The following is a 57,159-nucleotide window of genomic DNA, read 5'->3' as shown; positions in this document are numbered from 1 at the left end:
GCAAGGCGCTTTCGCCCTTCAGCGACTCTTCAGCAAGCGCCAGCTGGTGCGGGCGCGCCCGCCAGCCACGTGCCGTAAACCAGGCCTCGAACGGGTCCGGCAGGACAAAGGGGGAAAGCGCGCTGTCAGCCATGAGAGGAATTAAAGTATCGCAAGAGGGGGAGATTTCCTTTGTCTTTCACTATGCGTTCAGGTGAGCTGTGCCCAAACTTCTTTTTCAGACACTGCAACAGAGCCCCGTCATGATCCGTTCCCTTGCCAGCGCCGCCAGCCTGCTTGCCCTCGCCGCTCCGGCTTTTGCACAGACCCCTCTGGAACAGGCCCTTGCCGCCTCAGCCGATGGCCCGCTCTACAAATTTGATCTCGCGCTCTCCACCGGCGAGGTCGAGGCCCTGATGAAGGTCGACCCCAGCCTGCCCGAAGGCGAACGCCTTAGCGTCGTCTCCCCTGACCCGGATAGCTGGAGCGAGGATTTCGCCAAGCGCGTCAAAAACATGAAGGCCAATACGGATGGGGACATCTGGTGCCAGGAGTTTGCGGAAAACATTCCCGCCAATGCGGCCCTGGTCGGTGAGACCGACACAACCGCGACCTACACCTTCGAGCCTCAGCCCGGCGCCGAACCGGATGACATGGACAAGGTGTACAAGCACCTCACCGGGACAGTCATTGTGGACAAGCAGTCGCCCGCCATCCTGAATTACGAGCTGGTCGCGAAAAAAGCGTTCAAGCCGATGCCCGTGGCCAAGATCAAGCAATTCGAGATGAAGATCGCCTGCGACCGCGCGCCCGACGGCCGCACCCATGTCGCCAGCCTCGATCTCAATCTCAGTGGCTCGGCCATGATGCAGAGCTTCAGCCAGTCAGACCGTCAGCGGATCTCAAACCTTCAGGCCATTCCACAATCCGGCCCGGAATCCGGAACCGGCACCAAATAGGGCCTATTCCTCGCGGCCATACTTGGCGAGGATTTCCGCCCGGATCGCATCCTTGGCCCGGTCACTGCGCGCGCGGCGGGCCTCGATCGTCGCTTCAATCTCAGCCTCGATCTGCGCCCGCTCGGCCGCCTCTCCTGCGCGCACATCATCAGCCGCCTGCAGGGCCATCAAGGCGTCCCGCGTGAAGCTGGCAATGTCGAATCGCGCGCCGCCGATCACGTCAAAGCCGCGTCGCACAATGACCGCGTTCATGCTCGGCACGATCACGACATACTGGCCGCGATTGCCGGCCATGTAATAGGTGCCCGCCGGAATGCCCTCGGCATGGTTCATCAGCCAGAATTGCGCGCCATAGCCGGGACCGCTTGTCGGTTGCGCCGGGCCCGGCGTCGCCACGAACTGTGCCCAGCCTTCCGGCAGCAGCCGCTCATTGCCCCACACGCCGTCCTGCAGGTAGAGCTGGCCGACCCGCGCAAGGTCGCGCGCCGTAGACCAGACTTGGCTGGACGAGACGAAGTCACCATTCCAGTCCACTTCCAGTGTCGTGTGAACGGCGCCAATCTTGTGCAGCAGTTTTTCATACGGGAAGCGATGATAGGAATCATCCGCCCCCAGAGATTCCCGGAATGAGCGCATCGCGATCAGCGTGTCATTGTTGGAATATTTGAACCGTGTGCCCGGCTTGGCTTCCATCACCTTGGAGGCGGCCTGATCGACCACGCGTCCGCCGCCGAAATAGATCCGGTCCGTGCGCGAGCCCTCTTCGCCGCTGTCGAGGCCGCTCGCCATCTGCATCAGGTCGCGCAGTGTGATTTCGCGGCGCGGGTCGGCGCCATTGTTCCAGTCGGCGATCACGGCCGGGTAATCGAGATCGATATGCCCGTTCCGGCGCGCTGCGCCGAGGATCGTCGCAGAGATCGATTTCGCCACCGACCAGGTCCGCTGCGGCGTCTCGTGATTGATACCGCGGGCATAGCGCTCGGCCACGACCTGTCCGTCTTTCACCACGACCACCGCACTGGTGCGCGTGCCATTGCCATAGGTGCGCTCGTCAAACGCGAACGAAACCGGCGCTTCCAGACGTTCGGCTTCTTCGATGCGCAGCTGCACCTTCACATTCGAGCCGATGGCGCTGCCCCGGTCTTCGCCGGTGAAGTCCGGCCAGGCGGCAAAGCGCGGCAGGAAGTTCAGCGCGCCCTCTTCGGCGCCAATCGGCAGCTGCGTACAGCCAAAGCCGGGGCGCCAGACCGCCATGCGCGGCGGCATCGTATTGGAATAGGTCACCGAGACCAGCTTGCGCGCCGGGTCGATCATCGCATCGGGCAATTTGTCAAAGCTGCGCTGGTAATCCGGATAGATGCCGGACAGCTCGTTCTGGCGAATCTCTTCCAGCGTCTGTCCTGCATTGAAGGTCGAGGAGCAGATGAACGCGGCCTTGTAACCGGCCGCCAGCGCATCATCCAGTGCCCGTGTCGACCCGCCCTCTTCAGCCATCGCGGGCGCGGCGGCCAGCACGGCCAGCGCAGACAGGGATACAAGACATTTCCGGATTGCGCGCATGCGTGATTCTCCTCTGATCGGCCTGACTTTATGCACAGATGACCGTGTCGCAAGTGTGGCGGGGCAGCTTTCGACTCAGTTTGGATGCGTTTTTCGAAACTTCTTCCTTTAAGCGCAAGGAGCGCTATCATAGCGGGAAATCAAAATCGTCCGAAGGAGGAAACAGCATGAAGTTCCACGCTCCTGTGCTTGCCACCCTAACCGCTGCTGCCCTGGCACTTGGCGCATGCACCCAAATGCCTGCAACTGCTCCGTCCATCACTTCCTCCACGATCACCGCCGACAGGGCGCCTCTTCAGGATTTGCTGGATGCGGGGTTTGACCTCGAACAGGTTGATGGCGACTGGCTCTACCTGAAACAAGGGCCGACACTGTATCGGTGCCTTGTTTCATTCACGGATCGCGTCTTCTGCACGCGCCTGTCATAGATGGCTCATCCCGTGAACTGCAAGGCCCTTGGCGACGGCGCCGAAGCGGTCACTCTCGGAGAGTGCAGCATTGCCAAACCGCCCCGCCAACCGGGACTGCACGAGCGGAATAAAGGTCGACCCGCCCACCATGACAATATCGGTGACCTGGTCCGGCGACACGCCCGACTGGCCCAGGCAGTCCACTGCCACCGCGTCCATCTGTGATACCGCCTCGTCAATCAGGCCTTCGAACACCCGGCGCTCCACCACACGCTCCAGCCGCAAATCGGGGGTGTCATAGATAAAGGCCTGCTGGTCAGTGTCGCTCAACTCGATCTTGATCTGCTCGGTCCGCTTGGCATAGGCGTGGCCTTCATGGTGGCGTACCAGATGATCGAAGGCCCGGATTGCGCGACTGTTCGGGCTGTTCTGTACCATCCATCCGATCCGCTTCTGCACGTCCCGCGCATAGAGCTTGTTCAGGCTTTTCCAGTCAGACAGGATCGAATATGGCGCAGATGGCACCGGCAATCCGTTCAGCTCCAGCGTCTCGCCATGCCCGAGCAGCCGCGACAGTTCGAAAAAGCTCAGCTTCTGGTCAAAATCATTGCCGCCCACATAGAGGCCGGTGCTGCCCAGCACGTCGAACCCGGAATTGTCCGACGCGATGCGCACGACCGAGAAATCCGATGTGCCCCCGCCAATATCGACCACGAAGACCAGCTTCTCCCGGCCGCTCGGAAAGCTTACCGAACGCGCCGCCGCCACAGGCTCGTCGAGGAATTCCACATGCGCCACGCCCGCCTCGTGCAGGCAGGATTCCAGGATGGCCTGCGCGCGCCGGTCAAGATCGGCGTCCCGGTCATTGAACGAGACCGGCCGTCCCTGCACGACAGACTCAACCCGCTCGCCCATCTCGGCTTCCGCCCGGGCGATCACCCGGCGCAGGAAATGCGCAATCACGTCCCGGAACGGCAGGCGCCGACGGCCGACATCCGTCGTCTCGTCGATCAGCGACGAGCCCAGCACGGATTTGATCGACCGCATCAACCGGCCTTCCTCGCCCGTCTCATACGCCGCCACGGCCTCGGCCCCGATGGCATATTCTCCGGACGCCAAGCCATAGAACACCGCCGTCGGGATCGATGTGGCGTCCGGCTCCAGCTCGATCAGGCGCACGCCCTGCGGCCCGGCATATCCAATCGATGTGTTCGATGTTCCGAAATCGATGCCGATTTGCATGAGGAACCTCCGGAGACCTGAATCGCGACCCCGTCGCCTACCCCAGCTGTCAGCATTTCGAAAGATGCCGCGCCCAGCCCTGCCCCCCTCGGCTCCAGTGTGAAGTCATGGAACATGTACTCATCGAGGGAGTGACCGTATGGATCGAAAATCAATATTTCGGTCTTAGGAGAGCGGTTTCATTTAATTTAGGGGTTGCGAGCGGGAAAATGTTTGCGCTACCATTTCCTCAGAAGCTGCACCAAGCAGTCCAGCCCCCTGGAGGAAACCGATGAGATATCCCCGCCTGTCGCCCGTCGCGGCCTGCCTGTCCATGTTAGCGCTATCTTTGGCGCCTGCCACTGCGCAGGAAATTCGGGACGGGGAATATTTCCACCAGCCCGGCGCCGATGTGCTGGTTTTCTCCAATTGGTATGATGGCCTCTTCGCCGATGCCAAGATCTCCGGCGTCGAACTCATCCATCACGGCCTGCGCACCGTCACCAATGGCGATGTGCGCCTGGAAGCAACCCCCGGCCAGTGGGAGCCGATCGGCGCCTTCGTCACCCGCCGCGTCGACAGCGAAGCAGGCTTCATCGAGGCTGACCTCTCCTATCCGGACTATGACTATAATTACACGATCCGCGTTGAGCGCGATTCCGGTGGCTATGTGATCTCGGTCAACAGTGATCAGGCCCTCCCCGAGGGGCTGGCCGGCAAGGCCGGGTTCAATCTGGAATTCGTTCCGTCCGTCTATGGCGGCAAGGGCCTGCTGGTCGATGGCGACGCGCGCATCATCCCCCACTCCGCCGCCAGCGACATGACACCCCGTGAAGGCGGCCCGCGCCCGGACGGCGCCGCTGCCGACCCGGCCCCCATCGCGACCGGCACCACACTCGTCCTCGCGCCGGGAGATGCCGAACACCGCGTGTCCCTGTCCTCTTCGGGCGCCCCGATCTCGCTCTATGACGGGCGCAACCAAGCCAGCAATGGCTGGTATGTGGCCCGTACCGTTCTGCCCGCCGGCAAGACCGGCCGCCTGATGGAATGGCGCCTCGAAGCTGCCTCGCAGGACGGTTGGGTCAGCCCGCCTGTCATCTCCTACAACCAGCTGGGTTACACGCCCTCCCGCGAAAAGGCCGCCATCCTGCAGATGGACCGCGACGCCGGCGCGCCCGGCGAGATGCAGCTTGTCCGCCTGCTCCCAGATGGCAGCGAGGAAACTGTCCTCTCCGCAACGCCGGACTCCTGGGGCCGATACCTTCGCTACGCCTATGCGCGGTTCGACTTTTCTTCCGTGACAGAGCCGGGCCTCTACCAGCTCGTTCATGACGGCCAGCGCACAGCCGCCTTCCCCATCTCCGACACCGCCTATGACGAAGCCTGGCACGCCACGCTCGACGTCTTCATGCCGGTGCAGATGGACCATATGTTCGTCAACGAGGCCTATCGCGTCTGGCACGGCACCGCCCATATGGATGATGCCCTTCAGGCGCCGGTCAATCATGAGCATCACGATCTCTACGCCCAGGGGCCGACCACCGACACCGCTTTCGCGCCGCTGGAACACATTCCCGGCCTGAATGTCGGCGGCTGGTTCGATGCCGGCGATTTCGACATCCGCACCCAGAGCCAGTATGCGACGGTCCGCACGCTCGCCCATACATGGGAACGCTTCGGTCCGGACCGCGACGTCACCAAGGTGGACTGGCAGCGCCGCCGCGCCGACATCCATGTGCCGGATGGCGCGGCCGACCTGCAACAGCAGATCAAGCATGGCACGCTGCAATTGCTAGCCCAGTTCGATGCCGTCGGCTTTGCCATTCACGGCATCGTCGAGCCGGACCTTGATCAGTACACCCATCTCGGCGACGCCGTCACCAAGACCGACGGCCTCATATATGATGCCTCCCTCGGCGCGGACGAGGTGAAGGAGGGCCGCTCAGGCCGGCTGGATGATCGCTGGGCCTTCACCAGCCGCTCCAGCGCCCTGCAATACGGCTCGGCCGCCGCCCTCGCCGCCGCCTCAAGCGCCTTGCGCGGCTATGATGACGCCCTTGCCGACAAGGCACTGGCCCAGGCCGTCGCAACCTTTGCCGACGAAAACGGCCGCGAACCGGACACCTACCGGCATGGCAACACGACGGGCGGCCCCCTGCCGATGGAGCGCTTCCTCGCCGCCGCAGAACTCCTGCGCGCGACGGGCGACACCCAATACGCGATGGCCGTGGAACAGGCCTTCGACGAGGCAACGCCCTTCTTCGGCGCCATCGCCCCGTCCGCGATTGCCATCCGCCCCATGATGAACTCCGCCTATGACCAGCGCCTGCGCGCCGCCGCAGCCGCATGGACGCAGGACATGAAAGCCGCCCGCAAGGACAATCCCTTCGGCGTCGAGATCACACGGGGCGGCTGGGCCGGCTCCGGCTCGATCATCGGACAGGCCAACACGGCCGACGCCATTCACGGCGCCTGGCCGGATCTGGTCTCGAAACAGGAAGTTCTGGACGGGTTCGACTATGTGCTCGGCCGCCATCCGGGGCACAATCTCTCGCTCGTCTCCGGCGTCGGGGCCCAGTCCAAGCTTGTCGCCTATGGCAGCAATCGCGCGGACTTCTCCTTCATCGCGGGTGGCATCGTGCCCGGCGTGCTGATCCTGAAGCCGGACTTCCCGGAAAACCGTGAGGACTGGCCCTTCTTCTGGGGCCAGAACGAATATGTCATCCCGCTCGGTGCCAGCTATATCCAGCTCTCGCTGGCGGCCGCCGAACTGGCCCGGCAGGACTAGCCCCCTTCCCCGTCGGGGCGCGCACCCTACATTAGGCTCATGCTGCGCCCCGACCTCCTGCTCCACCCGACCCCAAAGGGCCTCTATTGCCCGCCGGGGGATTTCTACCTTGATCCCGTGCGCGGCGCGGTGGACCGGGCCGTCATCAGTCATGGCCATTCAGACCATGCGCGCGGCGGCCACGGCAAAGTGCTCGCTCATCCCCACACGCTCGCCATCATGGCCGCGCGCTATGGCGACAGCTTCGCCAGGCAGACGCAAGCGGTCGAATATGGCGAAGCCATCGAGATCAATGGCGTCACGGTCTGGCTCTCCCCGGCCGGTCACATCCTCGGATCGTCGCAGATTGTCGTCGAGCACAAGGGCCTGCGCATGGTCTTTACGGGCGATTACAAGCGCCGCTGGGACCCGACCTGTGCAACGTTCGAGCCGGTCGAGAACACGCATGTCTTTATCTCCGAGGCGACCTTCGGCCTGCCCGTCTTCCGCCATCCGCCCACGGAACACGAGATTGACCGCCTTATGCGCTCAGTGGCCGACAATCCGGACCGCACCCATTGCATCGGCGCCTACTCTCTGGGAAAGGCTCAGCGCGTCATCAAGCACCTCCGCATGGCGGGCCATGACCGGCCAATTTATATTCATGGCAGCCTGGAAAAGCTCTGCGAGGTCTATGAGGCGGCGGGAATCAGCCTCGGCGAACTGCGGCCGGCCACCCTGGAGGACATGTCAAAATCGGCGCGCGAAGTGTTCCGGGGCGAGATCGTCATCGCCCCGCCCGGCGCCTTTGAAGGCAAATGGGCCCAGCGCTTCCCCGATCCGGTGATCGGCTTTGCGTCCGGATGGATGAGCGTCAAACAGCGCGCCAAGCAGCGCGGCGTCGAGCTGCCGCTGGTCATCTCAGACCATGCCGACTGGGACGAGCTGACCGACACGGTCCGCGAAGTCGATCCGCAGGACCTCTGGATCACCTATGGCCGCGAAGACGCCCTCGTCCGCTGGGCCGAACTCGAAGGCCGCCGCGCCAAGCCGCTGCGGCTGGTCGGCTATGAGGAAGAGATGGGGTGAGGCATTGTCCTTAACACTCGATCACATATTCTACCTATAATTTAAAATTTCCCGAACTTACTCCACTTATTCTTGATGCAGAGCAGGAGGATAAAATGGAAAGCAGTAAACCCGGAAAAAGCGTCTACGCGCGGGCGGGCGTTTGGCTCGACGAAAACACAGGCGAAATTCATATCACTTTGCCTGAGTCTGGTTGGTTTCATACCACTGTTAATGCGAAGGACGGCAGCAAGCGCTGTCACAAGAATTTATACGCGAAACTCGGAAGACTGTTGAGAGAAAACGGCGCACCGGCGCCAGACCCGTCCCTGACCCCTGACTATCCGAAACACGACGCTTAACCCGCTGTTCCATCCAGTAACAAAGAGTTGCATCGACTCCTCCCCTCTCACGATTCTAGCCTGCTTGCGGTCTCGATAACCGGCAGTGAGAGGACATCATGCCAATCACCAAACTTATCAGCGCCGCCCTGGCCCTCAGCGCGCTCGGCGCCTGCGCCACCGCCTCCAGCGCGCAGGAACAACTTGAAACCGCCAATCTCGACAAGGCAATCTGGTGCATGAATGTCATCGAGGTCGAACTGGACCTCGATATCGCCGCACGCGAGTGCATCGCCGATGGCTATATCCAGCACTCGCAACATGTGCCCGACGGCAAGGATGGCTTCCTCACCTATTTTGCCGGGCGCATCGAACAATTCCCCCAGATGCATGCCGAGATCAAACGCGCCGGCGCCGATGGCGACCTCGTCTGGCTCCACACCCATTTCAAGGCTGAACCGGATGCGCGCGGCACCGCCGTCATCAACATCTTCCGCATGGAAGACGGCAAGCTTGCCGAACATTGGGGCGCGGGCCAGCCCGTCCCGGAAACCTCCGTACACGGGAACGACATGTTTTAGCCTGTCGATCTCTCGTAGGGCGGGTTAGCGCAGCGTAACCCGCCATCCGGTATCGCGGCATGGCGGGTCATGACCCGCCCTACGAGGGGATCGAATCCGTCTGATACCCCTCCGCGCCATACTATGCCCCTGCTCTCACAGGAGCCGGATCAGGTACCGTTCTGGTTGTGGGGGGCAGGGTCAGGAGGGTGCGGGTGGGAGAGACGGTCTCGCCGGTGCCTAGGCAGGTCAGGCCAGGGTGGGCTTGCGAAGGCAAGTTGGGAAACCGCCTCGTCCGGTCGCACGGGAATTGAACCTCCCCGGATGGGCCACACGTGTCAAAAGCACGGTGGATCCGTTCGCGCGGCGCCGGTAACGAAGACCCGGGACTATGGGCCCCCTTGAGGGTGTTCGCCGAAATTCCTGGCCGGCGCGGCGGGCGGTAACGCTCCATTCCGTAGCCCTTATTTATTTCAGGCGGAGCGCCACGGCGCCTGCCGCGCCTCGGCTTCGTTTTGCGAAGCTGGAATGATGGATACCCGGATGGTTTTGGCCAGTCCGGCTATTTGTGCAGGAGGAAGGAACCAAACTCCCAATTCTGTCATCCCGGAATTTGCGCCAGCAAATATCCGGGACCCAGCGCCGATAGCTTCATGCGTGCCAGTCATCCTTCGACTTCGCTCAGGATGAGCCGTGCTCTATGAGCGCTCATGCTGAGCGAAGTCGAAGCACGGGCGCGGGCTGTCATCCCGGATAAATCCTGTCGGATTTTCCGGGATGACAAATTCCCGCTCTGTCTCTCGGGCGCAGACCGGGGATACACACGCCCGCCTCCCCGCCCTATCTATGGCGGATGCAGGCCTTCGCAGAGCTTCTTGACCGTCTCGTCCTAACGCCTTCGCGCAATGGCAAGCTACGCCTGATGGTTTCCTATTTTCGCAGCGCGCCAGACCCCGACCGGGGCTATGCGCTCGGCGCGCTGACCGGCGACCTCGACCTGAAGAGCATCAAGCCCGCCGCGATCCGCGACCTGGTGACCGACCGGATGGATGCTGAACTGTTCCGCCTGTCCTATGACTATGTGGGCGACATGGCCGAAACCGTCAGCTTGGTCTGGCCGGGGGAGCGCCGCGCGAACCGCCCGCCGCCACTGGCCGAGATCGTCGAGGCGCTGGACGGCGCGACGCGGCCAGAGGCGCAGCGTCTGGTCGCCAACTGGCTCGACGGCCTCGACCCGACCGGCCGCTGGGCGCTGCTCAAGCTGATCACCGGCGGCATGCGGATCGGCGTTTCCGCGCGCCTCGCCAAGCTGGCGCTGGCCGATTTCGGCGGCGTGGACGTGACCGGGATCGAGGAGATCTGGCACGGCCTCGCCCCGCCCTATGAGAGCCTGTTTGCCTGGCTCGAAGGCAAGACCGGCCGCCCCGAGCCGGACATCAAGGCGCCCTTCCGGCCGGTCATGCTGGCCCACCCGCTGGTGCCGAAAGCGGGCCGCGACAATCCCGATGCGGTGGACCCGGCCCTGATCACGCCCGAGGCCTTTGCCGCCGAATGGAAATATGACGGCATCCGCGTACAGGCCAGCTCCGAAGGCGGCGTGCGACGCATCTATACGCGAACGGGGGACGACATTTCCCACACCTTCCCGGACGTGCTGGCCGCGATGAGTTTCGAGGGCACGCTGGATGGCGAACTGCTGGTGCGCGGAGAGGATGGCGAAAGCGTCGCGCCGTTCAATGCGCTGCAACAGCGCCTCAACCGCAAGACCGTTTCGAAGAAGCAGATGGACACGCATCCCGCTTTCATCCGCGCCTATGACCTGCTGCAGGCGGGCGAGGAGGATATCCGCCCCCTGAGCTTCCGCGAGCGCCGGGCGCGCCTGGAAGATTTCATCGCGGAAACAGCGAGCCCGCGCTTCGATCTCTCCCCGCTCGTTCCGGTCACCGATCTGGCGGCGCTGGACGCACACCGTATGGAGCCCCCTGCCCCGGAGATCGAAGGCCTGATGCTGAAACGCTGGGACAGCCCCTATGTGCCCGGCCGCGTCAAGGGCCATTGGTACAAATGGAAACGCGATCCCTGGCTGGTCGATGCGGTCTTGCTCTACGCCCAGCGCGGGCATGGCCGCCGCTCCAGCTTCTATTCCGATTTCACCTTCGCCGTCTGGCGCGATGAAGACGGCGAGGAAAGATTGACGCCCGTCGGGAAGGCCTATTTCGGCTTTACCGATGAGGAATTGAAACAGCTCGACAAATTCGTCCGTGACAACACGATCGAGCGGTTTGGGCCTGTGCGCTCGGTGACACCGTCCCTCGTTCTGGAAGTGGCGTTTGAGGGCCTGCAGCGGTCAGCCCGTCACAAATCCGGCATCGCCATGCGCTTTCCCCGCATCAACCGCATCCGCTGGGACAAGCCCGCCGAGGAGGCCGACCGACTGGAAACCCTGGAGGCCATGTTGCCGGAGTAAAGCGCTGCCACAAGCAAGGCGCAGGCGCAGAGGCCGCGGCGAAAGCCGCGAACAGCTTCGAGCAAATAAAAAAGGGCCGGGAAAATATCCCCGGCCCTTTCGAAACTGAATGGAATGCAAAGATCCTTAAACGGACTCTTTGAGTTCCTTGGCGACGCGGAAAGCAACTTTCTTCGACGCCTTGATCTTGATGGACTCGCCCGTTGCCGGGTTGCGGCCCATGCGTGCCGGGCGCTTGCGCACTTCCAGCGTGCCGAGGCCGTTGAGACGGAAACGTTCGCCTTTCTTGAGGCGCTTCGTGATCCGATCAGCCAGGTCGGAGAAGATTTCTTCCGACTGCTTCTTGGTCAGGCCGTGCGCCTCTGCCATTTCCGCCGACAGCTGACGCATCGTGACGGTGGTTGCTGGCTTCGGAGCCGGTTTTGCAGCCGTCGCCTTTGGTGCGGCTTTTGGCGCAGCTGCCTTGCGGGCAACTGGCTTCTTCGCAGCAGCGGTCTTGGCGGCAGGTTTAGCAGCCGTCTTGGCCGGTGTGGTCGCCTTCTTGGCGGCCGGTTTTGCAGTAGCCTTCTTGGCCACAGGTGTCTTTGCCATGAGCAAATTCCTCTTTTGAGTCTCCGCAGAGATCGCGGCGTATAACGTGAAAACGCCAACCTGCATCCCACTTTTTTCACACGCCGCGGATTTGCCCCATTTGAAATTCGGCTCATATGGACCTCATGAAAAAACACCTGCCCCTGATCGTCATTCTCCTTGGCCTGCTCCAGCCCATGTCTGGCGCGCTCGCACCTGCCCTCGGCATTGGCACGCCCATCGGAAATGCGACACGCGGCATGACCCTGCCGGAACAGCCCCTGCCAGCCTTCTTTTCGATCTGGAGCGTGATTTTTCTCGCCTATCTGTTCTTCGGCGTCGCCTATTGGCGCGACCGTGAACCCTGGATGGACCGCGTGGGCGTCCCCCTCGCATGGGCGGGTCTCTTCAACATCGTCTGGATGCTCTGTGCGCAGCTGATCGCATGGCAGCCCCTGGATTTCCTGCTGCTTTTCCCGATCGCCATCACCGCATGGATCGCAGCGTTTCGCATGGACCGCCTGCGCGAAACCGGCTGGAGCCCCAAGAAAGCGCTCGCCGATTTTGTCGCCGCCATGCTGTCCGGCTGGATCAGCGTGGCCGTGGCCATCTCAATTCCGCTGACCCTGCGCAGCTTTTCCAGCCTCGGCGCAACCGATTATCCATGGCCCATGCTCTGGATCACCCTGCTCACTGCGGGCTTCGCAGCCTGGATGTTCGCGCGCTATGTCAGCCGCAGCTGGTGGTATTTCGCTGCGCTCGGCTGGGGCGTTATCGGCATCATCCTGAACAATTGGCATGTCACGGAAATGAACTGGCTGGCCATCGCCAGCACAGTGATTCTGGCCCTCATCATCTGCTTGCGCCTCTTTCGGGGTGCCGACGGATCAGTCATACCGGCCTGAGCAAACTGGACAAGCGGCACAAACTGACGCTTTTTTGCCCGTAGAAACAACGAGTCTGGCCGTCCCATGGATTTTGAATCACTCGCCCTGCCCAATGTCGACACGAGCAATTGGCCCGTCTGGTTGGCCAAGTCCTGGCCCTTCATCGAGAAATGGGGCCTGGTCCTTCTCGCCTGCCTCCTGATCTGGTTCCTGTCAGGCCTGGTGAAACGGATCGTTACGGCCTTCGGAAAGCGCGTATCCGCCAAGGACAAATCCTTCGAGGGCTCCAGCTGGGATATCGCCAGTTCTGTGGCGCGGGTGTTCGCGCTGATCTTCATGACGCCCCTTCCCCTTGGCCTGGCCGGCTACGACTGGGAGGCCATTATCGACCGGCGCGGGCCCGGCGCGTTTGCGGCCATTGCAATCCTTGTGATCGCGGTCCTGTTTGCCAATTGGGTCGCGCGCTCCATGCGGAAGATGGGGAACCAGGCCCATATGCGTCACGGCGCGGATGACACACTGTTTGCCTTCTCTGCCTCGCTCCTGAAGTATTTGATCTTTGCCATCGCCATCGTCCTGGCGCTGACCCAGCTCGGCTTCCCGACGGCCTCGCTTGCCGCCCTGCTCGGCGGCGCTGCCCTCGCCATCGGCCTTGCCTTGCAGGACACGCTGAAAGCGGTCGCAGCCGGTGTCATGCTGGCCATTTTCCGACCGTTCCGCATTGGCGACTTTGTGACCCTGGCCGGCATGGATGGCGAGATCACCGACATCACCCCCTTCCGCACCACGTTCAAGCAGATCGACAACAAGATCGTCTCGGTCACAAATGACAAGGTGTGGGGAGATCCACTGGTCAATCATACCCGGCAAACCCGCCGACGGTTCGATCTCTATTTCGACATTTCCTATGACGATAATATGGATCATGCCCTGAAAACGCTGCTGGACACGGCCAACGAGCATCCGCGCATCCTGGCCAAGGACGAAACCTGGGTGGGCGTCCACACGCTGGCCGACTGGAGTGTGCGCCTGCGTCTGAGGGCCTATGTGGCCACACCGGAATTCGTGCAGGTCCGTGCCGACCTTACCAAGGCGGTGAAAGAGGCCTTTGATCGTGAAGGCATCACCATCCCCTTCCCGCACCAAGTCAACATGGCCTACCGGCCGCATGCGCCAGCCGGATCGGAACAGGGTCCACTCACATCCATTACAGAAACCGACGACTAGCCTGCCCTGACCCCTATGAGGAGACCTCCATGCCCGAAGAGCTGACCCCAGCCGCCATCTGGAGCGAATATAGCCCCTTCATCGTCTCGTTCGGTGTGAAAGTGATCGGCGCCCTGCTTGTCCTGATCATCGGCTTGCGTATTGCCGGCTGGCTGGCCGGACTCGTCCAGCGTGAGGCCCTGAAGCGCGAAGGCATCGACAACACGCTCGGCAATTTCTTCGCATCGATCGTGCGGTGGGCGATTACCGCCGCTGTCCTGATCGCAGTGCTGCAGGTCTTCGGCGTGCAGGCGACCAGCTTCGTGGCCGTGCTCGGCGCCCTGACCCTGGCCATCGGCCTGTCCATGCAGGGTGCGCTCGGCAATATCGCCTCCGGCGTCATGATCATGCTGTTCCGCCCCTACAAGCTGGGCGACTATATCGAAGCCGCTGGTGTCGCAGGCACCGTAAAGGACATCAATCTGTTCCAGACCGTGCTGGCGACTGTCGACAATGTGAAAGTTCTCGTCCCGAACAGCCAGGCCATTGATGGTGTCATCGAGAACTATTCCGGATACGACACGCGCCGCGCCGACGTGACGTTCGGTATTGATTATGATGACGACATGGACAAGGCCATCGCGGTCATCCGGCAGGTCATCGACGCGGATCCCCGCATCTTCCGGGACCCTGAGCCTTTCGTGAAAGTGGTCAATCTCGGGGACAGCTCCGTGGACATCGCAACACGCAGCTGGGTCAAGGCTGAGGATGTCTGGGATGTCAAATTTCACCTTACGAAAGCGGTGAAGGAAGCCTTCGACCGCGAAGGCATCTCGATCCCCTATCCGCACCAGGTCGAAATCCAGAAACAGGCAGCCAACGACTAACAGGCCGTATCACACACCATGTCCCCAGATCCGAACCCAGAATTGCCGGAAGTGAAGGTCGAGCCGGTCCCAGAGCCCCTGCCGCCCCGGGCACCGGCCAGCCACCAGCCGCCACGATCCCTGCTCGCGCGGCTGTTCGGGATATCCATCTGGGGGTCGCTGAAACTGCTCGGCCTGTGCATTCTCGTCGGCTTTTTCGTGCTGGCCTCGCAGTTCAATCCGTCCAATCCGGACGTGAACATGGGCGCTGCGATTGCGAATGTGGCGAGCACGACGCTTGCCGCCCTTGGCTGGGGAGTCCGGAATTTCTGGAAACCCGCCCTCGCAGGTGCGGCCGTCGTGATCCCGGTCTGGGTCCTGTGGCGGCTCGTCAGTCTGCCATTCCGGAAGTAGACTCGACCGGCGCCCAATGCTGGGTCTGGCAGATCGGGCCGATGCAGCCCTTCACTTCCAGCACGCCATCCGCCAGCAGCTTGATCCGCGACCCATAGGTCTTGCCTTCCTTCGGATTGTAGATCGTACCGCCCGTCCAGCCATTCGCCTTGCGCCTGAACCCCTCCAGCATGGTCAGACCCAGGATCCTGGCGCCCTTCGCATCTGTTGCTGTCTCTGGCGTCTTGCCGTCTGACACGCTGGTCGGATCGATCCAGACGATCACGCCGCAGGGCGTGCCATCACCGCAATCGGAAATCCGGATGTGCGACCCTTCCTTTTGCGTCACGAACGTGCCGAAAACATCGAGCGGCCCAGCATGGGCGCTGCCCGTCGCAAATGCCGCGACGGCAATGCCAGCCAATACGCGATTCATGGGTGCCTCCTCGCTCAGACGACTTATACTTCTACCAGAAAAACAAGATGGGAGGAATTCAATGGACACGACAAAACTGATGTACCGGGACGGCCTGATGTCGGGCGAACGCATTCTGGTGACGGGCGGTGGCACGGGGCTCGGCAAGGAAATGGCAGAAGGCTTCCTGAAGCTCGGCGCCGAAGTGCATATCTGTGGCCGGCGCGGACAGGTCTGTGAAGATACAGCCGGCGAGCTGATGGAAAAGCATGGCGGCAAGGTCGTGCCGCATGCCTGCGACATCCGCGTGGCCGAAGCCATCACCGACATGAACGATCATATCTGGACCAAGTACGGACCCCTGACCGGTCTCATCAACAATGCGGCGGGAAATTTCATCAGCCGTACCGAAGACCTGTCCATCCGCGGCTTCGACGCGATCTCGAACATCGTCTTTCGCGGAACATTCTACATGACGCATGACATCGGCAAACGCTGGATCAAGGAAGGCCGCAAGGGAAGCGTCTGTTCGATCCTGACGACGTGGGTCTGGAATGGAGGCCCGTTCGTCGTGCCCTCGGCGATGTCCAAGGCGGCCGTGAACACAATGACGCAAAGCCTCGCCGTCGAATGGGGCCGCTATGGGCTGCGCTTCAACGCCATCGCTCCGGGCCCCTTCCCGACCGAAGGCATGTCCAAGCGGCTGGCTCCGGACGCCGAAGGTGCCAACCGCATGGATTCCGGCGCAGCCAACCCGATGGGCCGCGTCGGTGAAATGCACGAATTGGTGAACCTTGCTGTCTTCCTGATGGCGTCGGGTGCGGACTATGTGAACGGACAAACCATCGCCATCGACGGCGCGATGTACAATGCGTCGGGCGGGAACTTCTCCCAGCTGACCGCATGGGGCGATGCCGAATGGCAGGCCGCGCGCGATGCAATTGAGGCGACGAACGCGCAGGACAAGGCAAAGCGGACCGTCTGATAGGTTTGTGACTGGACAGGCGAGCCGGTCGGGCTAGGCTTCGGGCACAGATTTGTCGTCCGGAGCCTGCCCCATGACCGACTCCTCTTCCGAACATGCACCGGGCCTTTCCGCCCTGGGCGCCCGCCTGTCGGACATCAGTTCACGACATGAGGGCCTTGTGGTCGGCCTGACCGGGTCTGTCGCCTCTGGCAAGACCACACTTGCGAACAAAGTCGCCGCCATCCTGGCCGACGCCCACAAGGTGGAAACTGTGTCGACGGATGGGTTCCTCTTTCCCAACGAAATTCTGGAGGAACGGGGCCTGACACTCCGCAAGGGGTTTCCGGAAACGTACAATGTGGAGGCATTGGGCGATGCGATTGCCGCCCTCTCAAATGGTGCGGCAGACTTTCCGGGCTACAGCCATGTCACCTATGACATTGATCCGGACATGACCCGTTCCATCGCGCAACCCGATATCCTGATCCTTGAGGGGCTCGGCTTCCAGCCCTTGTCCCCGCCTCCGCGTCCTGCACGCGAGCCCGACTATCTTGTGTACCTCGATGCGACGGAAGACAACCTGCTCACCTGGTATACCGAGCGTTTCCACCGTCTCTGGCGCGCGGCAGAGGATGATCCGACCTCTTTCTATGCGAACTTCCTGCACATGTCAGAGCCGGAACTGCTCGACTTCGCAAAATCCGTCTGGGGCCGGATCAATCTGCCCAATTTGCGCGACCACATCGCGCCCCTGAAAGAAACCGCCGATATTGTCGTCCTGAAGGATGCCGATCATGCCATACGCATCACGCATGACAGGATCGGCTAAGCCTTCTAGGCGTTCGGCGTGATCAGGTACTTCTCGCCAGTCGCCTTGGCATCATAGGCTTTCAGCGTGTCGAGGTTAAGCGCCTCGGCCAGCGAGATACGCTTGGTGTAATGGCTGGCGAACGTGGTTGTCAGTTCGTCCATCACACGCTTGTACATGCGGGCGCGAACTTCCTTGCCGGCCTTCTGCAGGAATGGCGTCAGCAAATAGCCGCTGAGATTCCACGCAAAGCCGACACCGGCCGGAACCTGCGTCGTCGACATGTCGAGCCGGCCATAGATGAAGACCTGCGTCTGCTGGCCGGAGCCATAGCGCGAATATTCCTTCATCTTGCGGCTGGCGGCCGCTTCCATCGCGATCAGGAGCTGGCCTGCGAGCGGACCACCGCCGATGGCGTCAAAGCCGAGCGTCGCGCCGGTTTCCATTAGCGCAGCAATCAAATCCTCCATGAAGGTCGGCGAGGTGGAATTGACGATGTGTTTCGCGCCGATGCCGCGCAGGATTTCGGCCTGCTCTTCCTTGCGAACAATGTTCACCAGCGGCACGCCATCCTTGATGCAGATCTTGTTCAGCATCTGGCCAAGGTTTGAGGCGGCGGCTGTATGCACGAGGGATTCATGTCCCATTTCACGCATCGTTTCGACAAAGGACAGCGCCGTCAGCGGGTTCACATAGCAGGAGGCGCCCTGCTCTGCCGTAGCACCTTCCGGCAGCTCCATGACCTGGGCCACATTCAGCATACGGTATTCGGAGTAGAACTCCCCGCCAAGGCCCGTGACACGCTTGCCGAGCAGGGCCTGAGCCGCATCGGACTCCCCTGCGGCGACAACCGTGCCAGCGCCTTCATTGCCGACGCCCAGAGACTGACCGACACGGGCCTGCATGGCCCGCATGCCCGCCTCAGGCACCTTGGCGGTGATCACGGGCCGGTCTACCGTGCCACTCTGCACGGCGGTTCGGATATCCCCTGCACCGACCAGAAGGCCGAGGTCGGAGGGATTGATCGGGGTCGCTTCAACCTTGATGATTACATCGCCCGGGCCGGGCGTGGGCATATCCACCTCGACCAGGGACAGTTCCAGTTCGCCTTCCGGCTTAATCAGCGACCGCAATTGCAGGCTTTTCTCGGGGAGTGTCGACATCTCGTTGTTTCCTCTTCTGTTTTTCTATTGTTCTTCTCAGGGCCGGATGATCACCTTGCCCACCACTTCACGGTCGGTGAGCAGGCGATAGGCTTCCCGCCATTGGTCCAGGGGCAGTTCGGCATGGATGCGCGGCTGCGTCTTTCCCTCGGCTGCCCACTTCCAGATCTCCGCCATGTTCTCCCTGCCGCGCTCGGGAAAGCGGCGGCCATATTCCCCGGCCCGCACGCCGACCACGGAGAATCCCTTTATGAGGGGCATGTTGACCTTTACTTCAGGGATACGGCCAGACGTGAAACCCACGACAAGCAGGTGCCCGTCGAACGCGATACACCGCACGCTTTCATCAAACACGTCGCCGCCGACAGGATCAAAGATGACGTCAGCCCCGCGCCCGGCGGTCAGCGTCTTGACCTTGTCGCGAAAACCTTGCGTGACATTGATCGCATAGTCGGCGCCGTGTTCGATGACCTTGTCCAATTTGGCGTCCGATGCCGAGGTCGCAATCACGGTCGCGCCGAGCAGCTTTCCGACATCGACGGCCGCCATCCCCACGCCGCCACTTGCGCCGTGTACGAGTAATGTCTCACCGGGCTGCAAATTGGCCCGCCGCACAAGCGCGACATAGGCGGTCAGATAGGCTGCAGGATAGGCTGCCGCTTCCGCGAATTCCATATTCTCTGGCACGCGCGACAGGCTGGAGGCGGGCAGCAACGCAAATTCTGCGAAGGCTCCAGTCTTGTTGCCGCCGACCACCCGGTCGCCTGGTGAAAACTCGGAGACGCCTATGCCTACAGCCTCGACAATCCCGGCGCATTCCATGCCCTGGATGAAGGGCAGCTCCGGTTTCATCTGGTACTGTCCCTGGCTCATCAGCAGGTCAGGGAAGTTCACACTGGCCGCCTTGACGCGCACCAGCACCCCCCCTTCCCCGACCTCGGGCACTGGAACATCCTGAACCGACAGGCCGGAAAAATCGTCCGTCAGCGTATCACAGACGAGGGCTTTCATAGTTTTGAGACAAGGTCTTTCACCATGTTGGCGATTTCCAGACATGCCTTGCGAGAGCCCGGCGAGAAGCCGGTGAAGGCCGTGAAGGCATGGGGCAGCGTATCATAGCGCTTGTGAGTGACCTTCACGCCCGCACTCTTGAGACGCTTGGCATAATCATCGCCCTCATCGCACAACGGGTCATGTCCCGCCGTAATGATGATCGCCGGGGGCAGCCCTTCCAGCTCGGCGGTTTGGCCCGGCGACAGGAGCGGATCGGACATGTCGAAATCGTCCGGCAGGTATTGCTCCATGAACCAGTTCATCGTGTCTGTGCTGAGGGAGAAGGTTTCTCCGAACTCGGTGCGCGACGGGAATTCCTCGACCATGTCCACGGCCGGATAGATCAGCAATTGATAGACGGGCAGCGGCTTGTGTTCGCGCTGCATCTCCTGAGAGATGATGGCCGAGAAATTGCCGCCCATACTGTCGCCGCCCACGGCCGCCATGCCTTCCGGCGCACCATACTTGCCGGCATTGCGCACGCCCCATTCATAGGCGGCGATGCTGTCATCGATGCCCGCGGGGAATTTGTTCTGCGGAGCCAGCCGGTAGTCCACTGACAGGACCGGGCCCTTGGTGATGGAGGCGAGAATGGAGCACCATGCATTGCAGGTTTCAAGGTCACCGACCACGCCGCCGCCCATATGGTAATAGACCAGCAATGGCACGGAGGAATCCTGGCCGGATGGCTTGTAGAGACGCACCGGGATTTCGTTACGGTCGGGCCCGGGAATGGTGAAATTCTCCGTTGTCACGCCGGGCTCGATTGGCGCCGCCAACATGCCCAGCTGTTCCTTGACAGCGGCCTGAACGATTTCCGGCTCCAGCGACGACATGGGCGGCGCATTGCGGCCATTCCATGCAACCATTTGCAATTGCGGCTCGAGAACGCGGCCCCGCACCTCGACCGGCTTGCCCCCGGCCATGCGCACGAGCAAGCCATCCGGCAGTTTGAAGATGAATTTGGTGATTATCTGCTGCAGGCTCATGGTCGCCTCCCGTCCTGTCTTGTTGACAGAAAGCTTAGCCTTGCAAGCGCGTCCACGCCAAGAGGCGTTTCTCCTTACTTCGCGGCAATCTCCCGCACGCCCGCCAGCAGCAAGGCCGTCGCGAATTCCGTTGCGCCGTCAACATCTACCGGACGGCGCAGCAACATGTGTTCACCCATTTCACGGGCAATTCCGATGGCCGCAGCCGTCAGATAGGCGGTGTCGATCTTGGGGCCACCTTCGCCGGACAGGACATGTTCGAGATCGGCGCGGATTTCTTCTGCCACGGCCAGCATTTCGGGTGTATCGACCCGTACCCCGATCAGGGCCAGGTGCGGCGCACCATTGCGGATCGCTTCTTCGTTTTCGGTCGCAATAAAGCCGAAATAGGCCCGATAGGCATCATGGACATAGGTTTCAAAATCGGTGGCATATGCCCGGACGTCCTGAAGGCGCGACCGGAAACGATAGGTGGAGTCCTCGGCAATCGCCTCGAACACTTCTTCCTTGGACTTGAAGTAATTGTAGAAGGTGCCGGCGGCGAGCTCGGTTTCCCGGATGATGTCGCGTACCGTCGTGGCTTCGAAGCCGATCCGCGCAAACACGCGGCGCCCCGCCTGCAGGATGGCCCGTCGGTTGGCAGCCTTGGATCTGGCCCGTTTTCCGGTTGAACCGGCCAGTGTCTTTACGATGGAGCTCATACACGCCTTTCCTCGGGGAAGCCCCACATCATGACCAAGGCGTCATTACCCGTCAACTTTTTACGCTGCTGACGGGAATTCTTTCTCAGCGGTGTGGCTGACTCTGTCGAGCTTGCGCTGACGTATGGCCCACACGATGATCGCGTACGACCCGAAGGAAAATGAGGAAAACTACTCCCAGCCCCTAATAGGCCTGAGCATACTCATAGGGCGGAAATGAAAACGGGTCACGCGGCGCGAGGCCCTTGGAGCCGCGTGGATTGTTATAATTGCCGGTCAGTATCTCGAAATGGATGTGTATGGCGGTGGCATTCCCGCTGGAGCCCATGAAGCCGACCGGCTGGCCGAATCCAATCTTCGCGCCCTTGGTAACGCCCGGCTGGATGTAGGCGAGGTGGGCGTAGCGCGTGTAGACGCCCTTGCCATGATCAATCAGCACCATGTTGCCGTAACCCGTCGAGACACGCGCCTCGATGACCTTCCCCGGCGCGCTGGCATAGATCGTTCCGGCAGGCCGCGACTGTAGGTCGATACCGTCATGCCGCCGGCCAAAGCGCTGCCCAAAGCCGGAGGTCAGGCAAACATCATTCGCGGGTGCCGCCGCCAGAGGGATGCCGTTCACCACTACAATCGGCTTGTAGTGCAGCACCCAGCCATCCTCGTCGACAATCGGAGAATTCGATACGCGAATGCCATAGCAGGCCCGTAGATACGCGTTCGGCGCAAAGGGCCCCTGCTCCGTGGCAGCAGCTGCCGGCGGCGCGCCAGCCCCCGCGCTAGGCGCAGATTGGGGGGGATAATGAATCTTGACTGGCGCCGGCGAAGCGCAGGCAGCCAGCAGCAAGGCGGCGGAAAGCAAGAGCAAACGGGTCATGGGTCCTCTTTATGCCCCCTCACCGGTTAACATCAGGCAACAACGCGCGCGCGTTTGGCTCCCCGCTCAATCTCCTTTTTCAGATCCCGGCAATAGAGATTGAAATCCACCTGCATCCGGTGGCGCGGGCTGTCATAGAAATGGCCGAGATGCTCTTTCTCGTCCTCTTCGGTAATCCGCTCCATTTCATCCGCTGACGGGAACGCATAATCCCCGTTCACTGCGGCCGCGACGAGTTTCGACTGCTGCTCGGCAAAGTTCACCAGCGTGGGCAAGGGCTGGGCAAGCCCCAGGAAGAAGATCGTCTCCCGCCCCGGCTTCACCATGCGTTTGAACAGGGGGAAGACATTGTCTTTCGGCGTGAGGTCATCCTGCTTGAGGAAGGGGAAAGTCACATTGTAGCCCGTCGCCCAGACAATCGCATCGATCTTTTCGCGCGTGCCATCGGTGAAGACGACACCGTCGCCATCGAGGCGTTCAATGCCTGGCTTCGGGCAGATGTCGCCGCAGCCAACCCGCGTCAGGAATTCACCGGACACAGAGGGGTGACCGTCCAGAGGCTCATGGTCCGGCTTGGGCAGGCCATAATCCTCCATCATGCCGATCGTCTTCTTGATCTTCTTGCGCGCCAGCGCCCGTCCGACCTTTGACGGCAGCCAGGCCGGCAGCACCGCCTTGTCCGAGGGTTGGCCATCCATGTATTTCGGCATCACCCACACGCCCCGCCGCATGGAAATGAACAGGCGCTCTGTCAGCGGCCGCTGGGACAATTCCGAGGAGATGTCCATCGCGGAATTCCCGCCGCCAACGACCATCGCCCGCTTGCCCCGGAAATCGTACGGCTCGAACGGGTCGGTATAATTGTGCGAATGCACCTGATGGCCGTCGAATGAGCCCGGATATTTCGGCATGCGCGGGTCCCAGTGATGGCCATTGGCCACGATGACCACATCATATTCGCGGCTCTCACCAGTCGACAGCGTGACCTTCCAGCGCCCACCGGGCAAGTCCGCCACATCGGTCACCGCCGTGTTGAACGTGATTGTCTCGCGCAGACCAAAATGGTCGACATAGTCATGGAAATACTGGAGCAGCTGGGCATGGTGGGGAAAATCCGGCCAATCCTCCGGCACCGGATAGTCCTCAAAGGCGAGGCGCCATTTCGAGGTATCGATGTGCAGGGATTGGTAGCAGGACGAGGCCCCATTCGGGTTCTTGTAGTACCAATTGCCCCCGATATTGTCCGACATCTCGAAACAATCATACGGGATGCCGTAGTCCTTCAGGCGTTTGGCCATGGTGAAACCGGAACACCCTGCCCCGATGATGCAGGCCTTGGGCTTCGTCGCGCCATCGAATGCCATTTTGTCTTCCTCCACGTGAGCTCTTTGTTTTCGCTCTTTTCCCTATGATGTTATCCGGGCAGAACGACTCGTCAAACGAATGAGGACCAATATGAGCGATGACGCCACGTCATCTCCCGAACCCTGGGAGGTGATGAACGAAAACATTGAGATGATCAGCGGAGGAATTCCGTGGGGCCGTCGCATGGGCTTCCGGTTCACCCGTATCGAGAAAGCTCATGTCTGGGGTCTGCAGCCCTGGAAGGAGCGCCTTGTTGGCGATCCGGACACAGGCGTCATCCACGGCGGCGTTCTGACAGCCTTCCTCGACAATCTCTGTGGCACAGCCGCGAGTTCCGCCCTCCCCAAGCCCCGCTTCGTGGCAACGCTGGACCTGCGGCTCGATTACATGCGTCCGGCTGACAAGGGCCGCGACATTATTGGCGAGGCCGAGTGCTATCACGTCACGCGGAACATATGTTTCACGCGCGCCTGGGCCTATCATGACAGCCGCGACAAGATGATCGCGACCGCTGCTGGCGCCTTCGCCATCAACAAGCCCCGTTCAGTCGACAGCATGAGGACGATGTAATGGCAGACGATACTGAAATCGCCGGCCAGACCCGCGCCGACGAGGTCCGCGCCTTCATTGCCCGCACGCCGCTCGCCCAGGAGATGGGCCTCAAATGCGAAGTCATGGGCGACGAGATGACCATGATCATGCCCTATCAGGAAAAACTGATCGGCAATTTCATGATCAAGGCCATTCATGGCGGCGCAATCGGGGCCTTCCTTGAGCTGACCTCCCAGGCACAGGTGTTTCTCGTGACGGAGCATCTGCCCCGGCCGCCGCGCCCGATCAATCTGACGATCGACTATCTGCGCCAGGGCCATGCGAAGGATCTGTATGCCCGCGCCGAGATCACCAAGATGGGCCGCCGCATGTGTTCGGTCCGCGCCGAAGCGTGGCAGGATGAACGATCCAAACCTGTCACGACCCTGATGGCGCATTTCATGGTGTCAGGGGATTAGGACTTCACCCGGCTCGAGGACGGGAAAAGCGCTCGCAACCGCCTGATTCCAGCGGAAAAGACGCGGCCAGTTCTCCCCCTCATTGCTCATCAGGCCGAGCCGCACAATGACGAGATCGCGGCTCGGCACAATGAAGATCGTCTGGCCTTCATGACCCTCAGCCGCAAAACTGTCCCAGGGGGGCGCGTCGCGGCGCTGGTAATCCGGCACTGGCGCGGCGCCGTCCGTGGTGAGCCAGAAGCCTGCACCATAGACGTTTTCCTTTGGGGCTTCAGGATGGGAACGCGAGAAATCGACCCAGCCTTCCGGCAGCAAGCGCTCGCTCTCCCACATGCCATCGCGCAGGTAGAGATAGCCGAACTTCGCAAAATCCCGCGCTGAAGCCCAGACGAGGGACCCGCCAAGATACGTGCCGGCGGGGTCGAATTCGATGACGGCATTCATGCCGATCGGGTCGCTGAATTGCCGCCTGAACCAGTCGGAAAAGGCGGCGGACGAGGAATCGCTGGTCGCCACTCCCTGCAAGGCATTCCCAATCAGATGGAACGCCGCCGTCGAATAGTTCCATACCGCCCCCGGCTCATGCAGCGGCGGCAGTTCATCCTTGATATATTCCAGCACATCGAGCCGGCCCGGTCCGTACATCATCTGTATGACGTCATTCTCTGCCATGCTCGTGGCGCCGATCTCGGTATAGTCGAGCCCGTCCGTCATGGTCAGCCACTGGCGCCAGCTGATCTCCGCCCGCGGATCGCCTTCATCGAATGGTGTGGGCATCGGCGCGTCCAAATCCTCGATCAGCCCGAGTTCCACAGCCCGGCCCGCCAGGGCAGAGGTCACCGACTTCGCCATGCTCCACGAAACCTGCTTCATGTCCGGTCCGAAGCCATTGGCATAGGCTTCCGCCACGATTTTCCCATGATGCACGATAATGAGGGCGCGGGTCTCGCCCATCTCGTCTTCCAGCCTGCCGGCCATTGCCTGGTCGATGAGTGGCTGCACAAGGGCCGCGATCTCTTCCGGAATCTCGCCTGTCTCCCATCCCTGCGTGGGCCAGGCGAGACCCTCCGGCTGGGGCGGAAGGGGCACGAGAGCCTGCGCGGCAGCAACCCCCGCTGTCACAATTGCAGCCAGTCCCGAAACGAAAATCTTGCGCCACATGGCGTCTCTCCCCTACTCTTTCCGGGAAACTTAGGGGCAGTTCATGAAACTCGTCAAAGCACTTCTGGTCGTCATGGCTGTCACTGTCGTCCTTGGCGGGCTCGTCTGGCACTTCTGGCTGAAGGGACAGGTCGAATTCGCCGAAGTCTCGACAGCCTATGGCGCAAAGATGGTCTGCTCCTGTCTGCACGTTGCCGAGCGCGGGCTGGAGAGCTGCAAGACCGATTTCACATCCGATGTCAGCGCTGTGACCTTTACCGATGATGGCCAGGTCACCCGCGCCAGCGTGCTCGGCGGACTTGTGAAGTCAGAAGCGCGGTTTGATCCCGGCCTTGGCTGCACACTGGTGACCTCATGAGACGCGCCTTGCTTGGCCTCTTCGCTTTCGCCGGCTGCGCGTCGGCCCAGACGATTGAGCCGCCCCCACAGGGGCATCCGCTTGGCTGGCTGACAGGCTGCTGGGTCAGCGAAAACGGGAAGGCCAAGGAAGTCTGGTCAACGCCCGAAGCCGGCCATTTGTTCGGCTATGCGTTGACGCTGGATGAGGGCGGCGTCAGCTTCTTCGAGCAGATGCATGTCCAGCCCGGCCCACTTTACGTGCTCAACGTGTATCCGGCCGGTGTCGGCCCTTCGAAATTCGTCGAGAGCCTGCAGGACGACCAGTCCGTCACCTTCCTGAATGGCGCGCATGACTATCCGCAACTCATCCATTATGAGCGCGACAGCGACATGCTGCTCGCCCATATCGCCCTGGAAGACGGATCGAAGCGGCGCGATTTCGCCTATAATGCCTGTATGGATTAACCATTCTCTAGGTGGCCCGTTTGGGCTTTTCTTCATGTTTTCCGTCTAGTCTACTCCCCGGAGGCAATGGGGAGTTTCGAGGCTATGGGGCTGGATCATACGCGTAAGAACAAGAGGCTTGCATCCCTCTTGCCGATGGCTGTTTTCCTGACCACTGCGATTTGCCTGCTGGGATTCGACGCAATAAATGGCAGCGCAGTCCAGAGCGTGGACGATTTCGCCCGTCGGCTTCAGATAACAGACCTGCTCGCAGATGATGACTGGTACGATCTGACCTGGCCCTTCCTTGCCATGCCCGGTCCCTATGTCTCACCCTGGTCGCGTCTGGTTGATCTTCCTTATGTCCTTGTCACCTGGCTCTTCCAGCCTGCGCTGGGACAGGACACCGCCTTCGCGGTTGCACGCTTCATCGTGCCGCCGCTTTGGCTCGTTGCGTATGCATGGCTGGGAGTAAATCTGATCCGGGAAATCCGGGGGAAGACGCCGGGACTCCGGGTGCTCGCCATTTCGGTCGTGGCATCATATTTTGCCATTCTCGAATTCATGCCGAACCGAATTGACCATCACAATGTCCAGATGGTCTTGCTGTTCGCCTTTTGCCTGGGCATTATTTCGCCGCATCGCCATGCCGGAATCCTTATCGGAATCTCCAGTATCCTGTCGGTCGCAGTTGGGTTGGAGTGTGCGCCCTATATTGCGGTTGGGCTGGGCGGTCTCGCCATCCTCGGCGCCATGCAGCCGCAATCACACATGCCCCGGAAATTCGTCTGGACATGCATTACGCTTGTTGTGCTCACGCTTCCTGTGGGATTGCTGCTGAATGGCAATACCATTTTCCAAACCCATTGCGATGCGCTGTCCGCGCCATGGGTCAGCGCGCTAGCGGCAGGTGGGATTCTAGGCGCGGGCTCGGCACTCGTCTGGCGATGGGCAGGATGGGAATCTCCCTTGCCCCGCATGGCGATACTCATGGGCGGAGGCATCATTGTGCTGGCGGGATTATGGCTGGCTTTTCCGGAGTGCCATGCTGGCCCCTACCCCATGGTCAATGAGACAGCCCATACCTATTGGCTGGACCATGTGATGCAGGAGAAGGATCCGATCACGGCCTTCTCCTATGGCGAGCAAATGTTCACGCTCATTTTCCTGGCGCTCATCACGCTGGTAATTGTGGCTTGGCAGAGCGTGAAAGGTCAACGTCCTGAAGTCTTCCTGCTCCTGCTCATTGCGAGCCTGGGAGTCATTCTGACAGCGTGGCAGATGCGGAATTACAGGTTTCCTGCTGCCCTCCTCCCACTCTTTATCCCATTGGTCGTAGACAAATTACGTCAGTCTGAAACCCTCCGCCCACTCATGCTTGCCTTGGCAGCCCCCATCGCGCTGTTCCTGTCGTTCCAGATATTTGTGAAGCCGCAGGGCCGCTCGCTCTCCATGATTGACTATATGAGGGGGGATACCTGCCTGAGCGGAGATCTGTCCCTGGTGGACACACTGCCGCCTTCACGATTTGCAGCCCCGTTCGGCCTCTCGCTCACGCTGGCAGATCACATCCAGAGTTCCGGATCACCCCATAGGCTTGCAGCTCTTCAATTTCACCGCGCATCGCCGGGGATGGAACGCATTTTCCGGACATTTATTCTGACGGATACAGAGCTACGGCGCCAAGCTTTGGAACCCTATGACTATATTGCCGTGTGCGTTATCCCTGAAAATGATGCGGATCCGAAAATCGCGCCACTATACGCGCGTCTGAGTTCCGGCGGAGACTGGCCAGGCCTTGAAGATATTCAGAAAGAACGCACCTCGCGCCTGCGAATCCTGAAGATTGATCACGATACGGTCGAGTAGGTGCTGGCGGAGTCTTATTCACCGAGCCTTTCGACTGTCATCGGCTCCCCATCAAAAAGCGCCAGATATTGCTGTTTCATCGCATCCCGAAATTTCGATTGCGGAATCGTGACATGATACGCGCCTTCGGCGTAGGAGCCGATATCATAGGGCGCAAAATGAATGGTGTATCCGCCGAACCTGTTCGGTACGTCTGAGGGCACGAAATTCACTTCGCTCGCCAGCACCATGTCCGCACTGACCAGTTCCATCGCCTCGCTCCGGAAACGCTCGAGGTCTGATACGTTTCCACTCTTCTTCACTTTCTGCCGGGCAATTTCTCTCCAGACCGTGTCCATATGCCCCTGAATGGCGGCCTGTGGTTCGTGCAGGAACGCGCTGAGCCGCATCGGCTCGCCGGTCACTCCATTGTAGAGGCGCCCCGCGGTAAAATAGTTGCCATGCGCGCCGCCGGTGAAAGTGTAATGGAAGCCTTCCAAGCTCACGATATTGCCGGCCTCGGCGACAATCCCCCATTTGATCCGCAGGCCATAGGGACGAAAATAGCTCGGGTCCGCTTTCTGGTATTCCTGCGCATCCGCAGTCATCGCTTCGATACGGATTTGCGCATTCTCGACCAGATCCATGCCAAGGGCGGGCGCCTTGGAGAATACGGCCTCGTCGATTGTCACTTCGGCCTTGAGATAATCCTCATCGACAATGATCTCGCGCGGAAGGTCGTCCACCGACGCAATCGCCGCGACATCGACGGTCGTCTCTTCGCCGCCTGCGCTGTCCGCATCGCCCGACGTCTCACTCACATCGGAAAGGTCCCGCACCTTTTTCTGGCACCCGGCCGTCAGTACCAGCGCCCCTGTCAGCGCTGCCAGAACAAGTTTCTTCATGCGGACCTCCGTTACAGGCTGAGCAGTTCGGCGTCCCCGCCCTGCGCCGTGATGTTCACCGTCAGGGTGCGCTCAGTTGCAAAACGATGCAAGTAGTGGGGTCCACCGGCTTTCGGTCCGGTGCCGGAGAGCCCTTCCCCGCCAAAGGGCTGCACACCCACAACCGCGCCGGTCATTGAGCGATTCACGTATGTATTCCCCACCGGGCAAGCCTCGCGGACCTCGCGCTGGAAGCTTTCAAGCCGCGAATGCACGCCCAAGGTAAGCCCGTAGCCCTTGGCTTTAAGGGCTGAGCCAACCTCGGTAATATCGTCCGGATCGTACCGCAGAACATGCAGGATAGGGCCGAATTTCTCCTCGGAAATCTGGTCGATGGATTTCAGTTCCAGCAGCGCGGGTCCGAAACCATAGCCCGTCTCCCCGATCTGCCCGGCAGAAATCTGGTGCAACAGCTTGGCCTCATCCTTCATGGTCAGGACATAGGCTTGCAGGGAGGCGCGGGATTCCGCGTCGATGACCGGGCCAAGGTCAGTATAGGGCAGACCCGGGTCGCCAATGTTCAATTCATCCATTGCGCCGATCAGGCCCTCGATCAAGTGATCTGCCGTATCTTCAGGCAGGAACACAATCCGAAGCGCCGAGCAGCGCTGGCCCGCAGAGCCGAACGCCGACTGGATCACGTCATCAATCACCTGCTCACGCAGCGCCGTAGTGTCGACGAACATGCCGTTCAGGCCGCCCGTCTCTGCAATCAGCGGAATGATCGGGCCATCGCGGTCCGCCAGGGTCTTGTTGATGATGCGCGCCGTCACCGTGCCGCCGGTGAAACAAACCCCGGACACACGGAGATCTCTGATCAGCTTGGCGCCGACGGATTCACCCCCGCCCGGCAACAGATGCAGCGCATCAACCGGCAGGCCAGCCTTCTGGAACAGTTTGACCGCCTCGAAGGCAATCAGGGGCGTCTGCTCGGCAGGCTTGGCCACAACGGCATTCCCTGCCGCAAGCGCTGCCGCGATCTGGCCCGTAAAGATGGCCAGAGGGAAATTCCACGGGCTGATGCAGCAGAAGACGCCGCGCCCATGCAGGGACAGATGATTGGTTTCGCCGGTCGGCCCAGGCAGCTTCTGCGGCGTCGTGAAGTCCGTTTCAGCCTGCATGGCGTAGTAGCGACAGAAATCGACGGCCTCTCGTACTTCCGCGATCCCGTCAGGCAATGTTTTTCCTGCTTCGCGGGCCATCAGCGCAATCAGGCGCTCGGCGTTCTCTTCGAGCACATCAGCCATGGCGCGCAGATGCTTGGCGCGTTCCGCGCCGCCCAACTCATCCCAGCCAGGCTGGAATTTGGTGGCGGCGGTCAGGGCTTTGTCGATGTCACCCTCCTGCGCCTCCCGGCAACTGCCGAGAACGGTTTCTGTATCGAAGGGGACACGGACCATATCGCCGCCGCCGGAAACGGCCTTTCCTGAAACAATCGGCCCCGCCGCAATGGCCGGGCTATCGCGGAAGCTCCTGATCGCGGCGGCCATGTCCTCGCGCACGCTTCGTTGACTCAGGTCGAGCCCGGAGGAATTGCGACGTTCGGCGCCGTAAAGACGTGGGGGCGTCGGGATACGCGGATGGCGCCGGGGACCGACCTCTACCTTGACGATAGGATCGGCGACAACGTGTTCAGCCGGCACGTCCGGATCAAGGAAGGAGTGGACGAAACTCGTATTCGCCCCATTCTCCAGCAGGCGCCGGACGAGATAGGGCAGCAAATCCTTGTGCGCGCCGACCGGGGCATAGACCCGCACCCGGCGGCCAAGCCCGGCCGCGCCATAAAGGGCCTCCCCCATGCCGTGCAGACGCTGGAATTCGAATGCAGCGTTTCCGACTTCCTCCGCCAACAGCTCAATGGCTGCCACCGAATGCGCATTGTGCGTGGCAAACTGCGGATAGATGGCGTCCCTGGCTTCCAGCATTTGGCGTGCACACGCCAGATAATTGAAATCCGTCCCCGCCTTGGTCGTGAAGACCGGGAAATTGGGATAGCCCTCGATATGGGCGTGCTTGATCTCGCTGTCCCAATAGGCGCCCTTCACAAGCCGCACCATGAAGCGATGGCCGGTCTGTTCGGCGAGCTCTTTCAGCCGCTCGATCACTTCGCCTGCCCGCTTCTGATAGGCCTGTACGGCAAGACCCAGTCCATTCCATCCTTTCAGGGACGGCTCACGGGCCAATCGCTCAAGAATTTGCAGGCTCAGCACCAGCCGGTCAGCTTCCTCTGCATCGAGACAGAGATTGATGTTCGCCCTCGCCGCCCGCTCGCATAGGTCCAGTACGGACGGATACATCTCATCCATGATGCGCGCCCGGTTCACCGCCTCATAGCGGGGATGGAGCGCAGAGAGTTTGACGGACACGCCATTGCCCTGCTCCGGCGCGGTGGATTTGTCTTTCTCGGCTGCGACGCCATCAATGGCATTCTGGTAGGCTTTCAGATACCGCGCGGCGTCATCGGCCGTGCGGGCTCCTTCCCCCAGCATGTCGAAGCTGAAATGCGCCGCGTCGCCCGCCTTGACCATCCGGCGGCCCCGTTTCTGGGCGTCCTTCACGGTACGTCCAAGGACAAATTGCTCGCCCATGATCCGCATGGCCTGCATCATGGCGGCGCGGATCACCGGCTCGCCGCTCTCGCGGATCAGGCCCTGGATGAAACTGGCCGGCCCCTTCTTCAGGCTGGCCGGCACCCCGATCACCTGCCCGGTCAACATCAGCCCCCAGGTGGAGGCATTGACCAGCCAGGATTCCGACTGCCCCTGATGCGCGCTCCAGTCGCCGGAGCGGATTTTCTCGGCGATCAGCTCGTCCCGTGTCTCGGCATCGGGAACCCGCAGCAAAGCCTCGGCCAGGCACATCAGCGCGAGACCTTCGGCATTTGACAGGCCGAACTCCTCCAGGAAGCTCTCCATCATGCCCTTGTCACGCCCGCGTGCCCGGGCGGTCTCGACCAGTTCCAGCGCCCGCCGCATCGTGGCCTGCCTCAGATCGTCGGACAGAGGCACCTGCTTGAGCAAATCTTCCAGCAAGGCCTCCTCATCCGCAAACTTGATCCGGTCGAGCGAGTGCCAGTCAATTTTGTCGAGTGCGAGCGTGTCAGCCATAAAGGTATCGGTCCGATAAGTGTGAGCCAGAAGGCATGGGATCAATTGTCAGCCAGAATGGCGAAAACCGGGTAAGTCCTGCCCCGATCAGCACCTCTTCAGGATTATCTATATCTTTTCAAATGACCTGATGCGAGAGAAGTTCAACGCAGGCTGGCCTCTTTACGCAGTGGGCCAACACGGCCACATTGCGCCCGACTGCTGGGGCTGTTGAAGGAGCGCTCATGCGCATCATGCTCGTAACCGACGCCTGGGACCCTCAGGTCAATGGCGTCGTGCGCACTATGAAGCGCGTGATCGAAGAGACAGAGGCGATGGGCCATGTCTGGGAGATCGTCCATCCCGGCCAGGGATTCCGGACGATGCCCCTGCCGACCTATCCGGAAATCAAGCTGGCCCTGTTTGCCAGGCGCCGGATCGAAGACCGGTTTCACGAATTCGAGCCCGATGCGATCCATATCGCGACCGAAGGCACGCTCGGCATGGCGGGTCGCGCCATGTGCCTGACGGTGAAACACCCCTTCTCGACGGCCTATCACACCCGCTTCCCGGAATATGTTTCCGCACGCATGCCGATCCCCACCCGGGCCGGCTATTCCTTCGTGCGTTGGTTCCACAAATATTCCGGCAAGGTCATGGTGCCGACGCCCTCTATGGTGGAGGAACTGGAGGCCCAGCGCTTCATCAATCTCGTCGCCTGGAGCCGGGGCGTGGACACGGAGATGTTCAATCCCGACCGCCGGATCGAGGAAGGCCAGCCGGGCGACCCGTTCGAAGGCCTGCCCCGCCCGATCTTCCTGAATGTCGGCCGCGTCGCCGTGGAAAAGAACATCGAAGCCTTTGCCGAACTGGACCTGCCGGGCACGAAAGTCATCATCGGCGACGGCCCGCAGCGCGAAGAACTCCAGAAGCGTTACAAGGACGTCGTTTTCCTCGGCGCGAAGTTCAATGAAGAGCTGGCGGTCTGTTATGCCAGCGCGGATGTCTTCGTCTTCCCAAGTGTGACCGATACGTTTGGCCTTGTCGTGCTGGAAGCCATGGCCTCGGGCACACCCGTGGCCGCCTATGACGCCACCGGCCCGCGGGATGTGATCCCGGGATCGGATGCGGGCACGATCACCCCCATCGGCGGCAACCTTGCCGAAGGCGCGGTGGCCTGCCTCTCGCTCAGCCGCGAGATCTGCCGCGCATATGCCGAAACCTATAGCTGGCGGGCCTGCGCCGAAGCCTTCATCGAGAATTTGCAGCCCTTGCCGGCCCCGGCCCGCAAACGCTTCTGGCAGAAGATCCGGCTCCGTCGGCGAAAGAAGCCGACGCTTCCAACCCTGTAGCTATTTGCGCGCGCCCTTGGCTTGGAGGTGTTCGGCAATCTCCTGCTGGGCTTCGCGCAGATCGTCCGGCAGCGGGATCAGGCCTTTTTCAAGCAAATAGCCATCCGGTCCCATGGCCCGGTCAGACACGAACTCCTTCACGAATTCCGCCAGTCCGGGCACCAGTGGCAAATTCTGGTCCTTTACATAGATATACATGCTGCGCGACAGGCCATATTCGCCGGACGCGATGGCTTCAAACGTCACCGGCACACCGTCCAGATGCGCCGCCTTTACTCGGTCCCCATTCTGCTCAAGGAACGAATAACCGAGCACGCCCACGGCGGTCGGCGTCTTGATCAGGGACTGGATGATGGCCGTGTCATTCTCGCCAAGATCGATCCAGGCCCCGTCGGTGCGGATCGTGTGCGTGCGCAGCTTGAACGCGTCAGGGTCGGCCTGTTTCAGGGCGACCAGCTCCGGCAGGGCTAAAGCTCCTGGCTCCATACCGAGTTCGGTGAAGGCATCCCGCGTGCCGGAAGTCGGCGGCGGCCCGAGCACCATGATGGGCTCATCCGGCAGGGTTGGGCTGATCTCTGACCAGTTCTTGTAGGGATTGGGCTGAAAGCCGCCTTTTCCGTCTGGTACGTGCGCGGCAAGCGCCAGGAATACCTGCTCCTTGGTCAGGTCCAGCAGCGGCGCCTGGCGGGCATTGGCCAGCACGATGCCATCATACCCGACCGAGAGGGCGGTGATCTCGGTAATGCCATTGCCGGCGCACAGGGCCTGTTCGCTCTCGGTAATCATCCGGGAGGCATCCGAAATAGAGGGGCGGTCCGGCCCGATCTTCTGGCAGAAGGTCTTGAAGCCGCCGCCTGTGCCGGTCGTCTCGACAATCGGCGTCGGATAGCGCGTCGTCGCGCCAAACCGCTCTGCCACCGTCGTTGCAAAGGGCGCCACCGTGGACGAGCCGACAATGCGGATTTTCTGCGTCCCGTCCGCACTGACCGGCGGCGGCGGAATCACCTCGCCGGTTTCAAGCTCGGACAGGTCGGTGCGCCCGCAGGCGGCTGCGCAGACCAGCACGAAGGCCGCAAGGATACTGCCAAATCTGGCTGTCATACGTTCATGGCTCCGGCGGAAACATCTGTTGAGCGGGCGTCGGGCACCCGGCCCATTGCCCATAGAACATGGTCCCTATCCGTTCAATGTGATGTGTCGGTGACAAAAATCTCAGGCTGCCCGAAATTTTTGCTTGCATGCCTGAAAAGAGTCTCCTACATGCCCGTCTCGAAATCGATGTGGCGGACATCTGGGCCAACCCTTAAACTGGGGGCCCCCTGTACTAACGCCCAAAGCTGGTTAAAAGCCCTTTGGAGGTTAGGTGTCATGCACTCCTATGCTACTCCCTATAATATTGTTGCCGACGAGCAACCCGATCTGCCTGTGTGGTGCTTCCGTCCTGAGCGGGTCACTGCAGCGGCAAAATGGTTCCGGGATACTTTCCCGGCCGAGCCGTTCTATGCCGTGAAGGCGAACCCGGGCGAGCATGTGCTCGAAGCCCTGTGGGATGCTGGTGTGCGCAGCTTTGACACGGCCTCCCTGCCGGAGATCGAACTGATCCATCGCAAATTCCCAGGCGCCCGCATGGCGTTCCTGCACCCGGTGAAGAACCGCCGGGCGATCCAGCGCGCCTATCACGAATTCGGCGTGCGCATCTTCGTGACCGACACGATGCAGGAACTGCACAAGATCCTCGAGGAAACCGGCTACGCCAAGGACCTCACGATCATTGTGCGGATTGCCGTGTCCTGTGACGGGGCCGCCCTGCCCCTGGCTGGCAAGTTCGGCGCAAGCGCCGAAGACGCCACCGAAATCCTGCGTGAAGCGCGCCGCTATGCGGACGAACTCGGTGTATCCTTCCATGTCGGCAGCCAGGCCATGAAGCCGACCGCATGGTGGACGGCCATGGCAGACGTGTCACGCATCATCATCGCGGCCTCCGTCACGGTCGACATCGTGGATGTCGGCGGCGGCTTCCCGTCGATCTATGCGGACAATCCACCGCCCTCGCTGGAGGACTATGCCGCCATGGTCGAGCAGGCCTTCGAGAACATGTATGTTCTTGAAAACGCAGAGTTGTGGTGTGAGCCCGGTCGTGCGCTGGTTGCAGAATCCGAAAGCCTCCTTGCCCGGGTCGAACTGGTCAAGGACGACGCGATCTACATCAATGACGGCTCTTATGGCGCCCTCTATGATGCGGTTCACGAGCGCTGGTCGTTCCCGATGCGGGCCCTGCCAAGCGACGGACGCACGCTCGGACGCCTCGTCGAATACACCGTCTACGGCCCGACCTGCGATTCCACGGACAAGTTTCCGGCCAAGGTCTGGCTGCCGGCCGGCCTGTCGGAAGGCGACTATCTGGAGTTTGGAAATCTCGGCGCCTATGGCCGGGCCATGTCGAGCCGCTTCAACGGCTTTGGCGAAACCCTGGTGGCCCGCGTTCACGACGCCCCCTGGCCGAGCCTCTACAATGCGGTCGGCGCGGAAGTGATCTCGATTGGTGCCTCCGGTACCCGCTGAACATTTGGAAACCCGTAACGCCTGAGGACGAGCGCCAGATCCGGCACGTCTTCAGGCGAAGACGTCAGCCAGGCATGTCCGCCAATCCCGCGCGCCTCACTCTCGGGCGGCAAGACACGGATGGTCTGGCGCGCAATCGCCGCCCCTGAATCCACATAGCTGACAGGCCGTGGCGCACTGGCGACCAATTGTGCCCGCACCAGCGGAAAATGCGTGCAGGCCAGCACGACCGTATCGATCCGGTCACCCCCCGGCGCCTCGAACAAGGGGGCCTGCGCCGCCTCAAATGCCTTGATCGGAAGATCCTCGCCGCGCGCATGCGCTTCGGCCAGCTTCACCAGTTCGATGCTGCCATGCATCACGACCTCTATGTCGCGGGCGAAATTTGAAATGAGGTCTGCCGTATAGGCCCGCCGGACTGTGCCCGGCGTTGCCAGCAAGCCAACCGTTCCGGTCTGGGTCAGCTGGGCAGCCGGCTTGATCGCAGGCACCGTGCCGACGACGGGAATGTCCAGAACCGCGCGCACTTCCTGCAGGGCCAGCGTCGATGCCGTGTTGCAGGCGATCACGAAGACATCCGGCCTGACCCGGTCGCACAGCGCCTTGGCCACAGCGGGCAGCCGCGCCGTGAGGGCTTCATCGGACTTGTCGCCATAGGGAAAAAAGGCGGAATCCGCCGAATAATGGATGCCCAGCGCCGGACCCAGCGCGCGGATTTCCTCCGCAACCGTCAGCCCCCCCATGCCGGAATCAAACACCAGCACCCTGCCCCGCGCAGGTGAGGGCACAAAATTCGGTGGGAGGGAGTCAGCAGGCATTGTGGAAATCCTAGTCGCATTCCCCTGTGTCGGAAACAGGGCATGAAACGCGCCTTGGCACGGGATTTGTTGTGCAGCGCAACAAGACGCACTATCTATGTTTGTGAAATGTGAGGAAAAAAGCGATGCTTGATCTCTGGCTAACTCCCTGGCGCGCGAGCCTGTCCCTGACAGCCGCCACGCTGGAAACCCTGATTGCCGCTCAAAAAAGCATGTCAATGATGGCCCCCATGGGCGTCGCTGCCCCCATGACCGAGGACAAGCTGCGCGACGCTTTCCAGATTGCAGCAGACGTCAATCTTCGCCGCTGGGAAGACACCGCCGGCGCCCTTCAGAATCTGCCCAACTGGTTCCATGACATGCATGCCATGCCCGGCAATATGGCGACTGACTGGTTTGATATGGCCCGCCGCGGGCGTACCGCTGGCTAGTCCGACTGGCCGTCTTCGCGGACGGCAGGCAACCAGACCCCAAAGGCCGTGCCTTCACCGATCCGCGTCTCGACCGAAAATCCCCCGCGATGGTGGGCCATGATGTGTTTCACAATGGCCAGCCCGAGCCCCGTGCCGGTGATCTTGCCCCCCCGGCTCTGATCGGCGCGATAGAAACGCTCACCAAGGCGCGGCAGATGCTCGCGCTCAATGCCCGGCCCCTGATCCTCGACCCGCATCCATATGGCGCGCTCCTGCGTGCCCGGTCGGCTTGCGGCGGGCAACAGGGTCATGCGCTCGCTGCTGGCCCAGGTCTGCCCGGCTTTCAGGCGTGCGTCTGCCATACCGGAGGCCATGCCGAAACTGAGGGTGATCTGCCCGCCCTCTTTTGAATATTTCAGGGCATTTGAAACGAGGTTTTCCACCACCTGGATCATCTCGTCCCGGTGCGCGATGACCGGCATGGGCCCTTCATCCGATTGCACCACCAGCCGCACCCCCTTCTCCGCCGCAATGGCGCTGAAGGCATGTGTGGCGTCCGAGACGATATCCCGGAATTCCTCGCGTTCGCGCGGCGAGACATGTTCGGAAGATTCAATCCGTGACAGGGACAGCAAGTCCGCGATCAACCGGGACATGCGTTCGGTCTCGCCCGCCATGATGGCGAGGAAGCGATCCCAGGAGTCCTTGTCATCCTTGGCAGGTCCCCGCATCGTCTCGATGAAGCCGGACAGCGCCGTCAACGGCGTGCGCAGTTCGTGGCTCGCATTGGCGAGGAAGTCCGACCGTGCCCGCGCGGCGCGGCGCACCGGAGTCAGGTCTTCCAGCACGACCAGTGTGCGCCGGGCCCGGCCAGGACGGGAGACATGCGCCCGCCAGGTCTCGTCTGGGCCGCTTTCGACCTCCACGACCATCGGTTCGACCGTGCCGGTCTTGATGGCGTTTTCGATGGCCGACAACAGGCCTGGTGACCGGATGACCGTACTGGCGCGCGGATTCACGCGGCCATCGAGCCTCAGGATGAACTCGGCTTCCTCATTCATCGTGACGATCCGCTGTTCGTCGTCGATCTCGAAAGCCGGAAGCGGCAAGGCATCCAGAAGAATGGCAGATTCCTGGATATTTGACTGAACCTGCGTCGGCTCAACAGCAAGCCGCGGGCTGAGCGGCAGGATCGTGGCTGTCCCGACAAAGATGGCGGTCGCAATGGACATGGCCACCAGCAAGGCCGTGATCGCTTCGATCAGTCCGATCGCGCCGGTAATCCACATCAGCAACAGGATGAACCCGAAGCAGCAGACAAGCGTGATGAAGTCTCTCGCGCGCCGGGACAGGGCGCTGCGAGTGGACTGTTTTGCGTCGGCTGACATGCCTTCGCTCATTCACGCTCCCATTAACAAACTGCCCGAAGACATCAGGTTCTGAAGCCGCTAATACGCAACCAGACTTATGCCAAGCCCCTCAGAGCTTATCACTTGCAAACGCGGTTTTTGTGCAACTTTAGAAAATTATTGAAAAACGATAATTTATCATTGACAGTCGAATAGAGCGGGCGTATCCGACGTCTGGAAAAGGGAGCGTTGCCGACGGCATGACACGATCAATTTTACTATTAGCCCCGGTAATTATTGCAGCCTGCGCATCCTCGCAGGCAAATCTTCCCGGCGTGAGCGGTAACCGCGAGGAGATTTTTGCTGTTGCGCCAGAGGCTCCGACCGATTGGGCCTCCGTCGGCGTTGCGGGACAGGCCCCCACCGGGGACTGGCTGAGTCAGTTTGACGACCCGATCATGGAAAATCTCGTGCGCGAAGCCCTGGCCAACAGCCCGACCCTGGAATCCCGCGCCGCCCTCGTGCGCGCCGCACAAGCCTCGATTCGTACGGCGCGTTCACAACGCCTGCCGAGCCTTGATGCCTCGGTCAGCACGGGCGTCACCTCCAATGCATTCGAAGTCGGCAGTGATCTGGACCGCACCACAGACGGTATCTACGGCCTTGGCCTCGATGCCAGCTGGGAAGCCGATCTCTGGAACCGGCTCGGACGCGACGTGGCCGCTGCTGAAGCTGATCTGGCCGCAAGTGAAGCTGATCTCGCTGCCGCGGAACTCTCCGTCGCCGCCCAGACCGCGATCGCCTGGATCAATCTCAACGCCGCCCTGGCGCAGGAACGCGTGGCGATCTTGACCTATGAAGCACGTGACCGGGTCCGGATGCTGACTGAGCGCCGCTTCCAGCGCGGTCTTGCCCAAGCCCTGGACGTCCGCACCGCCCGCAGCGCCCTTGCCGGCGCCGAAGCAGAAATTGCTCGGCGGCGCCAGCTGTCCGGGGAAGCCGCCCGCCGGCTCGAAATCCTGCTGGGCCGGTATCCGGCCACCGAAATCGAGGCCACGGCCGACCTGCCGATCCTCGAAACCCTTGTCGCAGAAGGCAATCCGATGCTTCTGCTGTCGCGCCGGCCGGATGTTGCCAGCGCCGAAGCCAGCATCGTGGCCGCTGGCCTGCGGGCCGAACAGGCCCGTCTCGCCATGCTGCCGGCCCTGCGTCTCACCGGCTCAATCTCGACCAGCGAGTCCGAATTTGCCGACATGGTCGACCCGGAACGCATCGCCGCCCGCCTTGTGGCCAGTCTCGTCCAGCCCCTGTTCACGGGCGGACGCCTTGATGCCCAGCGCGATGCGGCTGTGGCCCAGGCCGAAGCAGCGATTGCTAGCTATGCCGGCACGGCCCTGACCGCCTGGGGCGAAGTGGAAGACGCCATCGCGGCGGATACCTATCTTGCTCAACAGGAAGATGCGCAAATGCGCGCCTTGGAAGAGGCCCGCCTTGCCGAAGAGCTGGCCGAGCGCCAGTACACAAGTGGTACGATCACCGTGTTCAATCTGATCGATGCCCAGACCCGGCGTCTCACATCCGAGAGCCAACTGGTTTCCGCGCGTGCCACGCGCGCCTCAAACCGGATTTCATATCATCTCGCCCTTGGAGGCGGCCTGCCTGTTCAGACTGCCTCGACCACACCACAAGATCCGCAAGAATACGCCGCAGAATAGTGGCAGGAGAATAAGTCATGGGACGCGTCATTTCAGTATTGGTTCCGATTGGGATCCTCGCCGTGGTCGGCGTCGGCGGCGTCTTCGCCCTGTCCGCGATCAAGCCTCAGCCCGAAAAGGCCGAAGAAGCCCGGGCGGGTCTCAACGTGTTTGCCGAACCGGTTCGTCAGGGCGACCTGACGCTGGTGGTTGAATCCCAGGGGGAAGTGAAGCCCCGGCGCGAAATCATCGTCGCGCCCCAGATTTCCGGACGCATTTCGTATGTTTCGCCAGACTTCATTGATGGCGGCTTCATCAATAAGGGCCAATTGCTCGTCCGCGTCGAAGCGGCTGACTATGAATTGGCCGTTGTGCGCGCCCAGTCCACCGTGGCCAGCGCAGAGCAAGCCCTTGCGCTTGAGGAAGCCGAAGCCGAACTTGCCCGCCAGGATATTGAGGATCTCGGCATCTCCGACGCCTCTCCCCTCGCCCGGCGGGAGCCACAGCTGGCCGGTGCCCGCGCCGCGCTTGAATCCGCCAAGGCCCAGTTGAAAGATACCCAGCTCGCGCTCGACCGCACCGCCGTCTACGCGCCGTTTGCCGGCCGTGTGCGCGAGCGCAATGTCGATATCGGCCAGGTCGTCTCGGTCGGCCAGTCCCTTGGCCAGATCTTCGCCAACGATGTGGTTGAAGTCGCCCTGCCCCTCAAGGACGCCGAAATGGGACGCCTTGGCCTGCCCCTGGCCTTCAGCTCCAGCACCGAACGCCCCGGTCCGGACGTGACCTTCCGGGCCACTGTTGGCGGCATTGAGCGCGAATGGCATGGCCAGGTCGTGCGCACGGCGGCCGCAGTGAACTCCCAAACTCGCCAGATCAACGTGATCGCCGAGCTGAAAGATCCGTATGGGGCCGGTGCCGATGGCGATGCGCCCATGGCCCCCGGCCTGTTCGTGAACGCCATCATTCAGGGCGAGACGCTGGAAAACGTGCTGATCGCTCCGCGCGGCGCGCTTCGCGGCGATGACCGCCTGTTTGTTGGTCTGCCGGATGAAGGCAAGCTGGCCATTCGCCAGGTGAAGCTGATCTATTCCGACACTGACGGGGCGTATCTTTCCTCCGGGGTTGAACCCGGCGAACTGGCCATCACCAGCCCGATCCAGGCCCCGTTCGAAGGCATGAGCATCACGGTCATGCAGCGCATGGAAGACGGCACCATCAAGGTCTATGAGCCCAAACGCTCCGAGGAATCCTCCAGCACCAGTGGCGAACCCGCCGCAATTGCGTCGACTGAGGGTGAAGGAGCGGCCCAATGAGCGGGATCGTCGCCTGGTTCGCGCGTAATGCCGTCGCCGCCAATCTGCTGATGATTGTGGCCTTCACGGGCGGCGTCTTCGGCTACACCAAGATGGAACAGGAAATGTTTCCGGTGGTGAATATTACCGGCGCTTCTGTTGCCGTCACATGGAACGGTGCCTCCCCTCAGGATGTCGAAGACCAGATCGTCACGCGCATCGAGGAAGCGGTCGCCGACATTGACGGCCTCGACCGTATCACCTCCATCGCCAATGAAGGTCTGGGCGTGGTCAACATCAAGGGCCGCGACGACATCGACATGGACAAGTTCCTGGACGATGTGAAAATCCGCGTCGACCAGATCAACAATCTTCCGCAAGCCGCTTTCCAGCCGCAAGTCACCCGTTGGGAACAACGCAACAACTATATGGGCCTGTCGGTCCACGGAAATGTGGATGCGCGCACCCTGCGACGTGTCGGAGATGACGTCCGGGATGACATTGCCAATCTGGCCGGCGGCGAACTGGCCCAACTCGGCGGGGTTATCGACGAACAGGTCAATATCGAGGTTTCCGAGGAACAGCTGCGCCGCTACGGCCTCAGCTTCAGTGATGTGGCAACAGCCATCCGCCAGTCATCCCTGAACTCGTCCGGCGGCCGGATCGAATCCTCCACCGGGGATGTTTCCATCACGTCGCGCCAGCTGGCGGACACGGCCGAGCAATTCGGCAACATCATTATCCGCCAGTCAACGGAACAGGGCACGGTCCGCGTGTCCGATGTGGCGACCATTGATGACGGCTTCGCCACCGACAAGTTCAAGGCCACCTACAATAATGAGCCCACTGTGTTCGTGCAGGTGCCCCAGCCGAACACGATGCACATTGTCGAATATACGGACAGCATCAAGGAATATATCGAGCGCGCCAACGATCCATCCAACGGCATCCTCCCGGAGGCCGTGCGGATCGACATCTTGTATGACGATTCCGAAGCGTTCAACGCACGTATGGACCTGATCCAGCAATCGGCCCTGACCGGGGCCATCCTGGTCATGCTCGTCCTGATCCTGTTCCTGCGTCCGACGGTTGCCCTGTGGGTGACGGTGGGCATCATCACCGCCTTCGCGGGCGGCATCCTGCTCCTCCCCTATTTTGGCGTGTCCTGGAACATTCTCTCGACCTTCGCCGTGCTGCTCGTGATTGGCGTGATCGTCGATGACGCCATCGTAGTCGGGGAGAATATCCACCGGGAAATCGAGAGTGGGCGACGCGAAGGCCTGGACGCTGCGATCGTCGGGACACAACTGGTTCTCAAGCCGGTGGTTTTCGGGGTTCTCACCACGATCATCGCTTTCCTGCCCTGGGCCTTCATTTCCGGGCCGACCCGGATGTTCACCCAGCAGATCACCTTCGTCGTGGTCGCGGCCCTGATCTTCTCGATCATTGAATGCATGCTGATCCTGCCGAGCCACCTGTCGCACATGAAGCGCCAGTCCTTCGAAGGCCCATCCGGCAAGCTGCTCAAACTACAGCACACGATCGCTGACAGCCTGCTCTGGTTCGCCAACAATCTCTACAAGCCGACCTTGGAAATGGCGATCCGCTATCGCTATGCGACGGTTGTCTTCTTCTTCTGCCTGTTCTTCCTGGCCACCCGCGTGACGGGCATGGGCATCGTGCCCTTCAAATTCATGCCGGAAATCGAAGCTGACCTTGTCAGTGTCGAGATCGCAATGCCCGACGGTACCCCCTACTCCCGGCTGGAACAGATCCGTGACCAGTTGCAAGCCGGTATCGACGTGACAATGGCGGAATCGATCCAGCAATATCCAAAAATCGATGGCGGTCTCATCAAGGACGCCGCCGTGGTCGCGTCCGGCACCCGGGTCAATGCCTGGATCGGTGTCCTGCCCCCGGAAGAGCGGCCTGTCGGCCTCCGGTCGAAGGACATCGCCGAACAGCTGCGCAACAATGTCGGCGAGATCCAGGATGCCGAGGAAATCAATTTCGACTTCACCTTCAATGATGAACAGAGCGGCGTTCGCTTTGCCCTGAATCATCAGGATCTCGACCGCCTGCGCGAAGCTGCAGCGGCTGTGAAGGAACACCTCGCAACCTATGCCAACGCTTATGACATTGGCGACAACCTTTCCTCCGCCGCCGAGGAGATCCGTATCTCGCTCAAGCCGGGCGCGGAAACGCTCGGTATCACGCTGGCCAGCGTTACCCAGCAGGTCCGTCAGGCCTATTATGGCGAAGAGGCCCAGCGCCTGCCCCGAGACGGGGAAGACGTCCGCGTCATGGTGCGCCTGCCGGAAGCGGCACGGGAAGATCTCGACAGCCTCAACTCCCTCCGCGTACGTACAGCTGATGGCCGCGAAATCCCCGTGACCCAGGTGGCGAATTTCGACTACGCTCCGGGCATCAACCGCATCATCCGACGCAACCGCACACGGTCTGTCTCTGTCTATGCAGAAGTGCTGGGCGATGGCGGCCGGGGTCAGATCATGGCGTCCATGGACCAGAATTTCTGGCCCGAGTTTGAAAAGACGTTCCCGGATGTCGAACGCGGCATGGCCGGTGGCTATGAAGAAGAACAGAAATTCATGGAAGAAGTGGGACGCCTTGTCCTGATCGCCATTGGGGCGATGTATATCCTGCTGGCGGTCGCTTTCCGCTCTTACGCCCAGCCCATCCTGCTGATGATGGCCCTGCCCTTCGCCTATTGCGGCGCCGTGTTCGGCCTCTGGTTCTTCGATACGCCGATGGCCATGTTCTCGTTCTTCGGGATTGCCGCAGCCGCGGGCGTTGTGATCAACGACAACCTCGTCCTGATTGATTATGTGAACCGACGGCGAGATGAAGGCGCTGGCGCGGTTCAGGCCCTGGTCGATGGCGGCGTCTCGCGCTTCCGTCCGATCCTGCTGACCTCCGTCACCACCTTTGTCGGCATCCTGCCACTGATCGCGGAAAAATCCGTGCAGGCGCAATTCCTGAAACCGATGGTCGTCTCGCTCGGCGCTGCCGTGGCCTTCGCCCTGTTCGTCTCGCTGCTGATGGTCCCTGCCCTCTATGCGGTGGGCGTGGAGATTGGCCGGGTGTTCCGCTGGACCTGGGGCGGCAAGCCCTTCCGCCAGATCGGTGAGACCTATAGCGGCGAAGTGACGATTGATGAGGATGAATTGATCGGCACCAGCCAGGATAGCGGGCTTGGCCCAATGGCGCCTGCCGAATAAGATGACCCCAACTTGATGGAAGCCCGCCCGGAAACGGTGCCGGGCTCCATTCATACCACTGGAGAGACTGAAAATGAAAAAACTCATGCTCGGGGCAGCGACCATTGCCCTTCTCGCTGCCTGCGGCCCATCGGCCACTGAAGAGGCCGGCCAGCCCGCAGAGCCTGCAGAAGCAACCTCGACCTCTGCCACGACGCCCAATGAAGACGGCAAATATGTCACCCCGGAAGGTCTGGAACTGTCCGCAGCCGACTATTGGGGCGATTGGGGCGTGGACCTGACCTTGCGCGACGAGTCGGTTGAGCCCGGCAAGGATTTCTATGCCTATGCCAATGGCAAATGGCTGGACAGTTTTGTGATCCCGAGTGATCGCACCCGCTACGGGGCCTTCACCCTGCTCGCGGAGAAATCCGAACAGCGCGTGCTCAACATCATTCAGGAACTCGCCGAGGCCGAGCCCGACCCGGCCACGCTCGAAGGCAAGGTCGCGTCCGTCTACAACGCCTATATGGATACAAGCGGGATCGAGACCGCCGGCCTGACACCGGCAACGCCCTATCTCAGCAAGATCAATGGCATCTCCAGCCGGGAAGATCTCGCCAAAGTGTTCGCCGCCACCGGCTATGCCTCCCCTATTGCGGGCTGGGTGGATGTCGATTCCAAGCAGACGGACCAGTACATCTTCTATGTGACCCAGGCTGGTCTCGGCATCGGGGATCGCGACTATTATCTCGATGACAGCGAGAAGAACCTCGAAATCCGCGCCGCCTACAAGGCCATGCTGGTCAGCCTGCTGACCGAAGCCGGTCATGAGGATGCCGAAGCGGCGGCAGACCGCGTGATCGCGCTCGAAACCCGCATCGCCGAAGCCCATTGGGATCGCGCTGCAGGCCGCAATCGCAACCTCACCTACAACAAGATGAGCCGCGAAGAGTTGGAACAACTCGCCGGTGACTTCCCGGTGGCCACCATGCTGATGGACCTTGGCCTGAACGGCGAAGATACATTCGTTGTGCGTCAGGTGACCCCGACCGCCGAGGAAATCGAAGAGAACGGCATGACCCCTGAACAGGTCGAGAAAGTCTCGGGCGGCGGCATCGGCGGCCTGTTCGAGATCATGCAGACCGCCTCCCTGGAGGATTGGAAGGCTTACCTGACGGCGCATTTCCTGATCGACCATGCGGATGTCCTGCCGCGCCGCCTCGATGAGGCGTCCTTTGACTTCTATGGCAAGACGCTGGGCGGCGCCGAGGAACAGCGCGAGCGCTGGAAGCGGGCCGTCTCCACGGTTGAGGGCTCTGTCGGCGAAGCCGTCGGCAAGGTCTATGCCGAGCGTTTCTTCCCGACCGAGAACAAGGCCGCAATGGACGACCTTGTCGAGAACCTCCGCGCGGCCATGGCCAGCAATCTCGATGAAATCGACTGGATGGGCGAGGAAACCAAGACCGAAGCCCATGACAAGCTCGCCAAGTTTACGCCGAAGATCGGGTATCCCGAGAATTTCGAGACCTATGAAGACCTGAATGTCGGCCCGGATGCCTTCGCCAATTCGATGGCAGTGAATGACTGGGCATGGAAAGACATGATCTCACAGCTTGGCCAGCCCATCGACAAGACGGAATGGTTCATGCTGCCCCAGACGGTGAATGCCTATTACTCGCCGAACCGGAACGAGATCGTCTTCCCCGCTGCCATCCTGCAACCTCCCTTCTTCAACCTGACCGCAGACCCGGCCGTCAATTATGGCGCCATTGGCGGGGTCATCGGCCACGAAATGGGACACGGCTTTGATGACCAGGGCGCGAAATCCGACGGAGACGGCACGCTCCGCAATTGGTGGACCGCCGAGGATGACGCGAATTTCAAAGGCAAGACCGGCGCCCTCGTGGATCAGTACAACGCCCTCTGTCCGCTGGATGAAGGCGAGACCTGTGTAAATGGCGCCCTGACCCTCGGCGAGAATATCGGCGATCTGGGCGGGCTTTCCATGGCCTACAAGGCCTACAAGCTGAGCCTGGATGACAATGGCGATGGGACCATCAGCGCAGATGAGGAAGCCCCCGTTCTCGACGGCCTGACCGGTGACCAGCGTTTCTTCCTTGCCTGGGCTCAGGTCTGGCGGTCGAAGTATCGTGAGGAAGCAACCCGCCGCCAGCTGCTGACCGACCCCCATTCTCCGCCGGTTTACCGGGTGAATGGCGTCGTCCGGAACCTGTCGGAATGGTACGATGCCTTTGACGTTACGGAAGACGACGCCATGTATCTGCCGCCGGAACAACGCATCCGAATTTGGTAAACAGACGTAAACCGTAATGTATATTACAGAAGCAGCGCTTGAGGGCGCTGCTTCTTTACTTGTTCTGAAGAAGTGTGCGTATATCGTCACTGTACAGCCGGGTCTGGCACGGCAGTTGCAATGATTTCTGTGAACAAGGAATGCCGCCCAAAATGAAACTCCTCAACCGCCTGTTCAAGCCACTTAAGCCCGAGCCCGAGGCTCCTGCTGCCGCGCGTGTTGAGCAGATGGTTATCCCCACCAAGGAGCGTCCGCGCCCTGTTCGTGCCTCCGTCTATCGTGAAGCCAATATCGTGTACGAGTCCGGCTATACCCGCCGCGGTATCGTTCTTGACCATTCCGATTCCGGTGTCCGCCTTCGTTTTCCAACGAATGAGGGCATGCCGGAAATCGTGACGCTTCACGCCAAGGGCGTTGGCCTGCAGGGCCTTGCCCGGGTTGTCTGGCAAAACGGATCCGAAGCCGGCTTCGAACTTGTGGGCATATAGGCCCGCCCCCACCGATTCCATTCGCTCCCTTGGCATGAGGCCCTGAAAGGTCTTCAATGCACTTCCATTAGGAAAGGGACGCATAATGGCTATCATGAAATCAGAACAGATCATGTCGGAATCGACCAAATCCTTCGAGGATGCGATTCAGACTGCCGTCACGCGCTTTGACGCCACGGTCAAAGGCCTCGCTTCGGCCTATGTCAACGAGATGTACACCACGATCAAGAACGGCAAGATCGAAAAGTATCGGGTGAACCTCCAGATGACCTTCGAAGTGATGCCGCCCAAGGCAGCTGACAAGGCTTCCCGCGCCAAGAAGAAATAGAGGCCGCGTGTGGCCAAGGATGTCGAAACCTGGTTTTCGAACCTTGACCCTGCCCAGCGCGAAATAGCGGAAAGCCTGCGCGCGCGTATTCAGCTTGCAGGTCCCGATTTGACCTGCAAGCTCGCCTGGGGCTTTCCGTGCTGGAGCGGGCGGGAGAGAATTTTCTCGATCGCCGCGCACAAGGACCGCTGCAATCTGCAGCTTTTCTATGGCGCCGAACTCGCCCCGTCTCATCCGGCCCGGATTGAAGGCACCGGCAAGGCCCTGCGGCATGTGAAAATCCGGTCGCTCGACGAAGTCGATGAGGGCCTCGACCGCATTATCGAAGACGCGATCCGGCTGGACACCGCCCATCCGCGACGCGTTCGATAAGAATGCGTGACAGCCGCGCGTAACGCCCTATCATCTGGAACCAGATGCAACAGGAGCGTGCCCGATGCGCCAATCCCTCGTTGCGGCCCTGGCCGCGTCCTGCCTCGCGCTCACTGCTGCCGCCTGTTTGCCGGGAGCCGAGGCCCAGTCAGCCCCTGCCCCGGAGACCTCTTCCATGACGGCCACGCAATTCACCCGCATTGACGGCAAGCCCCTCGACCTGACAGCGCTGGACGCCAAGGCGGTCCTCGTCGTCAACACAGCCTCCAAATGCGGCTACACCCCGCAATATGAAGGCCTGCAAGCGCTCTATGAGGCGAAAAAGGACAAGGGCCTTGTCATTGTCGGCGTCCCCTCGAACGATTTCGGGGGTCAGGAGCCGGGCACTGAAGAAGACGTCCAGACGTTCTGCAAACTCAATTTCGGCGTCACGTTTCCACTAACGAAGAAATACGCCGTCACAGGCGCTGACGAACATCCGTTCTACTTGAACGCCGTGGACGCCCTTGGCGACGCCGCGCAACCGAAATGGAACTTCCACAAGATCCTGGTTTCAGGCGATGGCACACCGCTCAAGGCCTATCCCTCGGCCACAACCCCGTCCGACGCAGCGCTGATGGCCGACATCGAAGCTGCACTCGGCAGCTGAGTTCGACCAGCCCGAACGTGGCATGATCTCCCCGCAGCGCGGCCCGGACGACGGATACGAACCCCTGTCAACGTGCGACATGCGGCGTGACGGTAATATTTGCCCTGATTGCGCCATTCAGCGGCCTTGACGAGTCCGGCCCGGACGCGCTTTGTGTTCGCACCTGCAAAAAAACTCTAGCGGAAGGAAACTCCATGTCTGAACAAGATCCCGTCGTCATCGTCGGTATGGGCCGCACGCCCATGGGTGGCCTGCTCGGCGACCTTGCCAGCCTGACAGCCAGCGAACTGGGCGCCATCGCCATCGAAAAGGCCGTCAGCGAAGCGAAACTGTCGCCAGGCGAAGCGAATGAAATCATCATGGGCAATTGCCTTCCCGCGGGCCAGGGCCAGGCCCCTGCCCGTCAGGCCGGTTTCAAATCGGGCCAGGACAAGGGCCTCGAAGCCACGACGATCAACAAGATGTGCGGATCCGGCATGCAGGCCGCCGTCATGGGCCGTAACGCCATCCTCGCAGGCGACGCCAATATCGTGATCGCCGGCGGCATGGAATCCATGACCAACGCCCCTCACCTGCTGAATGTCCGCAAGGGTCACAAATACGGCACCATGAACGCCGAAGACCATATGGCGCTCGACGGCCTGTCTGACGCCTACAAGGGCGGCCCCATGGGCCAGTTCGCTGACATGATCGCCGGGGAGTACCAGTTCACCCGCGAGCAACAGGACGCCTATGCGCTGGAAACGCTGAGCCGCGCCCAGAACGCAACAAAGTCAGGCAAGTTCAAGCGCGAGATTGCGCCGGTCACCATCAAGACCCGCAAGGGTGAGACGGTGGTCGACACGGACGAACTGCCGCGCACGGCGATGCCTGAAAAGATTCCGACCCTGCGCCCGGCCTTTTCCAAGGACGGTACAGTCACGGCGGCCAACGCATCCGCCATTTCCGACGGCGCCGCCGCCATCGTCCTGATGCGCGAGTCTGAAGCCAAGAAGCGCGGCCTGACCCCGCTGGCCAAGATTGTCTCGTCTTCCAGCCACGCCCACGAGCCGGAATACTTCACGACGGCCCCTGTGCCCGCCATGAAGAAGGCGCTCGAAAAAGCCGGCTGGAGCATCGACGAGGTCGAGCTCTGGGAAGTCAACGAAGCCTTTGCGGTCGTGCCAATGATCGCCATGAAGGAAATGGGCATTCCCCACGAAAAACTGAACGTGAATGGCGGCGCCTGCGCGATGGGTCACCCGATCGGCGCCTCCGGCGCCCGTCTGATCGTCACCCTGCTCGCGGCCATGGAAGACCGCGGCCTCAAGAAGGGCATGGCCAGCCTCTGCATCGGCGGCGGCGAAGGCATCGCCATGGCGCTGGAACGCTACTAGGGGTCCTGCATGCTGGATGAAACCCGGATCCTCGACCATTTCGCCGAACAGGCGGGATGGTGCGAGGATCTGGGCTCTCCCTTCACAGCCGCCCTGCTTCGGCAGTTTGCGGATGATTTCGCGACCGATGGCCCGGTCGCAAACATCTGTCATGACTGGACCGGCAATCCCCGCAAGGATGCCCTTGGCCTCAGACTGGCCGGCGTCCTGCATCATGCCGTCCTGACCGGGACAGCCCCTGCCCTTGCCGCGACCTATCCTGCCCATGTGGCGGAGTGGAAGATGGAGGATGTCTGGGCCGAGGCGCGGCCCTGGCTTGCAGCTCACATCCCTGATGTCCGCACCTTCCTCAAGAGTCCCCCGCAGACCAATGAGACCCGCCGGTCGATTGCGCTCCTGCCCGGCTTTCTCGAACTCGCCGCAACCTACCGCATGCCCATGCACCTGCTTGAGTTGGGCGCCAGCGCAGGCCTCAACCAGAATTGGGATCGGTTCACCTATGATGGCGGCACCTGGCAACGCCCAGGGCCGAGCGAGGTCACCATCTCGACCATCTGGAACGGGCCGGAACCGCTTCACCTGGACGCCGCGCCGGTGATTGCTTCGCGCGCGGCGTGTGATCTCAATCCGATTGACGTGTCAGACGAGGCCGCCTTCCTGCGGCTCAAATCCTATACCTGGCCAGACCAGGCGGGCCGCCTTGCCCGGCTGGATGCCGCCGCAGAGCTTGCGCGCCAGATGGGCGTTCACGTCGAACAGGCCAATGCGGTCGACTGGCTGGCCAAGCGCCTGGCCAACCGCCCGTCCGAGGGCCTGACAGTGATCTATCATTCGGTTTTCCTGATCTATCCGCCAAAGGATGATATTGAACGTATCACGCGGCTGATTGCGGAAGCTGGTGCAGCTGCGACAGATACGGCACCCCTCGCCTGGCTCTGCTTTGAACCGGAATCCCTGTTTGGGGGTGACCGGACTTCCCCCCGCCTGCAAACCCGGCTGCAGGTCTGGCCAAGTGGCGAGCCCCGTATACTGAACGAATCCGACGGTCATGTAACGCATGTGGACGTGCCGCAGGCCTAGTCCGCCGCGCGCACGTCTTCTGCCAGTTCGACGGCCAGCTCATGCATGGCCTCTCCGGCCTGTTCGCTATGCTGGTTTGTGTTCACAATAATCACAAGCCCCTGCTCCGGGAGAAGCGTGACGTGGGACAGCCAGATCGTGTTGGAACCGGCATGGCGATAGTAACGCCCGAGCGTATCATGCTGACCAACCGCCCAGCCCAGCGCATAGTCTGAAGTGCTGTCGGGATAAGGCGTCATCAGCTTCCCATATATCGCTTCCGGGCGCAGGAACTGGCTGAGAAAACGGGCGTGCGCGGCCAAGGGCACATGCAACGTGCCAGCGGGCGCGAGCGCGGCTGGATTGTCCGCGTTCAGCCCCTTTCCCTGCCCCTTCAACCGACCGAACAGGTTTTTGGTGTGCCCTTCAAGGCCCTCTTTCGGCGGTCCGAAGCCCCAGCCCTCCCCGTTAGGAACCAGGGTTGAAAGGAACAAGGCTTCATAATTCTCGTATCCCTGCCGCGCCGCGATCCGGTCAATCGCTGCCCCGGCGATTATGTAACCGAGGTTCGAATAGGTGAATGTGCCGATTTCGCCGTCGGGCGGCTTTGCCAGGAACCCCTTTGCCAATTTTGTGCGCTGCGTCTCGACAGGGTCGCTTGATGCCCGGCTCGTCAGGAACCACATCATGCCTGGATTGGCGGCCAGCCCACTGCGGTGGGACAGGAGATGCTCGATCGTCACATCATTCCAGGCTGGGTCCATCTCGTCAGCGAGATCGGGCAGCAATTCCGGCAGCGTCGCGCCCCAGCTGGCTTTCCCCTGTTCGACGAGACGGCCATACAGCAATGCCGTCAGCATCTTCGTATTGGAACCAATATGCCAGGCATCGCCCGGCTGAACGGCATCGCGGCTGCCCTTCACCCGCTCCCCCGCGACGGCCAGGCCGAGGATGTTGCCGTCTGCATCAGCCACCACCGCGCCAAGCGCGACCAGGCCGGTCTCTTCACGGACGGTTTCCAGTTTCTGCTGGAGTTGGCCTGCCTCAAGAGGTGCAGCCCCCGATGGCAGGACCATCGACGCCAGCATCACGCACAGGATCACGGCACGAAACATGACGCCTATCCTCGTAGCGCCAGCCTGACTGGTCAAGCAGAAGCGGGCTTCTTGAGGTCTTCCACAAGATCCAGCGGCAGCGCCGTCGTGCGCTTGGCGACCCGGATCACAATCCGCGACTGCACATCCGACACCAGCGCGGAGCCGAGCAGCTTGTCCCGCAGGAAATTGTCATAGGCGTGCATGTCGGTCGTGATGATGTGGATCATGTAATCGACCGCGCCCGTCACCGTCATGCACTCGATGACTTCTGGCCAGGCCTGCACCATCTGCTCGAACGCATCGAGGTTTTCGCGGCTGGGAAGGGCCAGTTTGACACTGGCCATGACTTCAAAATTCAGTCCGAGCGACTTGTTGTCCAGCAGGGTGACGCGGCCCGTAATGAAACCAGCCTCTTCCATCCGCTTGATCCGCCGCCAGCAGGGCGACGATGACAGGCCGACCCGGTCGGCAATTTCGGCGACGGACAGGCCGGCATCATGCTGAATGATGTCCAGTATCCTCGCGTCGACAGCATCTATTTCTTGGGCCAATTTTGCTCACTTTCTCGCATTTTCCGGTAAAATATGCCCCGGAATAGCAAAAACTACGCAAGATAGGCAAGCAATTTCATTCGATTTCGCCAATAATATGCCTAAACCCACTTAATAGGCATGCTATGCAACACCGCGAAGTCACGCTGGACGACAAATACGAGCTTGTCGAGGGAAAAGCGTTCATGACGGGCATTCAGGCACTGGTACGCCTGCCGCTTGACCGAAAACGCCTCGATCTGGGTCTTGGCCTGAACACGGCTGGCTTTATCTCCGGCTATCGCGGCTCCCCGCTGGGCGGGTATGACCAACAGCTGCGCGCCGCCCAGAAATGGCTGGATACTCATGATATCCAGTTCTGGGAGGGCCTGAACGAAGATTTGGGCGCAACGGCCGTCTGGGGCAGCCAGCAGCTCGGTCTGTTCCCTGGCGCCAAGTATGATGGCCTGTTCGGCGTCTGGTACGGTAAGGCCCCCGGCGTGGACCGGACCGGCGATGCCTTCAAACATGCCAATGCTGCCGGCGCGTCGAAACATGGCGGCGTGCTCGCGATCATCGGCGACGACCATAATTGCAAATCCTCCACCCTGCCCTCGCAATCCGAATTTGCGATGGCGGATGCCGAAATCCCGGTCCTGAACCCGGCCTCCATCCAGGACGTGCTGGATTATGGCATTCATGGCTGGGCGATGAGCCGGTTCTCCGGCGCGTGGACCGGCCTGGTCGCGCTTGCCGACACGATGGATTCCGGCGCGGTAGTCAGCGTCGATCTCGACCGGTTCAATTTCATCTCCCCAGATTTCCAGCTGCCCGAAGATGGCGTGCATATGCGCCGCGGCGACAGCCCGCTCGAAAAGGAGCGGCGCCTGCGCCAGGTGAAGCTCCCGGCCGCGCAGGCCTATGTGCGCGCCAACAAGCTGGATCATGTCATCCTGCCTGCGCCGGAAACCCGTGTCGGTGTTGTTGTGACGGGCCAGGCTGCCCGCGACGTGTTCGAGGCGCTCGCGGCGCTTGGCCTGTCACCGCAGGATGCAGGGCGTCTGGGTCTCTCCGTGTACAAGGTGGCCATGCCGTGGCCCCTTGAGCCCGAAGGGATCCGGGCGTTCTGCAAGGGCCTGGAGCGTGTGGTCGTGATCGAGCACAAGCGCCCGCTGATCGAAGACCAGCTGCGATCGGTCCTGTATGATTTGCCGGATGGTCAGCGTCCGACGGTGGAAGGCAAGCGCGACCGTGACGGCCGCCCCCTGCTTTCGGACATCGCCTCCATCTCCATCCCGGAAATGGCCGCTGCGCTGATGAAGATCATTCCCGAAGGCTGGGACACCAGCCGCGCCGAAGCCTATTTCGACCGCATTGGCCGCGCCGGCGAAGCCGCCCGCACGAATGCGTCCGAGACTGTGCGGACCCCGCACTATTGCTCCGGCTGCCCCCACAATTCCTCCACCGTCGTGCCGGAAGGCTCGCGCGCGCTGGCCGGCATCGGCTGCCACTACATGGCGAACTTCATGCCGGACCGCAAAACCGACATGACCAGCCAGATGGGCGGCGAAGGCGTGCCGTGGATCGGCCAGTACTGGGCAACGGAAGAAGACCATGTCTTCGTCAATCTCGGCGACGGCACCTATTCCCATTCCGGCAGCCTTGCCATCCGCGCCGCGGTCACCTCCGGCGCCAGCATGACCTACAAGATCCTCTACAATGACGCCGTTGCCATGACCGGCGGCCAGACGGTGGAATCCGGCCAGACCCCGGCCCAGATCGCCCAGCAGGTCGAGGCCGAAGGCGTCGAGACGATTGTCATCGTGACCGAGGACCCGACCCGTTACGCCAACGTGAAACACCTCCCCCGCCGCGTGAAGATCTATGACCGCGAGGAACTCGAAGAGGTTCAGGTCATGCTGCGCGAGACGCCCGGCGTCTCTGTCATGATCTATGACCAGATCTGCGCGACCGAAAAGCGCCGCCGCTCCAAGCGGGGCCTGCGCGCGCCGGACCGCACACGCGTCGTCATCAATACCGAAGTCTGCGAAGGCTGCGGCGATTGCTCGATCAAATCGAACTGCCTGTCGGTGGAGCCGGTCGAGACCGAACTTGGCCGCAAGCGCCGCATCAACCAGTCGACCTGCAATACTGATCTCTCCTGCCTGCGCGGTTTCTGCCCGAGCTTCGTGACGATCCAGGATGGTGAACCGGCCTGGCAGGACCAGCCCCGTCCGGAATTCGACGATGCGGGCCTGCCCCTGCCGGAAACGCCCAGCCTGTCGGAACCGTGGAATGTACTGTTCACCGGCGTCGGCGGCACAGGCGTCACCACGGTCGCGGCCGTGCTGGCCATGGCCGCCCATGTGGACGGTCATGCGGCCTCCAGCCTCGACATGACCGGTCTTGCCCAGAAGGGCGGCCCCGTGCTCAGCCACATCCGGTTCGCCCGCGAGCCGGAAATGATCTCGACCGGGAAAGTCCCACCTGCGAGCGCCGACCTCATCATCGCCTGTGACCTCGTCGTCGCGGCCGGGGGCGACGCCCTCAATCTGATGGATGGCAACCGCACCGCGGCCTATGCAAACTCCGACGTCACCCCGACCAGCGAATTCATCCGGGATCGGTCAAAACGTTTCGAGAGCGACCTCCTCGCCGCCCGCGTCAAGCGCCAGGCGCGCGACTTCGATGCCTTCGATGCCGAGGCCCTCGCGGTCGGCTATCTGCATGACGCGATCTATACGAACATGATCATGGTCGGCTTTGCCTGGCAGAAGGGTCAGGTGCCCATAAGCCTCCGCGCGCTTTACCGCGCCATTCGCCTGAACGGCACCAAGGTCGAAGACAACATGTCCGCCTTCAATATCGGCCGGATCGCAGCGGCGAACCCGGAACGCCTCCTGCCCCAGCATGACCCGCGCGGTCATATCGAAGAGAAGACGCTGGACGAACTGATCGACGACCGGGCAGCGCGCCTCACCGCCTATCAGGACGCCGCCTATGCAGAGACCTATCGCAGCATCGTCGCCCAGGTGCGCGCCGCCGAACATGCCGCCGGCCTTGGCGAGAAACTGACCCGCGCAGCGGCCACCTATGCCTACAAGGTCATGGCCTACAAGGATGAGTATGAAGTCGCCCGTCTCTACACGGACGGTAAGTTCGCCGACTATATCGCCAGCCAGTTCAAGGGCGGCAAGCTGCGCCTGATGCTGGCCCCGCCAATCCTCGCCAAGAAGGATGCACAGGGCCATCTGAAGAAGAAGCATTTCGGCCCGTGGATGTTCCAGGTCTTCAAACTGATGGCGAAGTTCAAGGGCCTGCGGGGCACGCGGTTCGATCTGTTCGGCTATACCGAAGAGCGCCGCATGGAGCGCAAGCTACGCGACGACTATCTCGCCGGCCTCGCCCGCATCGCGCAGGAACTGTCTGCGAAGAACCACGACCTCGCCGTCGCCCTCGCCGAAATTCCGGACGACATTCGCGGCTATGGCCATGTGAAGGAAGCTGCTGCCGAAGTTGCCAAGGCGAAAGAGGCCGAACTCTGGGCCGGTTGGCCTGAGGGCAAGCTGCCTAAGGCGAAGACCACGCTGATCGCGGCGGCGGAGTAGACCCCTACCCCGCCTCTTCGACCTGCACGTCGATGATGGTGCCCTTCTTGCCGAGCTTTTCGAGGGTCTTCTCGATATCGTCGGACTCGACGGTGCGCGTATAGGTCTTGGTGCCGCCGCCGAATTTCTTGACCTTCACCTTGAGCTTGACGTCCTCCTCGGGGCCGTCCAGCGCGTCCCCGGTGACGTGCACGACCCCAGAGCCCACCGCATAGG

At 61.4% G+C, this 57,159-nt stretch carries 52 protein-coding genes (2 of these 52 cut by a window edge); 32 read left to right on the top strand and 20 right to left on the bottom strand.

Annotated elements, in window-relative coordinates; all coding sequences use genetic code 11:
* A protein-coding gene (locus tag V7660_RS12685) for a ligase-associated DNA damage response DEXH box helicase (protein ID WP_335603418.1) crosses the window boundary here: on the bottom strand, positions 1-133 show its 5' portion. Its footprint begins 2,366 nt before the window's first position; the window shows 133 of its 2,499 coding nt (coding positions 1-133); it begins with the start codon at positions 131-133; the stop codon falls past the left edge of the window.
* 109 nt (positions 134-242) lie between these two features.
* On the opposite strand from V7660_RS12685, the gene V7660_RS12680 reads away from it, so the two are divergent.
* A complete protein-coding gene (locus V7660_RS12680) occupies positions 243-938 on the top strand; it encodes a hypothetical protein (RefSeq protein WP_335603417.1) in 696 nt (231 codons plus the stop codon).
* A 3-nt stretch (positions 939-941) separates the two neighbouring features.
* On the opposite strand, the gene V7660_RS12675 is transcribed toward V7660_RS12680, so the two are convergent.
* Positions 942-2,498, bottom strand: a complete 1,557-nt coding sequence (locus tag V7660_RS12675) for a serine hydrolase (RefSeq protein ID WP_335603416.1) — start codon at positions 2,496-2,498, stop codon at positions 942-944.
* 167 nt (positions 2,499-2,665) lie between these two features.
* Here V7660_RS12675 and V7660_RS12670 point away from each other — a divergent pair, with 167 nt between their 5' ends.
* Entirely contained in the window at positions 2,666-2,926 is a 261-nt protein-coding gene (locus tag V7660_RS12670) for a hypothetical protein (protein ID WP_335603415.1), read from the top strand.
* Here the strand turns inward: V7660_RS12670 and V7660_RS12665 are convergent.
* Positions 2,921-4,150 (bottom strand): Hsp70 family protein, encoded by a 1,230-nt coding sequence (locus tag V7660_RS12665; RefSeq protein WP_335603414.1) that lies wholly within the window; start codon positions 4,148-4,150, stop codon positions 2,921-2,923. The genes V7660_RS12670 and V7660_RS12665 overlap by 6 nt on opposite strands.
* Positions 4,151-4,421: 271 nt before the next feature.
* Here V7660_RS12665 and V7660_RS12660 point away from each other — a divergent pair, with 271 nt between their 5' ends.
* The 5 genes from V7660_RS12660 (at position 4,422) to V7660_RS12640 (ending at position 11,332) form a co-directional block, all read left to right on the top strand.
* Positions 4,422-6,917 (top strand): glycoside hydrolase family 9 protein, encoded by a 2,496-nt coding sequence (locus V7660_RS12660; protein WP_335603413.1) that lies wholly within the window; start codon positions 4,422-4,424, stop codon positions 6,915-6,917.
* A gap of 39 nt (positions 6,918-6,956) precedes the next feature.
* Positions 6,957-7,985: a ligase-associated DNA damage response exonuclease gene (locus V7660_RS12655; protein ID WP_335603412.1), complete on the top strand. Its 1,029-nt coding sequence runs from the start codon at positions 6,957-6,959 to the stop codon at positions 7,983-7,985.
* A gap of 95 nt (positions 7,986-8,080) precedes the next feature.
* Positions 8,081-8,326 carry a hypothetical protein gene (locus V7660_RS12650; protein ID WP_335603411.1) on the top strand — a complete coding sequence of 82 codons (246 nt, stop codon included), beginning with the start codon at positions 8,081-8,083 and terminating at the stop codon, positions 8,324-8,326.
* 98 nt (positions 8,327-8,424) lie between these two features.
* On the top strand, positions 8,425-8,886 hold the full coding sequence (locus V7660_RS12645) for a nuclear transport factor 2 family protein (RefSeq protein WP_335603410.1): 462 nt from the start codon (positions 8,425-8,427) through the stop codon (positions 8,884-8,886).
* A gap of 832 nt (positions 8,887-9,718) precedes the next feature.
* Complete coding sequence (locus V7660_RS12640) at positions 9,719-11,332, top strand: cisplatin damage response ATP-dependent DNA ligase (RefSeq protein WP_335603409.1); 1,614 nt, start codon at positions 9,719-9,721, stop codon at positions 11,330-11,332.
* A gap of 126 nt (positions 11,333-11,458) precedes the next feature.
* Here the strand turns inward: V7660_RS12640 and V7660_RS12635 are convergent, their stop codons facing one another.
* Entirely contained in the window at positions 11,459-11,923 is a 465-nt protein-coding gene (locus V7660_RS12635; protein WP_335603408.1) for an HU family DNA-binding protein, read from the bottom strand.
* A gap of 116 nt (positions 11,924-12,039) precedes the next feature.
* Between V7660_RS12635 and V7660_RS12630 the strand changes: the two genes are divergently transcribed.
* The 4 genes from V7660_RS12630 (at position 12,040) to V7660_RS12615 (ending at position 15,275) form a co-directional block, all read left to right on the top strand.
* Positions 12,040-12,807, top strand: coding sequence for a hypothetical protein (locus tag V7660_RS12630; protein ID WP_335603407.1), 768 nt, complete (start codon positions 12,040-12,042; stop codon positions 12,805-12,807).
* Between the two features lie 66 nt (positions 12,808-12,873).
* Positions 12,874-14,016: a mechanosensitive ion channel family protein gene (locus V7660_RS12625; protein ID WP_335603406.1), complete on the top strand. Its 1,143-nt coding sequence runs from the start codon at positions 12,874-12,876 to the stop codon at positions 14,014-14,016.
* Positions 14,017-14,045: 29 nt separating this feature from the next.
* Positions 14,046-14,882: a mechanosensitive ion channel family protein gene (locus V7660_RS12620; RefSeq protein ID WP_335603405.1), complete on the top strand. Its 837-nt coding sequence runs from the start codon at positions 14,046-14,048 to the stop codon at positions 14,880-14,882.
* An 18-nt stretch (positions 14,883-14,900) separates the two neighbouring features.
* A complete protein-coding gene (locus V7660_RS12615) occupies positions 14,901-15,275 on the top strand; it encodes a DUF6460 domain-containing protein (RefSeq protein ID WP_335603404.1) in 375 nt (124 codons plus the stop codon).
* Here the strand turns inward: V7660_RS12615 and V7660_RS12610 are convergent.
* Positions 15,253-15,690 carry a DUF2147 domain-containing protein gene (locus V7660_RS12610; RefSeq protein ID WP_335603403.1) on the bottom strand — a complete coding sequence of 146 codons (438 nt, stop codon included), beginning with the start codon at positions 15,688-15,690 and terminating at the stop codon, positions 15,253-15,255. The two genes, V7660_RS12615 and V7660_RS12610, sit on opposite strands and share 23 nt — an antisense overlap.
* 61 nt (positions 15,691-15,751) lie before the next feature.
* Here V7660_RS12610 and V7660_RS12605 point away from each other — a divergent pair, with 61 nt between their 5' ends.
* Both V7660_RS12605 and V7660_RS12600 read left to right on the top strand, forming a co-directional pair.
* The gene (locus V7660_RS12605; protein ID WP_335603402.1) at positions 15,752-16,654 is read left to right on the top strand and encodes an SDR family oxidoreductase; all 903 of its coding nucleotides are present in this window, start codon (positions 15,752-15,754) and stop codon (positions 16,652-16,654) included.
* A 73-nt stretch (positions 16,655-16,727) separates the two neighbouring features.
* On the top strand, positions 16,728-17,465 hold the full coding sequence (locus tag V7660_RS12600; protein ID WP_335603401.1) for a hypothetical protein: 738 nt from the start codon (positions 16,728-16,730) through the stop codon (positions 17,463-17,465).
* Between the two features lie 5 nt (positions 17,466-17,470).
* Here V7660_RS12600 and V7660_RS12595 read toward each other — a convergent pair whose 3' ends face one another.
* The 6 genes from V7660_RS12595 to V7660_RS12570 form a co-directional block, all read right to left on the bottom strand.
* On the bottom strand, positions 17,471-18,607 hold the full coding sequence (locus V7660_RS12595; RefSeq protein ID WP_335603400.1) for a zinc-binding dehydrogenase: 1,137 nt from the start codon (positions 18,605-18,607) through the stop codon (positions 17,471-17,473).
* Between the two features lie 36 nt (positions 18,608-18,643).
* Positions 18,644-19,618, bottom strand: coding sequence for an NADPH:quinone oxidoreductase family protein (locus V7660_RS12590; RefSeq protein ID WP_335603399.1), 975 nt, complete (start codon positions 19,616-19,618; stop codon positions 18,644-18,646).
* Positions 19,615-20,649, bottom strand: coding sequence for an alpha/beta hydrolase (locus V7660_RS12585; protein ID WP_335603398.1), 1,035 nt, complete (start codon positions 20,647-20,649; stop codon positions 19,615-19,617). Before V7660_RS12585 ends, V7660_RS12590 begins: the two co-directional genes overlap by 4 nt.
* A gap of 74 nt (positions 20,650-20,723) precedes the next feature.
* Entirely contained in the window at positions 20,724-21,350 is a 627-nt protein-coding gene (locus V7660_RS12580; protein WP_335603397.1) for a TetR/AcrR family transcriptional regulator, read from the bottom strand.
* Between the two features lie 184 nt (positions 21,351-21,534).
* Positions 21,535-22,224: a M23 family metallopeptidase gene (locus V7660_RS12575; protein ID WP_335603396.1), complete on the bottom strand. Its 690-nt coding sequence runs from the start codon at positions 22,222-22,224 to the stop codon at positions 21,535-21,537.
* 32 nt (positions 22,225-22,256) lie between these two features.
* The gene (locus V7660_RS12570) at positions 22,257-23,588 is read right to left on the bottom strand and encodes a flavin-containing monooxygenase (protein WP_335603395.1); all 1,332 of its coding nucleotides are present in this window, start codon (positions 23,586-23,588) and stop codon (positions 22,257-22,259) included.
* Positions 23,589-23,679: 91 nt separating this feature from the next.
* Here V7660_RS12570 and V7660_RS12565 point away from each other — a divergent pair, with 91 nt between their 5' ends.
* Together V7660_RS12565 and V7660_RS12560 are read left to right on the top strand one after the other, a co-directional pair.
* A complete protein-coding gene (locus V7660_RS12565) occupies positions 23,680-24,159 on the top strand; it encodes a PaaI family thioesterase (protein WP_335603394.1) in 480 nt (159 codons plus the stop codon).
* The gene (locus V7660_RS12560; RefSeq protein WP_335603393.1) at positions 24,159-24,599 is read left to right on the top strand and encodes a PaaI family thioesterase; all 441 of its coding nucleotides are present in this window, start codon (positions 24,159-24,161) and stop codon (positions 24,597-24,599) included. Before V7660_RS12565 ends, V7660_RS12560 begins: the two co-directional genes overlap by 1 nt.
* Here the strand turns inward: V7660_RS12560 and V7660_RS12555 are convergent.
* The gene (locus V7660_RS12555) at positions 24,588-25,760 is read right to left on the bottom strand and encodes a serine hydrolase domain-containing protein (protein WP_335603392.1); all 1,173 of its coding nucleotides are present in this window, start codon (positions 25,758-25,760) and stop codon (positions 24,588-24,590) included. The genes V7660_RS12560 and V7660_RS12555 overlap by 12 nt on opposite strands.
* A gap of 43 nt (positions 25,761-25,803) precedes the next feature.
* Here V7660_RS12555 and V7660_RS12550 point away from each other — a divergent pair, with 43 nt between their 5' ends.
* From V7660_RS12550 to V7660_RS12540, 3 genes are all read left to right on the top strand, one after another.
* The gene (locus tag V7660_RS12550; RefSeq protein ID WP_335603391.1) at positions 25,804-26,118 is read left to right on the top strand and encodes a hypothetical protein; all 315 of its coding nucleotides are present in this window, start codon (positions 25,804-25,806) and stop codon (positions 26,116-26,118) included.
* Positions 26,115-26,564, top strand: a complete 450-nt coding sequence (locus V7660_RS12545; RefSeq protein WP_335603390.1) for a DUF6265 family protein — start codon at positions 26,115-26,117, stop codon at positions 26,562-26,564. The genes V7660_RS12550 and V7660_RS12545 overlap by 4 nt, the downstream gene beginning before the upstream one ends.
* 129 nt (positions 26,565-26,693) lie before the next feature.
* Positions 26,694-28,412 carry a hypothetical protein gene (locus V7660_RS12540; RefSeq protein WP_335603389.1) on the top strand — a complete coding sequence of 573 codons (1,719 nt, stop codon included), beginning with the start codon at positions 26,694-26,696 and terminating at the stop codon, positions 28,410-28,412.
* 14 nt (positions 28,413-28,426) lie between these two features.
* Here the strand turns inward: V7660_RS12540 and V7660_RS12535 are convergent, their stop codons facing one another.
* Both V7660_RS12535 and putA read right to left on the bottom strand, forming a co-directional pair.
* Positions 28,427-29,296, bottom strand: coding sequence for a DUF3298 and DUF4163 domain-containing protein (locus V7660_RS12535; RefSeq protein WP_335603388.1), 870 nt, complete (start codon positions 29,294-29,296; stop codon positions 28,427-28,429).
* A gap of 11 nt (positions 29,297-29,307) precedes the next feature.
* On the bottom strand, positions 29,308-32,442 hold the full coding sequence (gene putA / locus V7660_RS12530) for a bifunctional proline dehydrogenase/L-glutamate gamma-semialdehyde dehydrogenase PutA (protein WP_335603387.1): 3,135 nt from the start codon (positions 32,440-32,442) through the stop codon (positions 29,308-29,310).
* A gap of 224 nt (positions 32,443-32,666) precedes the next feature.
* Here putA and V7660_RS12525 point away from each other — a divergent pair, with 224 nt between their 5' ends.
* A complete protein-coding gene (locus V7660_RS12525) occupies positions 32,667-33,773 on the top strand; it encodes a glycosyltransferase family 4 protein (protein ID WP_335603386.1) in 1,107 nt (368 codons plus the stop codon).
* Here the strand turns inward: V7660_RS12525 and V7660_RS12520 are convergent, their stop codons facing one another.
* Positions 33,774-34,874, bottom strand: a complete 1,101-nt coding sequence (locus tag V7660_RS12520) for a substrate-binding domain-containing protein (protein WP_335603385.1) — start codon at positions 34,872-34,874, stop codon at positions 33,774-33,776. It lies immediately after the preceding gene.
* A 267-nt stretch (positions 34,875-35,141) separates the two neighbouring features.
* On the opposite strand from V7660_RS12520, the gene V7660_RS12515 reads away from it, so the two are divergent.
* A complete protein-coding gene (locus tag V7660_RS12515; protein WP_335603384.1) occupies positions 35,142-36,335 on the top strand; it encodes a type III PLP-dependent enzyme in 1,194 nt (397 codons plus the stop codon).
* On the opposite strand, the gene murI is transcribed toward V7660_RS12515, so the two are convergent.
* A complete protein-coding gene (gene murI / locus V7660_RS12510) occupies positions 36,281-37,153 on the bottom strand; it encodes a glutamate racemase (protein ID WP_335603383.1) in 873 nt (290 codons plus the stop codon). The two genes, V7660_RS12515 and murI, sit on opposite strands and share 55 nt — an antisense overlap.
* Before the next feature lie 125 nt (positions 37,154-37,278).
* On the opposite strand from murI, the gene V7660_RS12505 reads away from it, so the two are divergent.
* The gene (locus V7660_RS12505; protein ID WP_335603382.1) at positions 37,279-37,584 is read left to right on the top strand and encodes a hypothetical protein; all 306 of its coding nucleotides are present in this window, start codon (positions 37,279-37,281) and stop codon (positions 37,582-37,584) included.
* On the opposite strand, the gene V7660_RS12500 is transcribed toward V7660_RS12505, so the two are convergent.
* On the bottom strand, positions 37,581-38,966 hold the full coding sequence (locus V7660_RS12500; RefSeq protein ID WP_335603381.1) for a sensor histidine kinase: 1,386 nt from the start codon (positions 38,964-38,966) through the stop codon (positions 37,581-37,583). The genes V7660_RS12505 and V7660_RS12500 overlap by 4 nt on opposite strands.
* A gap of 209 nt (positions 38,967-39,175) precedes the next feature.
* Here V7660_RS12500 and V7660_RS12495 point away from each other — a divergent pair, with 209 nt between their 5' ends.
* From V7660_RS12495 to V7660_RS12450, 10 genes are all read left to right on the top strand, one after another.
* Positions 39,176-40,630: an efflux transporter outer membrane subunit gene (locus tag V7660_RS12495; protein ID WP_335603380.1), complete on the top strand. Its 1,455-nt coding sequence runs from the start codon at positions 39,176-39,178 to the stop codon at positions 40,628-40,630.
* Positions 40,631-40,647: 17 nt separating this feature from the next.
* Positions 40,648-41,922, top strand: a complete 1,275-nt coding sequence (locus V7660_RS12490; RefSeq protein ID WP_335603379.1) for an efflux RND transporter periplasmic adaptor subunit — start codon at positions 40,648-40,650, stop codon at positions 41,920-41,922.
* Complete coding sequence (locus V7660_RS12485) at positions 41,919-45,140, top strand: efflux RND transporter permease subunit (RefSeq protein WP_335603378.1); 3,222 nt, start codon at positions 41,919-41,921, stop codon at positions 45,138-45,140. Before V7660_RS12490 ends, V7660_RS12485 begins: the two co-directional genes overlap by 4 nt.
* A 73-nt stretch (positions 45,141-45,213) precedes the next feature.
* Complete coding sequence (locus tag V7660_RS12480) at positions 45,214-47,436, top strand: M13 family metallopeptidase (protein WP_335603377.1); 2,223 nt, start codon at positions 45,214-45,216, stop codon at positions 47,434-47,436.
* Positions 47,437-47,588: 152 nt separating this feature from the next.
* Positions 47,589-47,924 (top strand): hypothetical protein, encoded by a 336-nt coding sequence (locus V7660_RS12475; protein ID WP_335603376.1) that lies wholly within the window; start codon positions 47,589-47,591, stop codon positions 47,922-47,924.
* Positions 47,925-48,009: 85 nt separating this feature from the next.
* Entirely contained in the window at positions 48,010-48,252 is a 243-nt protein-coding gene (locus V7660_RS12470) for a dodecin family protein (protein WP_335603375.1), read from the top strand.
* A 9-nt stretch (positions 48,253-48,261) separates the two neighbouring features.
* Entirely contained in the window at positions 48,262-48,624 is a 363-nt protein-coding gene (locus tag V7660_RS12465; protein ID WP_335603374.1) for a DUF1801 domain-containing protein, read from the top strand.
* Between the two features lie 64 nt (positions 48,625-48,688).
* Positions 48,689-49,273: a glutathione peroxidase gene (locus tag V7660_RS12460; RefSeq protein WP_335603373.1), complete on the top strand. Its 585-nt coding sequence runs from the start codon at positions 48,689-48,691 to the stop codon at positions 49,271-49,273.
* Positions 49,274-49,467: 194 nt separating this feature from the next.
* Positions 49,468-50,649, top strand: a complete 1,182-nt coding sequence (locus V7660_RS12455; protein ID WP_335603372.1) for a thiolase family protein — start codon at positions 49,468-49,470, stop codon at positions 50,647-50,649.
* A gap of 9 nt (positions 50,650-50,658) precedes the next feature.
* Positions 50,659-51,729, top strand: coding sequence for a DUF2332 domain-containing protein (locus V7660_RS12450; RefSeq protein ID WP_335603371.1), 1,071 nt, complete (start codon positions 50,659-50,661; stop codon positions 51,727-51,729).
* Here V7660_RS12450 and V7660_RS12445 read toward each other — a convergent pair.
* Together V7660_RS12445 and V7660_RS12440 are read right to left on the bottom strand one after the other, a co-directional pair.
* Positions 51,726-52,823, bottom strand: a complete 1,098-nt coding sequence (locus V7660_RS12445; protein ID WP_335603370.1) for a serine hydrolase domain-containing protein — start codon at positions 52,821-52,823, stop codon at positions 51,726-51,728. The two genes, V7660_RS12450 and V7660_RS12445, sit on opposite strands and share 4 nt — an antisense overlap.
* 32 nt (positions 52,824-52,855) lie before the next feature.
* Positions 52,856-53,356 (bottom strand): Lrp/AsnC family transcriptional regulator, encoded by a 501-nt coding sequence (locus V7660_RS12440; protein WP_335603369.1) that lies wholly within the window; start codon positions 53,354-53,356, stop codon positions 52,856-52,858.
* A gap of 125 nt (positions 53,357-53,481) precedes the next feature.
* Between V7660_RS12440 and V7660_RS12435 the strand changes: the two genes are divergently transcribed.
* The gene (locus V7660_RS12435; RefSeq protein WP_335603368.1) at positions 53,482-56,943 is read left to right on the top strand and encodes an indolepyruvate ferredoxin oxidoreductase family protein; all 3,462 of its coding nucleotides are present in this window, start codon (positions 53,482-53,484) and stop codon (positions 56,941-56,943) included.
* A 4-nt stretch (positions 56,944-56,947) separates the two neighbouring features.
* Here the strand turns inward: V7660_RS12435 and V7660_RS12430 are convergent, their stop codons facing one another.
* Positions 56,948-57,159: the 3' portion of a hypothetical protein gene (locus V7660_RS12430; protein WP_335603367.1), read on the bottom strand. 127 nt of this gene lie beyond the right edge of the window; only the last 212 of its 339 coding nucleotides appear in the window; its start codon lies off the right edge, out of view; the stop codon is at positions 56,948-56,950.

The sequence above is a fragment of the Hyphomonas sp. genome, assembly GCF_036964145.1.
Taxonomy (GTDB): Bacteria; Pseudomonadota; Alphaproteobacteria; order Caulobacterales; family Hyphomonadaceae; genus Hyphomonas.
The sequence above is the reverse complement of the archived record's forward strand: the minus strand, read 5'-3'. Positions and strand labels throughout refer to the sequence as shown.

What these genes read in the sequence shown, in the direction of transcription:
- V7660_RS12635 (WP_335603408.1), bottom strand. Translation starts at nt 11,923, where the DNA reads ATGGCAAAGACACCTGTGGCCAAGAAGGCTACTGCAAAACCGGCCGCC.
- V7660_RS12455 (WP_335603372.1), top strand. Translation starts at nt 49,468, where the DNA reads ATGTCTGAACAAGATCCCGTCGTCATCGTCGGTATGGGCCGCACGCCC.
- V7660_RS12575 (WP_335603396.1), bottom strand. Translation starts at nt 22,224, where the DNA reads ATGACCCGTTTGCTCTTGCTTTCCGCCGCCTTGCTGCTGGCTGCCTGC.
- V7660_RS12625 (WP_335603406.1), top strand. Translation starts at nt 12,874, where the DNA reads ATGGATTTTGAATCACTCGCCCTGCCCAATGTCGACACGAGCAATTGG.
- V7660_RS12480 (WP_335603377.1), top strand. Translation starts at nt 45,214, where the DNA reads ATGAAAAAACTCATGCTCGGGGCAGCGACCATTGCCCTTCTCGCTGCC.
- V7660_RS12560 (WP_335603393.1), top strand. Translation starts at nt 24,159, where the DNA reads ATGGCAGACGATACTGAAATCGCCGGCCAGACCCGCGCCGACGAGGTC.
- V7660_RS12475 (WP_335603376.1), top strand. Translation starts at nt 47,589, where the DNA reads ATGAAACTCCTCAACCGCCTGTTCAAGCCACTTAAGCCCGAGCCCGAG.
- V7660_RS12485 (WP_335603378.1), top strand. Translation starts at nt 41,919, where the DNA reads ATGAGCGGGATCGTCGCCTGGTTCGCGCGTAATGCCGTCGCCGCCAAT.
- V7660_RS12525 (WP_335603386.1), top strand. Translation starts at nt 32,667, where the DNA reads ATGCGCATCATGCTCGTAACCGACGCCTGGGACCCTCAGGTCAATGGC.
- V7660_RS12590 (WP_335603399.1), bottom strand. Translation starts at nt 19,618, where the DNA reads ATGAAAGCCCTCGTCTGTGATACGCTGACGGACGATTTTTCCGGCCTG.
- V7660_RS12565 (WP_335603394.1), top strand. Translation starts at nt 23,680, where the DNA reads ATGAGCGATGACGCCACGTCATCTCCCGAACCCTGGGAGGTGATGAAC.
- V7660_RS12550 (WP_335603391.1), top strand. Translation starts at nt 25,804, where the DNA reads ATGAAACTCGTCAAAGCACTTCTGGTCGTCATGGCTGTCACTGTCGTC.
- V7660_RS12600 (WP_335603401.1), top strand. Translation starts at nt 16,728, where the DNA reads ATGACCGACTCCTCTTCCGAACATGCACCGGGCCTTTCCGCCCTGGGC.
- V7660_RS12535 (WP_335603388.1), bottom strand. Translation starts at nt 29,296, where the DNA reads ATGAAGAAACTTGTTCTGGCAGCGCTGACAGGGGCGCTGGTACTGACG.
- V7660_RS12645 (WP_335603410.1), top strand. Translation starts at nt 8,425, where the DNA reads ATGCCAATCACCAAACTTATCAGCGCCGCCCTGGCCCTCAGCGCGCTC.
- V7660_RS12605 (WP_335603402.1), top strand. Translation starts at nt 15,752, where the DNA reads ATGGACACGACAAAACTGATGTACCGGGACGGCCTGATGTCGGGCGAA.
- V7660_RS12670 (WP_335603415.1), top strand. Translation starts at nt 2,666, where the DNA reads ATGAAGTTCCACGCTCCTGTGCTTGCCACCCTAACCGCTGCTGCCCTG.
- V7660_RS12520 (WP_335603385.1), bottom strand. Translation starts at nt 34,874, where the DNA reads ATGACAGCCAGATTTGGCAGTATCCTTGCGGCCTTCGTGCTGGTCTGC.
- V7660_RS12500 (WP_335603381.1), bottom strand. Translation starts at nt 38,966, where the DNA reads ATGAGCGAAGGCATGTCAGCCGACGCAAAACAGTCCACTCGCAGCGCC.
- V7660_RS12585 (WP_335603398.1), bottom strand. Translation starts at nt 20,649, where the DNA reads ATGAGCCTGCAGCAGATAATCACCAAATTCATCTTCAAACTGCCGGAT.
- V7660_RS12630 (WP_335603407.1), top strand. Translation starts at nt 12,040, where the DNA reads ATGGACCTCATGAAAAAACACCTGCCCCTGATCGTCATTCTCCTTGGC.
- V7660_RS12545 (WP_335603390.1), top strand. Translation starts at nt 26,115, where the DNA reads ATGAGACGCGCCTTGCTTGGCCTCTTCGCTTTCGCCGGCTGCGCGTCG.
- V7660_RS12655 (WP_335603412.1), top strand. Translation starts at nt 6,957, where the DNA reads ATGCTGCGCCCCGACCTCCTGCTCCACCCGACCCCAAAGGGCCTCTAT.
- V7660_RS12610 (WP_335603403.1), bottom strand. Translation starts at nt 15,690, where the DNA reads ATGAATCGCGTATTGGCTGGCATTGCCGTCGCGGCATTTGCGACGGGC.
- V7660_RS12680 (WP_335603417.1), top strand. Translation starts at nt 243, where the DNA reads ATGATCCGTTCCCTTGCCAGCGCCGCCAGCCTGCTTGCCCTCGCCGCT.
- V7660_RS12660 (WP_335603413.1), top strand. Translation starts at nt 4,422, where the DNA reads ATGAGATATCCCCGCCTGTCGCCCGTCGCGGCCTGCCTGTCCATGTTA.
- putA (WP_335603387.1), bottom strand. Translation starts at nt 32,442, where the DNA reads ATGGCTGACACGCTCGCACTCGACAAAATTGACTGGCACTCGCTCGAC.
- V7660_RS12490 (WP_335603379.1), top strand. Translation starts at nt 40,648, where the DNA reads ATGGGACGCGTCATTTCAGTATTGGTTCCGATTGGGATCCTCGCCGTG.
- V7660_RS12595 (WP_335603400.1), bottom strand. Translation starts at nt 18,607, where the DNA reads ATGTCGACACTCCCCGAGAAAAGCCTGCAATTGCGGTCGCTGATTAAG.
- V7660_RS12515 (WP_335603384.1), top strand. Translation starts at nt 35,142, where the DNA reads ATGCACTCCTATGCTACTCCCTATAATATTGTTGCCGACGAGCAACCC.
- V7660_RS12460 (WP_335603373.1), top strand. Translation starts at nt 48,689, where the DNA reads ATGCGCCAATCCCTCGTTGCGGCCCTGGCCGCGTCCTGCCTCGCGCTC.
- V7660_RS12505 (WP_335603382.1), top strand. Translation starts at nt 37,279, where the DNA reads ATGCTTGATCTCTGGCTAACTCCCTGGCGCGCGAGCCTGTCCCTGACA.
- V7660_RS12615 (WP_335603404.1), top strand. Translation starts at nt 14,901, where the DNA reads ATGTCCCCAGATCCGAACCCAGAATTGCCGGAAGTGAAGGTCGAGCCG.
- V7660_RS12470 (WP_335603375.1), top strand. Translation starts at nt 48,010, where the DNA reads ATGGCTATCATGAAATCAGAACAGATCATGTCGGAATCGACCAAATCC.
- V7660_RS12675 (WP_335603416.1), bottom strand. Translation starts at nt 2,498, where the DNA reads ATGCGCGCAATCCGGAAATGTCTTGTATCCCTGTCTGCGCTGGCCGTG.
- V7660_RS12445 (WP_335603370.1), bottom strand. Translation starts at nt 52,823, where the DNA reads ATGTTTCGTGCCGTGATCCTGTGCGTGATGCTGGCGTCGATGGTCCTG.
- V7660_RS12435 (WP_335603368.1), top strand. Translation starts at nt 53,482, where the DNA reads ATGCAACACCGCGAAGTCACGCTGGACGACAAATACGAGCTTGTCGAG.
- V7660_RS12555 (WP_335603392.1), bottom strand. Translation starts at nt 25,760, where the DNA reads ATGTGGCGCAAGATTTTCGTTTCGGGACTGGCTGCAATTGTGACAGCG.
- V7660_RS12650 (WP_335603411.1), top strand. Translation starts at nt 8,081, where the DNA reads ATGGAAAGCAGTAAACCCGGAAAAAGCGTCTACGCGCGGGCGGGCGTT.
- V7660_RS12450 (WP_335603371.1), top strand. Translation starts at nt 50,659, where the DNA reads ATGCTGGATGAAACCCGGATCCTCGACCATTTCGCCGAACAGGCGGGA.
- V7660_RS12570 (WP_335603395.1), bottom strand. Translation starts at nt 23,588, where the DNA reads ATGGCATTCGATGGCGCGACGAAGCCCAAGGCCTGCATCATCGGGGCA.
- murI (WP_335603383.1), bottom strand. Translation starts at nt 37,153, where the DNA reads ATGCCTGCTGACTCCCTCCCACCGAATTTTGTGCCCTCACCTGCGCGG.
- V7660_RS12495 (WP_335603380.1), top strand. Translation starts at nt 39,176, where the DNA reads ATGACACGATCAATTTTACTATTAGCCCCGGTAATTATTGCAGCCTGC.
- V7660_RS12665 (WP_335603414.1), bottom strand. Translation starts at nt 4,150, where the DNA reads ATGCAAATCGGCATCGATTTCGGAACATCGAACACATCGATTGGATAT.
- V7660_RS12640 (WP_335603409.1), top strand. Translation starts at nt 9,719, where the DNA reads ATGCAGGCCTTCGCAGAGCTTCTTGACCGTCTCGTCCTAACGCCTTCG.
- V7660_RS12580 (WP_335603397.1), bottom strand. Translation starts at nt 21,350, where the DNA reads ATGAGCTCCATCGTAAAGACACTGGCCGGTTCAACCGGAAAACGGGCC.
- V7660_RS12620 (WP_335603405.1), top strand. Translation starts at nt 14,046, where the DNA reads ATGCCCGAAGAGCTGACCCCAGCCGCCATCTGGAGCGAATATAGCCCC.